Source organism: Streptomyces sp. bgisy130, assembly GCF_057708345.1.
Window position 1 is genome coordinate 1 of the sequence record NZ_JBYISA010000033.1, and the last position, 56976, is coordinate 56976.

Below are 56976 nucleotides of genomic sequence, written 5' to 3' on the forward strand. Positions count from 1 at the left end.
CCCACCCCTTTCCCTGTTGCAGTGCTCCCGCCCTGAGGACCCGGCCCCCACCTCCCGTTTCCACAGGGTCAGTTGATGGGTCAGTTGATGCCTGCGGTCCGAACGCGTCAGGCCCCCTCCGCCTCCGCCGCCGCCTCTCCGCTCCGCGGCGGCAGTGGCGGCCGTCGCAGGTCCGGCACGTCCGACAGGTCCGGAGGCATCGCCGCCGGATGCCGCTCCAGCAGCTCCAGCGCCGTACGGATCGCGACGCCCAGCTGGGGATGCCGGCCCTCGGCCCAGTGCAGCGGCGAGCGCAGCGCCTCGATGTCGACCTCGACGCCGTGGTTCTCCACGTCCCAGCCGTAGAGCCGGAACCAGGCGGCGTTCATCGGGACGGTGATCGCGGTGCCGTCGGCGAGCCGGTGCCGGCCGGTCATCCCGACCACCCCGCCCCAGGTGCGCATGCCGACCACCGGGCCGAGGCCCTGGAGCTTGAACGCCGCGGTGATCATGTCGCCGTCGGAGGAGGTCATCTCGTCGGCGACCGCGACGATCGGGCCGCGCGGGGCGTTGCTGGTGTACGAGACGGGCTCGGCGTCCCGGGTCAGGTCCCAGCCCATGATGGTGCGGGTCAGTTTCTCGATCACCAGCTCGGAGATGTTGCCGCCCGCGTTGCCCCGGACGTCCACGATCAGCGCGGGCCGGGAGACCTCCATCCGCAGATCGCGGTTGAACTGCGCCCAGCCGGAGCCGCCCATGTCGGGGATGTGCAGATAGCCGCACCGGCCGCTGCTCAACTCCCGTACCACCGCCCGGCGTTTGGCCACCCAGTCCTGGTAGCGCAGCGGCCGTTCGTCGACCAGCGGGACCACCGCGACCCGGCGGGCCGGGCCGTCGCCGTCCGGCGGGGAGAAGGTGAGCTCGACGGTGGTGCCGCCGGCCGCGGCCAGCAGCGGTCCGGGGCCGGCCACCGGGTCCACCGGGCGGCCGTCGACATGGGTGAGCGCGGTGCCCTCGCGGATGCCCGTACCGGCCAGCGGGGAACGGGCCTTGGAGTCCGAGGACTCACCGGGCAGGATCCGGGTGACCACCCAATGGCCGTCCCGGCACACCAGGTTGGCGCCGAGCAGGCCCATGGCGCGCTGGTAGTGCGGCGGCCCCTCGTTGCGCCGGGCGCCGGTGACGTAGGCGTGCGAGGTCCCCAGTTCGCCCATCACCTCGCGCAGCAGATCGGCGAACTCGTCGGGGGAGGCGACCCGGTCGAGCAGCGGCCGGTACTGCGCCAGTACCGCGTCCCAGTCGATGCCGCACATCCGCGGCTCCCAGAAGTACGCCCGGGTGATCCGGCCCGCCTCCTCGAACGCCTGGTGCCACTCCGCCACCGGGTCGACGTCGTGCAGGATGCGCCGCAGGTCCAGGAAGACGGTGGTGTCGCTGTCCGGCTGTTCGGTCGCCGGTACCGCGCGCAGCTCGCCCTCGTCGTTGACGACCAGCCGGGAGCCGTCGCCGCTGAGCGCGAACCCGTCCAGGGAGCTGGTGAGTTCGGTGCGCCGCGCCTTGGTCAGGTCGAAGTGTTCGAGGGTGGGGCGGCCCGAGGTCTCGGCCGGGTTGGCGAAGGTTTCGCCCAGCGCGCCGGAGATCGGCCAGCGCAGCCAGACCAGCCCGCCGCCGCTGACCGGCTCCAGGGAGGAGTACTTGGACGCCGCCACCGGGAACGGGGTGACCCGGTTCTCCAGCCCCTCCACCTCGACCAGCAGCGGCCCCTCACCGGCCGGCGGGATCTCGTCCGGGTCCAGGCCGCCCGCGGCGGGCCGGCCCTCCGGGGACAGTGCGAAGGGGGACGGGGTCGCCGACGACAGCGGGACGAGATGGGGGCGGCAGCCCAGCGGGAACGACAGATCGCCGGTGTGCACGTCGTAGACCGGGTCGAAGCCGCGCCAGGACAGAAACGCCAGATAGCGGCCGTCGCGGGTGAACACCGGCTGCTCGTCCTCGAACCGGCCGTTGGTGACGTCCACGATGTGCCGGTCGGCCAGCCGGGCCATCTTGATCTGCCGCAGCGACCGGCCGATGCCCGGGTGCGACCAGGTCAGCCAGCGGGAGTCGGGGGAGAACGCCAGGTCGCGGACCGGGCCGTTGACCGAGCTGATCAGCTCGGTGACCCCGCCGGCGGCGTCCTCCTCGCTCGCCCCCTCCTCGGGCCGGGCCACGTCCACCAGCAGCAGCCGGCCGTCGTTCGAGGCCACCGCCAGCCGTTCGCCGTCCGGGGCGGCGGTCATCTCCTGGACCCGGCCCAGCGCACCGGCGGCCAGCCGGCGCGGCTCGCCGGGCGCGCTGGCCCGCGGCAGGTTGGCGATCTCGATCGCGTCCTCGCCCTCGGCGTCGGTGACATAGCCGATCCGCCCGCTGGCGCCCAGCATTTCGGGCAGCCGGACCCGTACGCCCGGGACGTCATGGATGGTCCGGGCCGGGCCGTCGCGGTGGGTGAGCCAGTACAGGCTGCCGCGGACGCCGACCGCGCTGGCCCGCCCGGTCGCGTCCACCGCCAGCGCGGTGACATGCGCGGCGGCCGGGACCTGGTAGCTGCGCCGGCCGGCCCGCGGGCCGCCGAGCCGCACCGCCAGCTTGCGCGCTGCCGCGTCCGGGCCGAGGTCGTCGATCAGCCAGAGGTCACCGGCGCACTGGTAGACGATCCGCTCGCCGTCGGTCGAGGCGTGCCGGGCGTAGAAGTCGGCGTGGTCGGTGTGGCGGCGCAGATCGGTGCTGTCGGGCAGACAGGAGTAGATGTTGGCGATGCCCTCGTGGTCGGAGAGGAAGGCGATCCGGCCGCCGACGAACATCACCGAGTCGAGATGCCCGTGCAGATCCGGCAGCAGCCGGGTGCCGTGCAGCCACATCCGGCCCATCGCACCGCCCCGGTAGCGCTTCCAGGAGGCGGGCTCGTGCGGCGGTTTGCCGGTGAGCAGCAGCGTCTTGTGCTCCCCGTCGATGTCGGCGACCGCGATGTCGGAGACCGGTCCCCAGGGCAGCTGGCCGCCGGGGCTGCCGTCGGTGGGCAGGCTGTAGGCCCAGGAGTAGTACGAGAAGGGCTGGCCGTGCGAGGAGACCGCGAGGATGTGGGACCGGCCCTCGTGGTCGGGGGGCGTCCAGCCGCAGACCCGGGCGTCGGTGCTGCCCCAGTACGTCAGCCGGCGGGCCGGTCCGCCCTCGACCGCCGCGAGATGGACCTCGGGGTCGAGGCTGCGCCAGGTGGTGAAGGCGATCTGCCGCCCGTCGGGGGAGAAGCGGGGGTGGCCGACGCGGGTGCGGTCCACGGTCAGCCGCCAGGCGCGGCCGGGTTCTTCGCCGTCCGGGGTGAGCGGGGCGATCCACAGGTCGTCCTCGGCGGCGAAGCAGAGCAGCTCGCCGTGCAGATGCGGAAAGCGCAGATACGAGCCACCGGGCGGGTCCGGCCGGGTCGGCATCCGGCGCAGCCGCCCGCGAGGCTTCGCGGGGTTCGGCTCCGGGCGTGGCCCGACGGCCTCGGGTACATCGCTCACGCACCCATCGTTTCGGGCCGGGCAAGCGGCGGCAAGTCGATCGGGTGACACAGGCCACTGTCGAAACGGTTTCGTTTCGCTGAGCGCGGCGAGTATGGTCGAGGTGTACGAAACCGTTTCGTTCGCAGCTCGCTCGTAGAGTGGCGGCGATCGTGCGGTCCGACGGAAGGTGAGTGCCATGGGGCGCAGCAGGCTGACTCCCGAGCGGGAGGCCGAGCTCTACGAAGGCGTGCTCGACCTGCTGCAAGAGGTGGGCTACGACGCGCTGACCATGGACGCCGTCGCCACCCGCACGCGCTCCAGCAAGGCCACCCTCTACCGCCAGTGGAAGGGCAAGCCGGAGCTGGTCGCCAGGGCACTGCACCGCTGCAAGCCGGTCGACGCCGAGGACGTGGACACCGGCAGTCTGCGCGGGGACTTCACCGCACTCTTCCGCCACATCGACGACGGTTATCTGGCGCAGCGCGCCGGCCTGTTGCGCGGTCTGGGGATGGCCATCCACACCAACCCCGATCTGCACCAGGCGCTCCGCGACGTGCTGCTCGACCCCGAGATGAGCGGGCTGAAGACGTTGCTGCGACGCGCCGTCGACCGCGGCGAGATCGCCGCCGACTGCCCCGCGCTCCAGTTCATCCCGCACATGCTCATCGGCGCGTTCATCTCCCGGCAGCTCCTTGAGGACCGCTGCGTCGACGCCGAGTTCCTGACCGCCTACCTCGACGCCGTGGTCTTCCCCGCCCTCGGCGCCTGACCCCACCCGCCCGACCCTCCCTTTCCCCGAGCCCCCGTGCCCGGTGCGCCGCTCTCGCCGCCGGGGCGATGGCGCACGCCCCTGCACGCCCTCTCCTCCGACGGGAGTACCTGCCCTCATGGCTACTTTCCTGTACAAACTCGGTCGTCTCGCCTTCCGCAGACGGCGCTTCGTCGCCCTGATATGGGTGGCCCTGCTGGCCGTTGCCGGTGTCGGCGCCGCCACCGCCGCCCCGCCCGCCGCCGACTCCTTCTCGGTCCCCGGCACCGAGGCCCAGCGCGCCTTTGACCTGCTCGACCAGCGGTTCCCCGGCACCAACGCCGACGGCGCCACCGCCCGGGTGGTCTTCAAGGCCCCCGAGGGCGAGTCGATGAAGGACCCGGCGAACAAGGCGGCCGTCGAACGGACCGTGCACGCCCTGGAGTCGGGCTCCGGCCAGGTCGACCGGGTCGCCGACCCGTACCGCGCCAAGACCCTCAGCAAGGACGCGCGCACCGCCTACGCCCAGGTCTCCTACAAGGTCACCGGTTTCGAGCTGACCGACGACTCCAAGGACGCCCTCAAGGACGCGGCCAAGGACGGCCGGGAGGCCGGGCTGACCGTCGAGATCGGCGGCAATGCGCTCCAGGCCGTCCCCGAGACCGGCAGCACCGAGATCATCGGGATCGCGGTCTCCGCGGTGGTCCTGGTGATCACCTTCGGTGCGCTGATCGCGGCCGGACTGCCGCTGCTGACCGCGCTGATCGGCGTCGGCATCGGCGTCTCCACCATCACCGCGCTGAGCAGCGCGCTCGACCTCTCCAGCACGACCTCGACGCTGGCCATGATGATCGGCCTCGCCGTCGGCATCGACTACGCCCTGTTCATCGTCTCCCGCTACCGCACCGAACTCACCGAGGGCCGCGAGCGGGAGGAGGCCGCCGGACGCGCGGTGGGCACCGCGGGCTCCGCGGTCGTCTTCGCCGGACTGACCGTGGTCATCGCGCTGGTCGGCCTCGCCGTCGTCAACATCCCGATGCTGACGAAGATGGGCCTGGCCGCGGCCGGCACCGTCGTCATCGCCGTACTGATCGCCCTGACCCTCATCCCGGCGCTGCTGGGCTTCGCGGGCAAGCGGGTGCTGCCCCGCAAGGCACGCGAGGCCACCGGTGACGGGCGCGACGGGACCGGGCAGACGGCCGCCGCCGAGCGGCCCAACATGGGTACCCGGTGGGCGCGTTTCGTGCTGCGCCGCCCGGTCGCGGTGCTCCTCGCCGGGGTCGTCGGCCTGGGCGCCGTCGCGATCCCCGCGGCCTCGCTGGAGGTGGGTCTGCCGGACGACGGCTCACAGCCCACCAGCACCACCCAGCGCAAGGCGTACGACCTGCTGTCGGACGGCTTCGGGCCCGGCTTCAACGGCCCGCTGATGCTGGTCGTCGACGGCCGCGACGCGGACAAGGGGGAGACCGCCAAGTCCGCGGCGGCACGGGTGGCCAAGGAGGTGCGCGGCCTGGACGACGTCGCCGTGGTCACCCCGGCCACCTTCAACAAGGCCGGTGACACCGCCATGTTGACCGTCGTCCCGAAGTCCCAGCCCAGCAGCGCCGAGACCGAAAAGCTGGTGGAGCATATCCGCTCCACGACGGCCGGCATCGCCACGGACACCGGCGCCCGGACCCTGGTCACCGGCACCACCGCGATGAACATCGATGTCTCGCAGAAGCTGAACGACGCCCTGCTGCCCTACCTGGCGCTGGTCGTCGGCCTGGCCTTCGTCCTCCTGATGGTCGTCTTCCGCTCGGTGCTCGTCCCGCTCAAGGCGGCGCTGGGCTTCCTGCTCTCAGTGGTGGCGGCGCTCGGCGCGGTCGTCGCGGTCTTCCAATGGGGCTGGCTGAGCAGCCTGTTCGGCGTCGAGCAGACCGGCCCGATCATGAGCATGATGCCGATCTTCCTGGTCGGCGTGGTCTTCGGCCTGGCGATGGACTACGAGGTCTTCCTCGTCACGCGGATGCGGGAGGCCTTCGTGCACGGCGAACGCCCGGATGAGGCCGTCGTGACCGGCTTCCGGCACGGCGCCCGGGTGGTCACCGCCGCCGCGGTCATCATGATCAGCGTCTTCGCCGGCTTCATCGGCTCCACCGACTCCATGGTCAAGATGATCGGCTTCGGCCTCGCCATCGCCGTCTTCTTCGACGCCTTCGTCGTCCGCATGGCCCTCGTCCCCGCCGTCCTCGCCCTGCTGGGCCGCAGCGCCTGGTGGCTCCCCCGGTGGCTCCAGAAGCTGCTGCCGAACGTGGACGTCGAAGGGGAGGGCCTGCGACGGCAACTCGCCGGGACGGACGGCGACCGGGCCGACGACGCCAACGAACCGGACACGGACCAGCGGCGCGAACCGGCCCGCGTCTGACCCGGTACCCCCGCACGGCCGCCGGCCACCCGCCGGCGGCCGTGCCGTGCTGGGTACGGGTGGGCGGCCCGGCTTCCGCCCGTTCGTGCATATGTGCCACCGGAGCGAGGGTCCCCAGATGGGACCCCGCTTCGAGCGGCGCCGAGACCGTTTCGCATCATGGGCGCTCTTGCAACTTATTTGCAGGAGGCACCACCATTGGCTGGTTGCAGCGCCTGAAGCGGAGAAGCCGAGATGCACGTACCCGATGGATTCATCAATGCGCCGGTATCGGCGGCGACCGGAGTCGTCGCCGCGGTCGCGGTGGCGGTCAGCCTGCGCGGTGCCCGGCGTGAGCTGGCGGGTACCGGGCCGGCCGGTGCGGCCGCCGCCGAGCGTACGGCGCCGCTGGCCGGGCTGGTCGCGGCGTTCATCTTCGCCGTGCAGATGCTGAACTTCCCGGTCGCGGCGGGCACCAGCGGACATCTGCTGGGCGGTGCGCTCGCGGCGATCCTCGTCGGCCCGTACACCGGCGTGCTGTGCGTCTCGGTGGTGCTGCTGATGCAGGGCGTGCTGTTCGCCGACGGCGGGCTGACCGCGCTGGGCGTCAACATCACCGATATGGCGATCGTGACGACCGTGGTCGCCTACGGCCTGTTCCGGGGGCTGGTGAAGGTGCTGCCGCGGCGGCGCCGCTCGGTCACCGTCGCCTCCTTCGTCGCCGCGCTGCTCTCGGTGCCCGCGGCCGCGGTCGCCTTCACCGGCCTCTATGCGCTCGGCGGGACCGCCGACGTGCCGCTCGGCAAGGTCTTCACCGCCATGGTGGGCGTGCATCTGCTGATCGGGATCGGCGAGGCGGCGATCACCGCCCTGACGGTCGGCGCCGTGATCGCCGTCCGCCCCGACCTGGTCTACGGCGCGCGCGGCCTGACCAAGCCGCTGGAGCTGCGGACCACGCCGCTCGCCACCCCGGCCGACGGCACCCCCGCGGCCGAGCCGGCCCCCGTACCCGCTGCCGCCGCCACCCCGGCCCCCGCACGCCGCTCCGTCCGCCGCGTCTGGCTCGCCGGACTCGCCGCCGCCCTGGTGTGCGCGGGCGGCCTCAGCTACTACGCCTCCGCCAGCCCCGACGGCCTGGAGAAGGTCGCCCAGGACCACGGCATCGACCGCAAGACCGAGGACCACGCCGCCAAGGACTCCCCGCTCGCCGACTACGGCGTCAAGGACATCACCGACCCGCGGCTGTCCGGCGGCCTCGCCGGGGTCATCGGCGTCGGCGCGACGCTGGCCGTGGGCACCGGCGTGTTCGTCGTGCTGCGCCGCCGCCGGAGCGCCGCCACCGCCGGGCGGCCCGACGCGGCTGCCGGGCGCCCGACGGAGAACGTCTGAGATGGGTGCCGGACACGCGCACAAGCTCTACCGGCACGGGCATTCGCCGGTCCACGCGCTGCCCGCGCACTGCAAGATCGCGGCGGTCTTCGGCTTCGTCCTCGTCGTCGTCTCCACCCCACGCGAGGCGGTCTGGGCGTTCGGGCTGTACGCACTGCTGATCGCGGCCGCCGCCGGGGCCGCCCGGGTCCCGGCCGGGTTCCTGCTCAAGCGGCTGCTGATCGAGGTGCCGTTCGTCGCCTTCGCCGTGCTGATGCCGTTCGTCGCCGAGGGGCCGCGGGTCGCCGTCCTCGGCATGAGCCTGAGCGAGTCCGGGCTGTGGGGCGCCTGGAACATCCTCGCCAAGGGCACGCTCGGCGTCGCCGCGTCCGTGCTGCTCGCGTCCACCACCGAGCTGCGGGAACTCCTGCTGGGCCTGCAGCGGCTCCGGATGCCGCCGCTGCTCGTCCAGATCGCGTCCTTCATGATCCGCTACGGCGATGTGATCACCGACGAGATGCGGCGGATGCGGATCGCCCGGCTCTCCCGCGGCTTCGAAGCGCGGGGCATCCGTCACTGGGGCGTGCTCGCCAAGTCCGCCGGTGCGCTGTTCATCCGCTCCTACGAGCGCGGGGAGCGGGTCCACCTCGCGATGGTCAGCCGCGGCTACACCGGCACCATGCCCGTGGTCGACGGCAGCGCCACCACCCGCACACAATGGACCCGCGCGGCCGCCCTCCCGCTGGCCGCGCTCGCCGTCTGCCTCCTGGGATGGACCCTTTGAGCACCACCACGCCCCCCTCCCTCGCCGTCTCCGGGCTCGCCTACGCCTACCCGGACGGCCATCAGGCGCTCTTCGGCGTCGACCTGACCGTCGGCCGGGGCGAACGGGTCGCCCTGCTCGGGCCCAACGGCGCCGGCAAGACCACCCTCGTCCTGCACCTCAACGGCATCCTCGAAGCGGGCGCCGGCAGCGTCGCGGTCGCCGGGCTCCCGGTCGCCCGGGAACATCTCGCCGAGATCCGCCGCCGCGTCGGCATCGTCTTCCAGGACCCCGACGACCAGCTGTTCATGCCCACCGTCCGCGAGGACGTCGCCTTCGGACCGGCCTCCGCCGGGCTGCGCGGCGCCGAACTGGACGAGCGGGTCACCGAGGCCCTCACCCGGGTCGGCATGGCGGAGTTCGCCGACCGGCCGCCGCACCACCTCTCGTTCGGCCAGCGCCGCCGGGTGGCGGTGGCGACCGTCCTGGCCATGCGCCCCGAGATCCTGGTCCTCGACGAGCCGTCCTCCAACCTCGACCCCGCCTCCCGCCGCGAACTCGCCGACATCCTGCGGTCGTTGGACGTCACCGTCCTGATGGTCACCCACGATCTGCCGTACGCGCTGGAGCTGTGCCCGCGCTCCGTCGTGCTCTCCGGCGGCGTGCTCGTCGCCGACGGCACCACCCAGGACCTGCTGTGCGACGCGGAACTGATGCGCACCCACCGCCTGGAGCTGCCCTTCGGCTTCGACCCGCGATCGGTGAGCGTTCCCCGGTAGCCGACCGCGCAGCACGGCGTGAACTTGCAGCCCATGGCCGTGGGTGAAGGAGCGCAGGAACGTGCCCAGTGCCGAGGGGGCCCGGATCCGGCCGAGGAGTTGCGGCACTGCTCCGTGCCGCAGCCGGTCGTTTCTTCCCTGTTGTCCGCCCCGGCGTACACTGCCGCGACCAGCGTCGGCACCTTGGCGGCTGGTTTCCCCCCGCCGGTTGTCCGCGCCTTTGATGCGTACCTTCTCGCGGGCCATCTGCAAAAGCCGCCCCCGCTCGGCAAGAGGCATCTCCACTTTCATGTCCGGATGCTGGACCGGCCGTCGGTGAATGGATCGAGGCTGACCTCCGACCCTGAGGCGATGCGCATACAGTGCCTTCGCGGGCCCGCAAAGCAGCGAGAGTTTGCAACTATTCACCTCAACTACCCGAGGTGAGCAGCCTTTCGACTCTTGATATTGCCCGGCGATACTCGGGCTGATCCCTCCTCAGTTCTGTGGACGGCATCGTCCGATGGCAGCTGGCAGCTGTTACGTTGCGGACGAAATAAATGGTCTTCGGGGCATTACGCCGGTCCGTTCCCTGGCACGTGCCAGGCCCAGTTACTGGCTTGCTGCTCACTGACCATGAAACGCATGGAGTTGTGATGGGCGGGAGAGTGTTGAGGGTGGCGATGAGTGAATGGTGGCGGCGCCTTCGTGAGCGCAGGACTCGCAGGCTGGTCACCCTCACCATGGGGGCGGTGCTGGCGATATCGGCTCCCTTTCTCGGGCTCATGCCCGGTGCGGAAGCCACAACGGGGCTGAGCGTGTCGGCGCGTGCGGTGAAGGAGGTGCCGGCGGGGATGACAGTGCCCGTCGGCCACATCTATGTTGCTGGCGACAGCAGTAAGACGCTTGACATGTTCAGAGGGAGAACCGGCACCGGCGAGTACGCGAACGTGTACGGGACGGACTCGTCGAATCCCGGCAACCAGCAATTCAAGCTGTACACGATGAGCGACGGTTCTTTCCAGATCATCGCTGATGACGGTAACTGCCTGCAGGCGCAGGGCTGGTACGACCACTGGAACCGGATCCACCCCGTCACCCAGGAGTCGTGCGACGCAAGCAGCAAGTGGCAGTTGTGGGCGCTGACTCCCCGCGCCTCCGCTACCAGCGGTCAGACGACCGGCTATCAGCTCAGCAATCTGGGGTCGGGTAATTGCATGGACTACCTGACCTCGTGGCCGGTGGTCAACTCGGCGAATTGGGTGAACGACTACGGCTGCAACAACGGGGGTAATCAGACCTGGGCCTTTGACAGCGCGCACCAGGAGACGGTGGACAGCCTCGCGGTGCAGTACCAGATCCGCTCCGTGTGCGGCGGCGCGACCAGTGCGTCGATCTCCAACGCGTGCACGTACACGAAGAGCCGTGAAGAGATCGTGGCCGGCCCGGGGCGCTGTATTGGCAAGGCATGGCACAACACCTACGACGAACCTGTGACCGAAAGCTACGCGACGAGCAACACCACCGGCTATTCGAACACGTATGGCTTCAGGATCAGCGCAGCCGAGACGGCGAAGGTTAGCCCCTTCGGTGTCGGCTTCGAGCTGACTCTGACTCAGGAGTTCAACTACAGCCATGCCGACACCTCGTCCAGCGCCGAAACGTTCACTACGCAGGTCCCGATCAAGCCGGGCAACTACGGGTGGGTGACGCTGTCCCAGCCGGTGGTCGCCGTGACGGGCTACTGGACCTTTGACGCCGGAACCAGCCACGCCTGGACTTACCCGGTGAAGCAGAAGATCCCCGCGTCGAGCGGCACGGGCGGCATCACCTCGATCGCCACCGCGCATCAGGGTGGCTCGCTGCCCAAGAACTGCTCCAGCCCGGTGGATGTGTCCTGACCCCGAGGAACTGCGGCGACCCGACCGGCACCGTCGGCACTGTTGGTAAATGGTCGGACCCCTGTGTCACGTCGGCCTTCATCACCTGTTGTGGGTGGTGAAGGCCGACGGTTGATTTTGCCCACCGTCCGCGAGGACGTCGCCTTCGGGCCGGCCTCCGCCGGGCTGCGCGGCGCCGCACTGGACGAGCGGGTACCGAGGCGCTCACCCGGGTCGGCATGGCGGAGTTCGCCGACCGGCCGCCGCACCACCTCTCGTTCGGCCAGCGCCGCCGGGTCGCGGTGGCGACCGTCCTGGCCATGCGCCCCGAGATCCTGGTCCTCGACGAGCCGTCCTCCAACCTCGACCCCGCCTCCCGCCGCGAACTCGCCGACATCCTGCGGTCGTTGGACGTCACCGTCCTGATGGTCACCCACGACCTGCCGTACGTGCTGGAGCTGTGCCCGCGCTCCGTCGTGCTCTCCGGCGGCGTGCTCGTCGCCGACGGCACCACCCAGGACCTCCTGTGCGACGAGGAACTGGCGCACCCACCGCCTGGAGCTGACCTTCGGCTTCGACCCGCGATCGGTCGACGTCCCCCTGTGACCCACCGCTGAGCCGCTCCCGGCCCCTGCCCCCGCCCTTCGCATGTGACGAAGGCCACGGCCCGCGGTCCTGGTCATGAGCACTGATCCGCGCGTTGCACCATGGATGGGTCACCAAAGCGACGGATGAGTGGGAAGCGGGAGTCAGTGGTGGACGTCCAGGGCACGGTCGAGGACGGCTTCGAGCCGGTCCGGGACGCCTTCATGGCCAACTTCGCGCGGCGCGGCGAGCGGGGCGCGGCGGTCGCCGTCTACCGGCACGGGCGCAAGGTCGTCGACCTGTGGGCCGGTACGAAGGACGGGGACGGCGCCGCTGACGGGACGGCCGCGCCCTGGGAGGCCGGCACCGCCCAGGTGATCCGCTCCGCGACCAAGGGCATCGCCGCCGTCGTCCCGCTGCTGCTGCACCAGCGCGGACAGCTCGACCTCGATGCGCCGGTCGGCACGTACTGGCCCGAGTTCAAGGCCGCCGGCAAGGAACGCGTACTCGTCCGCCATCTCCTCTCGCACCGCGCCGGACTGCCCGTCCTGGACACCCCGCTCACCCCGGACCAGGCCATCGACGGCGTCAGCGGCCCCGCCGCGCTCGCCGCCCAGGAACCCGCCTGGGAGCCCGGCACGGATCACGGCTACCACGCGCAGACCTACAGCTGGCTGCTGAGCGAGCTGGTGCTGCGGGTCACCGGCCGCACCATCGGCAGCTGGATCGCCGACGAGATAGCCGGGCCGCTCGGCCTCGACCTGTGGGTCGGCCTGCCCGAGGCGGCGCGGTCCCGCGTCGGACGGCTCGCCGCCGTCGAGCCCCCGGCCCCGCCCGCCGCGTCGGGCCTCCGGGTCCGCCCCAAGCAGTCCGTCGCCGACGCCTACGCCGATCCGGACTCGCTCACCAGCCGCGCCTTCGCCGCGATCTCCCCCGCCCCCGACGAGAACGCGCCCGCCTACCGGGCCGCCGAGCTGCCCGCCTCGGGCGGCATCGCCACCGCCCGTTCCCTGGCCCGCTGTTACGCCGCCCTCATCGGCCCCGTCGACGGCCGCGCCCGGCTCTTCGCGCCCGCGACCCTCACCCTCGCCCGCACCGAGGAGTCCGCCGGCCTCGACCGCACCCTCCTGCTCCACACCCGCTTCGGCCCGGGCTTCATGCTCCACGGACCGGCCTCCCCGCTCCTGGCGCCCGGCTCCTTCGGCCACCCGGGCCGCGGCGGCGCACTCGCCTGCGCCGACCCCGAGAGCGGCCTGGCATTCGGATACGTCACCAACGGCATGCAGCGGAATGTCACGGCGGATCCGCGGGCACAGGCGCTGCTGCGGGCCGTTGCCGCGGTTTCCCACGCGGCCGGCTGATCCGGCGTTCACGAACGGGCAGCACCTCGCCCGGCGCCTGAGGGCCGTGCGAGGTGCGCCTGTCGGTGGGACAGGCAGGGGGCCGCTGTTGCGGGCCGGTTCCCGCGCGGCGGCCCGGCCCCGGTTCAGCTCAGCCGGGCAGCGGCATACACCTCCATGGCGTCCCGCTGGTACGCGGCCAGCCCCGGTGTGATCGACTCATACGCGGCGTGCCAGGCGTCGTTGTCCACGCAGGAGCGTCCCATGGCGCGGAACTCCTCGGTGGACACGGCCCCGGCCCGCAGCTGGGCCAGGGCCCGGTACTGGGCGTCGATCTCGGCCTGCACCGGCTCGGCGTCGGCCGGGTGGCCCGCGGCCATCAGCTCGGCCAGCCGGATCATCTGCGCCGTGCGCTCGCGCTGTCCGGCCTCGACGTCCTGCGGGGTCATCGCGGCGACCCTGCGGGCGACCGCCTCGGCATGCTCGGGGAAGTCATGCAGAGTCTCCTCGTATAGGGCGGGCCGCACGCCCTCGAACAGGTTCTCCGGCCGGTTGATGCGGGTCATGGTTCTGCCGTCCTTCCTGGACTGCTCCAGTTCGGCGATCGTGCGGGAGACGGTGCCGGCCAGGGCGTCGAGCCGGTCCCGGTCGGCGAGCAGCCGCCGGTGGTGGCCGCGCAGGGCCTCCACCTCGTCGACCTGCTCGGCCAGGATCCGGCCGATCTCGGGAAGTCCTACGCCCAGCGCCCGCAGTACGAGAATCTGCTGAAGCTGAAGCAGCTGGCGCTCCTCGTAGTAGCGGTGGCCGTTGGCCCCGATCCGGGCAGGCGGCAGCAGGCCGATCTCGTCGTAGTGCCGCAGGGTCCGGGCGGTCACACCCGACATCCGGGCAACCTCCGCGATCGGCCAGTCCATCGCCGCCTCCATCACGAACGCGTCACCGGGCCGGTCTCTCCGGCCCTGTTCAGGACGGTAGAAGCTGCCGCAACGACAACTTCAACCCCGGAATCCGGCTCCCCCGGTTCCCCGGTTCTCGGCTTCGCGCCCGGCACGGCGCCGTCCTGAACGCACAGCAACGACAGCGGCCCCCGCCGCTTGGCGAGGGCCGGGCACTCGGGGTGCAGAGGAAGAACGGTCACCCGTGGTGCTGGGCGAACTCCACGAGCCCGGCGAACGCCCCTCGGGTGAGGGTGAGATGCGGGCCGCTGGGGTTCTTGCTGTCGCGGACCTTGAACTCTCCGGTGGCTGCCGCGTGTTCCGGTGCCCACTCGATGCACTGTCCGCCGTTGTTGCTGTACGAGGATTTGACCCATCGGAGGGAGTCGGTCACGAGATACCCTTTCGTAAGTCATTGATCATGGCCACGGACGCCGCCTGGGAGTGTGCGTCGGCCTGTAGTTGATGGTAGGCCGTGAGTATGGGCAGTACCGAGGTGCTTTCCCGTTCGAGATGGCCCCGTTGGGCCGACTCCGCGTACGACATCAGCGAGCGGTCCGGCAGCGTCAGCAAAGTGATCGGCAGGTCGAACGGTCGACGCTCCCCCAAGTCGAAGGGGGCGACCTGGAGCACCGTGGTCGGATGCTCGGCGAACTCGATCAGCCGCGCCAACTGGGCGTCCATGATGGCGGGTCCGCCGATGGGTCGACGGAGGCAGCTCTCGTCCAGCACCACGAAGACCAGCGGCGGTGGCGTACGCACCAGCGTCGCCTGTCGTTCCGCTACGAGCGACACCCGCTCGTCCGCCTGCTCCGGCGTGATCGCTCCGCGCTTGACGTAACTCCCGGCGAGTACGGACGCATACTCCGGGGTCTGGACCAGACCGGGGACGATGCCCACTTCGTACAGTCGGATCTCCGCCGCCCGGCCCTCGTGGCCGACGTACTCAGGGAATCCCTCCAACAGGCTGCCGTGCCGGATCTCGCGCCACTCGCGCTCGAAGGTGTCCATGGTGCCTTCAAGCCCGAACGTGCGGTCGGCACTGCGCGAAAAGCGCAGAGTCGGAGGCTTGCGTCCAGTTTCCACCGCCGAGACATGTGTACTGGAATATCCCATCCGCTCGGCCAACTCGTCCTGCGTCCAGCCGCGCGCCTCCCGCGAGCTGCGCAGGCGCGCCCCGAAGGCGGCCTGCGGGCTGCTCTCCGGTACCAAGTCCTTGCGGTTCACAGGGCTTTCACCAATTCTTCCGCCTCCCCTGACAGGTTGAATAGCATCTCGACCCTAGGCCACGCTGAGCCCCCTTGGTAGCGGAATGACTACGGAGAGGAGTGAACGGTGGTTCAGAAGCGCACGCCCCCCGAGCACACGCCCCCTGGGCACCCTGAGCATCCCGAGCACCCAGAGGCCGACGACCGGCCGGAGCACGAGCGGGCCGACGACGGCGAGGGCGACAGTGAAACCCTGGCGCTTCTTCGGGTGCGGGTGCACGAGGACTATGCGCGGCGGCAGCAGTACGGGCTGCTGGGGCGGTCGCTGTGAGCTGCCCGGAGTGCCAGGCACTCCAGGACGAGTTGGCCGAGGCCGAGCGAACCCGCGACAGGTCGAAGGCCGTTGACTGCCGGGTCATGCTGCGGCGGCACCCCCGGCACGATGACACACCGGTGGAGAGGGAGGGGAGCGAGGTACTCCCGGGGCATGGAGAAGAGCGCTATTGAACTGCTCGCTGGCGCCGAGGGAGGGGAGCCGTGGGGCTCTGTTACGTCGCCACCATGTGGTCATGGAAGGGCCGTCATGTGGTGCCCCGAGGGTGTGGGGCATGAATGCTTCAGGTTCTTTCTCCCGGCCCGGGGACGGGTCGGTCGAGAGCTCAGACGGACGGTCACGCCGCGCACGCCGGTCGCGCAAGGGTGTGGTTCTGACGGCTTCGGTGGGGGCGGGGGCGGTGGCCGCCACACTGCTCGTGCCGTGGAACGCGGGGGCGAGTCCCGGGGCGGCACCGGTGCAGGCGATTCAGTGGTCCGCCTGTCCCAAGGCCGACCCGCCCTACCCCGACCCGAGCAAGCGGACCCGGTGCGGGACCGTGGAGGTGCCGGTCGACTGGGCGAAGCCCGACGGGCCGACGATGAAGATCGCGGTGGCCCGGCAGCAGGCCACCGATCCCAAGAAGCGCCTCGGTGTGCTGCTCTCGAACCCGGGCGGCCCCGGTTCGAGCGGTCTGGACGACGCCTACTACGCCGACAGCCCGACCGAGGGCTATGACAAGAACATCCGGAGCCGCTTCGACATCATCGGCTTCGACCCGCGCGGGATCGGCCGCAGCGGAGGGCTCCGGTGCGACGAGAAGCTCGCCGGGAAGATCCCCACCCGTCCGGAGAACGCCGCCGAGTTCCAGCGGATGCGCTCCATGAACAAGCAGCTCGCCGAGAGCTGCCGGGCGGGCAGCGGGCCGGTCGCCGACCACATGGACAGCGTCAGCGTCGCCCGCGACATGGACGCGATCCGCGCCGCGCTGGGGGAGGAGCAGATCAGCTTCCTCGGGCACTCGTACGGCACGCTCATCGGTCGCCAATACGCCCGGCTCTTCCCGCAGAAGCTCCGGGCGCTGGCCCTCGACAGTGCGATGGACCCGTCCCGGCCGGATGCCGGGCGCTTCCTCACGGACGGTTCCGCCGCCGCCGAGGGCGGGGTGCGGCAACTCGCGGACTGGTGCGCGAAGAACACATCGTGTGCGCTGAAGGGCAAGGACGTGAAGGCCGTCGTCCGGGGGCTCTTCGCGCGCGCCGACGCGGGCCGGCTGTTCGAACCGGGGCCGCACGGCCCGACGCGGAAGAAGGTCACCGCCGACCAGCTGTCCGGCTTCCTCACCAGCTACCTCGGGAAGTGGAACCCGCAGACCACTGCTGAGCAGTTGGGCGCCCTGAACAGCGGCAAGGGCAAGGTCTCCTGGACCGACGACGCCCCGGTGCTCGCCTGGCGCACCGTGCTGTGCCGGGACTACGACTTCCGCCTCCGTGACTGGGACCACTACCGCGAGCTGCGTCGGCAGGCCGCGTCCGCCGCGCCGCACGCCCGCTACAACTCCCAGGCCCTGGACATGGTCCTCGGCTGCCAGGGATGGCCGGCCGCGCCCGAGCCGGAGCCGGCCCGGGCCAAGGGCACCCTGCCGCCCGTCCTGGTGGTGAACGCCCAGCACGACCTGGCGACCCCGCTGCCGGGTGCGCGGCGCATGGCGCAGGAATTCCCGGCGGGGCGGCTCGCCGTCCTCGACTCCGTGGACCACTGGCTCTACCGCAAGTGCCAGTCGCCGCTCCCGGCACGGGCGGTCGACAGCTATCTCCGTACGCTGGAGACACCGCCCGACGGCACGGTCTACCCGCGTCGTTGACGGGGCCCGGGGCGGTGGCATCTGCTGGTGCCGGGCGTGGTGTTCCCGCGCCCGGCAGGTCCGGTGACCATGAGGGGGGAGCCCGATGAAGATTGTGATACCCGGCGGGACCGGCCAGGTGGGCGGCATCCTGAACCGCGCGCTGACCGCCGCGGGCCACGAGGTCGTGGTGCTGACCAGACGTCCGTCGCGGGCGGGGGAGGTGGCCTGGGACGGTGTGACGCCCGGGCCCTGGACGGCGGTGGTCGACGGCAGTGACGTCGTGATCAACTTGGCAGGGCGCAGCGTGAGTTGCCGCTACACCCAGGCCAATCTCCAGGAGATGATGCGCTCACGGGTGGACTCCGCCCGGGTCGTGGGCGAGGCGATCGCGGCGGCCGCCCGGCCGCCCCGCGTCTGGCTCCAGATGAGCACCGCCACCCTCTACGCCCACCGCTTCGACGCGCCCCATGACGAGGCGACCGGTGAGATCGGCGGCGCGGAGCCCGGTGTTCCGGACTACTGGGCGTTCAGCATCGAGATCGCCAAGGAGTGGGAGCGGGCGCAGCAGGAGGCCGCCACCCCGGAGACCCGCAAGGTCGCGCTGCGGTCCGCCATGGTGATGAGTCCGGATCGCGGTGGGGTGTTCGACGTGCTGCTGCGGATGGTCCGGCTGGGGCTCGGTGGCCCGGTCGCGGGGGGCGCCCAGTACATGTCCTGGATCCTTGACCGTGACTTCGTCCGGGCGGTCGAGTTCCTGGTCGACCGGAACGACCTGACCGGGCCGGTGAATCTCGCCGCGCCCGGTCCGCTGCCGCAGCGGGACTTCATGCGGGCGCTGCGGGCCGCCTGGGGCGTCCCGGTGGGGCTGCCCGCCACGAAGTGGATGGCCGAGCTGGGCGCGTTCGCGCTGCGTTCCGACACCGAACTGCTGCTCAAGAGCCGCCGGGTGGTGCCCGGCCGGCTGCGCGAGGCGGGCTTCGAGTTCGCGTACGACAACTGGCCGGCGGCCGCGGAGGACCTGGTGGGGCGGGTCCGGGCTGCGCGGATGGCCGGGTGAGCGGCAGCTTTCAGCCGGTGTGCAGCATCAGGCCGATGCCGATGACCATCAGGCCCGCCGCGGCGATCCGGGGAGCGCCGAAGCGTTCCTTGAAGAAGAGCGCGCCGATGGCGGCGCCCACGATGATCGAGGACTCGCGCAGTGCGGCGATCGGTGCGAGGGGGGCGCGGGTCTGGGCCCACAGGACCAGGCCGTAGGCGAAGACGGAGAGCACCCCGCCGGCCAGCCCGCGCAGCGCGAACGGGCGGAGTTCGGCGAGGAGTTGGCGGCGCCGGGTGGCCAGCGCGTAGGCGGGGATCGCGACTCCTTCGAGGAGCATCAGCCAGCCGATGTAGCCGAGGGCGCTGCCGGAGGCCCGTACGCCCAGGCCGTCGACGGTCGTGTACGAGGCGATGGCAAGGCCGGTGGCGAGGGCGGCGATCAGGGCCGGCCAGTGCGGCCTGGTCCCGGAGCCGCGGATGCCCCAGAGGGCGACCCCGACCAGGCCGGCGGAGGCCAGCGCGACGCCGGCCAGGGCCCAGCCGTCGGGGATCTCGTGGACGAAGACGGCGGCCAGGACGGTGACGACCAGGGGCGCGGTGCCGCGGGCGATGGGGTACATCTGCCCGAAGTCGCCCAGGCGGAACGACTGCATCAGCAGGGCCTGGTAGACGATGTGCAGCACGGCGGAGGCCAGGAGGAAGGGCCAGGCGCCGGCGGCCGGGAGCGGGGTGACGGCGGCCAGCGCGAGGCCGCAGACCGTGCCGCCGCCGCCGACCAGGGTGAAGGCCAGCAGCTGGTCACGGATGCCGTGGGCGATGGCGTTCCAGCTGGCGTGGGTGACGGCGGCCATCAGGACCGCGGCGACGACGAGCGGGGTCACGAGGTGTGCTCGCGCACGCCGGTCGCGGTGTCGGTCGGGGTTCCCGGGGCGGCGCCGGACGCGGAATCGCTCATGGCCCGCACGCTAGCGAAAGCTGTACGGGCCATGCGAACCGGATTCGGTGACTGGGACGGGGCGCCCCCACAGCGCCCCGTCCCGCCGTCAGCCGGAGGTGAGCAGCGCGCGGACCACCGGGCCCGCGTTGGAGCCGCCGTGGCCGCTCGCCGGGACGACGGCCGCCGCGGCGAGGTCGTCGCGGTAGGCGGTGAACCAGGCGTTCGGCTTCTTCTGCCCGTCGACCTCGGCCGAGCCGGTCTTGGCGCCGATGTCACCGCTGACCCCGGACATCGCCTCGGCGGCCGTACCGGACGTCGCGGTCAGCTTCATCAGCGACCGCAGGCCGTTGAGGGTGGACGGCTTCATCGTCCGGGGCGCCTTGGCGAGCGTGCGGTGGTCCAGATCCGGCGAGACGATGTACGGCTGGTGGAAGGAGCCGGCCCGGACCGTCGCGGCGAGCGTGGCGACATTGAGCGGGTTCATCCGCACCCCGCCCTGGCCGATCAGCGAGGCCGCCATCTGCGCGTCGCTCTGCACCGGGACCGCGCCGTCGAAGGTCGGGATGCCGGTCTGCCAGTTGAGGCCGATGCCGAAGACGTCCCGGGCCTCCTTGGTCAGGTCGTCGTCGCTGAGGTCCTTGGCGTGCGAGATGAAGGCGTTGTTGCAGGACGCGGCGAAGCTCTGCGCGAACGTGCCGTCCTTGATCTCGGACTTGTCGAGGTTCTGGAACTTCCAGCCGCCGACGGTCACGTACTTGGGGCACGGGTTCTTCTTGCCCGGCGAGGTCAGGCCCTTGTCCATCAGCATCGCCGCGGTGACGACCTTCATCGTCGAGCCGGGGGCCAGCGAGCCCTGGGTGGCCAGGTTGAAGCCCTTCTCCGGGGAGTTGGCGAGCGCCAGGATCTCACCGGTGCTGGGCTTGACCGCGGCCACGGAGGCGGACTTCTTGCCCTTGACCGCCCGCTCGGCCGCCGACTGCATACCGGCGTCCAGGGTGGTCTTGAGCGTGCCCGGCGTCCCCTTGGAGAGCACCTTCAGCGTCTTCTCGGGCAGCTGGTCGGCGGGCTTGGCGCTCTTGGCGCGGTGGATGAACAGCTCCACGCCCGGCTTGCCGTCGGTCTTGTCGCCGTACTTGTCCCGCAGGCTGTCCAGCACCCCGGCCAGCGCCGGATGCGCCTGGGGGGTCAGCGCGGCGCCCTTGCGGTCCACGGCCTTGATCGGCGGCGCCTCGGCCTCGCCGGTGCGCAGTTCGTCACCCTTGGCCAGGCCCGGGTGCATCATCGTCGGCTTCCAGGCGATCTGCGGCTTTCCGGTGGCCTTCTCGCGCTGCACGGTCGCGGAGGTGCGGTACGAGTACGCGGCCTTGGTGCCCTTGTAGTCGATCTGCGCGGCGACGGTGTACGGCACCTTGTCACCGGCCGGGGCGCCCGGGGTGAGCGTCACCTTCGAGAACCGCGCCTGCTTGCTCAGGGACGCGAGCGCGCTCTTGCACTTCTCCGGGTCGTCGGTCAGCCCGGCCGCCTTGGCCGCGTCGCCGGACTGCCACGCGGTCAGGAACTCCCGCGACGTCGTCTGCACTTCCTTGGCCGACAGCGGGCCGGTCGCCACCTTCGTGCCGTCTTCGCCCGACTTGGCATCCGCCGAGCTGACCTCCTGCGACGACTCGTCAGAGCCGCCGAACAGCGTGAAGCCGCCCACGACTCCCGCCACCAGGGCCACCGATCCGCCGATCAGCCCGTACTTCACCTCACGGCGCATGCCACCGATTCCCTCCAAGAGCTTCGTCCTTGAATACGCACACAAGAACGTGCCTCGCACTCTAAGGGACACGCGAAGGCTCTGAGTCTCGATACGGGCACGGTCCGGTGACGCGCTGTTGTACGCCTGTTACGGAACTGTCGAATTGAGGCTCTCACACCCAGGTGTCGAACCACATCCGGTGGTGCCAGGCCGACTTGGGGATCGGCATCCCCGTGTAGAGCGGGTAGAAGTAGATGAAATTCCATGCGATCAGGAGAACCAGGACGCCGGCACCCACCGCACCGACCGTGCGGCGCCGCTCCGACGAGCCCGGTGGTCCGACCAGCGCCCCGATCAGCATCGCCAGCGCCAGACACAGGAACGGGACGAACACCACCGCGTAGAAGAGGAAGATGGTCCGCTCCTGGTAGAGGAACCACGGCAGATAGCCGGCCGCGACCGCGCAGACGATCGCCCCGGCCCGCCAGTCCCGCTTGAACAGCCAGCGGTAGAGGACATAGAGGAGCGCGAAGCAGGCCGCCCACCACAACAGCGGGGTGCCCAGCGCCAGCACCTCGCGGGCGCAGGGCTCGGCCCCCGTGCAGCCGTCCTGGCCGACCTTGGTCTCCTCGTAGAAATAGGAGACCGGGCGGCCCAGGACCAGCCAGCTCCACGGGTTGGACTGGTAGTGGTGCGGGGTGGTCAGTCCGGTATGGAAGGAGTAGACCTCGGTCTGGTAGTGCCACAGGCTGCGCAGCCAGTCCGGCAGCCAGGTCCAGGCACCCGTACGGCCCTCCGGTGAGGTCGCCCAGTCGCGGTAGTAGCCGCCCTTGGTGGCGATCCAGCCCGACCAGGACGCCAGATAGGTGGCGAGGGCCACGACGACGGTGGCCCCGAAGGCGGGCAGGGCATCGCGGCGCAGGGCCGAGCGGAAGGGGTGTCGGGCGCCGGCCGTGCGGCGTGCCGCGACATCCCAGAGCACCGCCATCAGCGCGAAGGCCGCGAGGAAGTACAGACCGTTCCATTTCGTCGCGGTCGCCAGGCCCAGACACAGCCCGGCCGCGATCCGCCACGGCCGCCGGCCCAGCCGCAGCCGGTCACCTACCCCGTCGTCGGGCCGTGCCACCCCCTCCGGGCCGATCGGCAGCGCCGCCGCCAGCCGGGCCCGGGTGCGGTCCCGGTCCACCAGCAGACAGCCGAACGCGGCCACCACCCAGAACATCACGATCAGATCGAGCAGCGCGGTCCGGCTCATCACGAAGTGCAGACCGTCCACCGCCAGCAGGGCGCCCGCGAGACAGCCCAGCGCCGTCGAGCGCAGCAGCCGGCGCCCAATCCGGCACACCAGCAGCACCGACAGGGTGCCGAGCAGCGCCACCATGAACCGCCAGCCGAACGGGTTCATCCCGAAGAGGCCCTCGCCGAGCGCGATCAGCCACTTGCCCATCGGGGGGTGGACGACATACGAGTGCTCGGGCGAGAGCAGCAGCTGCGGTGGATGCCCGACCAGCGCGTCATTGGCGTTCTTGGCCCAGGTGCCCTCGTAGCCGTACTGGAGCAGCGACCAGGCGTCCTTGGGGTAGTACGTCTCGTCGAATATCACCTTCCGCGGGCTGCCCAGGTTCCAGAACCGCAGCACCCCGGCGAACAGCGCCACCAGCAGCGGACCCAGCCAGGCGGACCAGCGCGTCAGCCGGGCCGCAGCGTCCGGGCCCGCGCCGAACACGGCCCACAGCCGCCCGCCCGGCTCGGGGAAGGCGGGCACCAGCCGCGCGCGGACATCGGTCTGCGGGCGGTCGGGAAGCCCGAAACGGCGCAGTCGCCGCTGCCACACGGGGGGCGCTCCGGGCGGCTCCGGGGCGTGCTGCGCGGCGGCGTCGGTCGCGGTGGTGTCACTCGTCACCCGGCCCATCGTAGGGAAGCCGCCTGTGGAGCGCCGTGGACCGCACCGGGGACACCGACCGGCCGGAGCGCGCCGGCGCCCTGGGAGGATGGGAAGGTGACTGGAACGCTGGTACTTGCAGGGACGCCCATCGGAGAGATCGCGGACGCGCCGCCGCGGCTCGCCACCGAACTGGCCGCCGCCGATGTGATCGCCGCCGAGGACACCCGGCGGCTGCGCCGGCTGACCCAGGCACTGGAGGTCCAGCCGTCCGGGCGGATCGTGTCGTACTTCGAGGGCAATGAGGCGGCCCGGACGCCCGAGCTGGCCGAGGCGCTGGCCGGCGGGGCGCGGGTGCTGCTGGTCACCGACGCCGGGATGCCCTCGGTCTCCGACCCCGGCTACCGGCTGGTCGCCGCCGCGGTCGAGCGGGACATCAAGGTCACCGCCGTCCCGGGCCCCAGCGCGGTGCTCACCGCCCTGGCCGTCTCCGGGCTGCCCGTGGACCGCTTCTGCTTCGAGGGCTTTCTGCCCCGCAAGGGCGGTGAGCGGCGCACCCGGCTGCGCGAGGTCGCCGACGAGCGCCGCACCCTGGTCTACTTCGAGGCGCCGCACCGGCTGGACGACACCCTCGCCGCGATGGCCGAGATCTTCGGCGCCGAGCGGCGCGCCGCGGTCTGCCGGGAGCTGACCAAGACCTACGAGGAGGTCAAGCGGGGGCCGCTGAGCGAGCTCGTGCCCTGGGCTGCCGAGGGCGTACGCGGCGAGATCACCATCGTCGTCGAGGGCGCCCCGGACAGCGGGCCGCAGGATCTGGGCCCCGAGGAGCTGGTGCGCCGGGTGCGGGTCCGTGAGGAGGCCGGGGAGCGCCGCAAGGAAGCCATCGCCGCGGTCGCCGCGGACGCCGGGCTGCCCAAGCGGGAGGTCTTCGATGCGGTGGTCGCGGCGAAGAACGCGGCGAAAACCGACCCATCAGAAGGTAAATGACCGGCCCGAAAGGTAAAGAACTGGCCGGTATGGCGGGGACTTTTCCCTGCCCCCGGCCAAATCTGCGCCAATACGGTCGGCGATCTGCTGCTTTGTGACCGGGAAAGGCGTCCACTGGACGTCGGGACGAACCGGTTCCGAAGACCTTGTCCAGCGGACAAGAGGAGCGCAGCACATGACGGATTTCGCCAGGACCCCCGGAGTTTCCACGACGACCACCGGCGGAGAGCACCCCGACCCCCGGCCGGACGCCGCCGCGCACGAGGCGTACTCCTTCGCCTGTATGCGGTGCGGCCACGGCTGGGAGCAGGCATACGAGATAGTCCATCAGGTCGACGGCAAGGGCGAGCTCCATGTCGTCTACTACGCGGACGGCGTGCGCGTCCGGTCCCCGCTGACCTGCCCCACCTGCGTGAACTGCGGCAGCGACGTCGTCCGCATCATGCGCTCCGGCCAGGTCTCGATGGTCTCCGAGGCGATGGCGAACATGCATCAGCGCCGGCCCGGCGGCGAGAAGGGGGAAGCCCCCGCGGCGGACCCGGACCCCGCAGGCGGCACCGCCGGGGACAAGGACACCGGCCGCCACCACTGGCACCTCTCCGACCTGCTGCATCCCTTCCAGCACCACCGCAAGTGAGCCCGCTGCCGCGGCCCTCGTAGGATCGCGGCCATGGCACCGCAGGACAAGAACACCCCGCCGCCGCTGCCCGAACCCCTTCGGGCGGCGGTCGCGGATTCGCACACCCACCTGGACATGCAGGATTCCTCCGTCGAGGAGGCGCTCGCCAAGGCCGCCTCCGTCGGGGTGACCACCGTCGTCCAGGTGGGGTGCGACCTGGCCGGTTCGCGCTGGGCCGCCGAGACCGCCGCGGCCCACGACAGCGTGCACGCCACCGTCGCCCTGCACCCCAACGAGGCGCCCCGGATCGTGCTCGGCGACCCCGACGGCTGGTCGCGGCAGGGGGCCCGGGAGCCCGGCGGCGACAGCGCCCTGGACGCCGCCCTCGCCGAGATCGACCGGCTGGCCGCCCTCCCGCAGGTCCGCGGCGTCGGCGAGACCGGCCTGGACTACTTCCGTACGGGCCCCGAGGGCATGGCCGCCCAGGAAGCCTCCTTCCGCGCCCACATCGAGATCGCCAAGCGGCACGGCAAGGCCCTGGTCATCCACGACCGCGAGGCGCACGACGACGTACTGCGCATCCTGCGCGAGGAGGGCGCACCCGACCGGGTCGTCTTCCACTGCTACTCCGGCGACGCCGAGATGGCCAAGATCTGCGCCGCGGCCGGCTACTTCATGTCCTTCGCCGGCAACGTCACCTTCAAAAACGCCCAGCACCTGCGAGACGCCCTCGCCGTCGCCCCGCCGGAGCTGGTCCTGGTCGAGACCGACGCCCCCTTCCTCACCCCCGCCCCGTACCGCGGACGGGCCAACGCCCCGTACCTCATTCCGGTCACGCTGCGGGCCATGGCCGAGGTCACCGCCGTGACCGAGGACGCCATGGCCACCGCCGTCGCCGCGAACACGGCGCGGGCCTTCGGTTACTGACGGTTCGCGGCGGGCCCCGAGAAGCCCGCACACCCCACCGGAAAGCCCGCCCACACCCTCGAATTCCGTCACCTTCATCACCTCCTGGTCACCCTCTGTAGTGTGCCGACTTTGGAGAGCGACGAAGACTCCGCTACATTCCGGCCGTCAACCGCAGCCGGGGCATGTGGAGCGCGCCGTGAGTCATTCGCAGAGCAGCCACCGCGCCGCGCGCGGCCGTCGCAGACGCCGCGCAGAAGGCCCCGACGCGCTGCGCAGCCTGCTGCCGCGGGCCCTGGTCGTCGCCTTCCTCGCCGGCGGCACCACCGCCTTCATCGCCCACGACAAGGCGGTCCGGCTCACCGTCGACGGCACCCCGCGCACCCTGCACACCTTCGCCTCCGACGTCGACGACCTGCTGGCCGACGAACGGCTCGACATCGGCGCCCACGACATCGTCGCGCCCGCCCCCGGCACCGCCCTCAGCAGCGGCGACGAGGTCGTCGTCCGGCACGGCCGCCCGGTCGTGCTGACCATCGACGGACAGCGCCGCACGGTGTGGACCACCGCCGACACCGTCGCCGGCGCCCTCCACCAGCTCGGCGTACGGGCCGACGGCGCCTATGTGTCGGCCTCCCGCTCCCGGCGCATCGGGCAGCGCGGACTGGAGCTGGCGGTCCGTACCGAACGCTCGGTGACGATCGTCGCCGACGGCCGCACGCACCGCCTCCGCACCAACGCCGCCACCGTCCGCGAGGCCCTGACCGAGGCCGGGATCGCCCTGCGCGACCAGGACACCACCTCGGTGCCGCCGGACAGCTTCCCGCACGACGGCCAGACCCTCTCGGTGCTGCGGATCACCGGCTCCAAGGAGGTCCGCGACCGGACCGTCCCCTTCCGCACGATCCACCGGGTCGACGCCCGCCTGGCCCGCGGCACCGTGGTCGTCGTCCAGCAGGGGCGCCCGGGAGTCCGGCGGGTCACCTACCGGGTGCGCACCGTCAACGGCGTCAAACAGAAACCGAAGCGGCTGCACAGCGAGGTCGTGCGCGCCCCGCGCCCGCAGATCGTGCACCTCGGCATCCGGCAGCTGCCCACCTCCGTGCGCGGCGCCGACCACCTCGCCTGGCACGCGCTGGCACAGTGCGAGGCCGGCGGCCGCCCGAACGCCGTGGACTCCTCCGGCACCTACGGCGGGCTCTACCAGTTCGATGTCGGCACCTGGCGGGCCCTCGGCGGCCACGGCCGGCCGCAGGACGCCACCGCCCAGGAACAGACCTACCGCGCCAAGAAGCTCTACATCAGAAGGGGGGCGAGCCCGTGGCCGGTCTGCGGCCGTAAGCTTCACGGGTGAACGAGCGCAACGAGGCTGTGGCATGAGCAAGAGCACCACCGACGATCCCGGACCCCTGCTGGGCGCCGCCGACATCCGCGAGCTGGCCGCCGCGCTGGGCGTCCGCCCCACCAAGCAGCGCGGCCAGAATTTCGTCATCGACGCCAACACCGTCCGCCGGATCGTCCGGACCGCCGAGGTCCGGCCCGACGATGTCGTGGTCGAGATCGGCCCGGGTCTCGGCTCGCTGACCCTGGGCCTCCTGGAGGCCGCCGACCGGGTCACCGCCATCGAGATCGACGAGGTGCTCGCCGCGGCGCTGCCGTCCACCGTCGAGGCCAGGCTGCCCGGCCGCGCCGACCGCTTCGCGCTGGTGCACCGAGACGCCATGCACGTCACCGAGCTGCCCGGCCCCGCGCCCACCGCGCTGGTCGCCAACCTCCCCTACAACGTCGCCGTGCCGGTGCTGCTGCACATGCTCGCGACCTTCCCTACCATCGACCGCACCCTGGTCATGGTCCAGTCCGAGGTCGCCGACCGCCTCGCCGCCCGCCCCGGCAACAAGGTCTACGGCGTCCCGTCGGTCAAGGCCAACTGGTACGCCGAGGTCAAGCGGGCCGGCGCCATCGGCCGCAACGTCTTCTGGCCCGCCCCCAACGTCGACTCCGGCCTGGTCTCCCTGGTACGCCGCACCGAGCCGATCGAGACGACCGCTTCCCGCGACGAGGTCTTCGCCGTCGTCGACGCCGCCTTCGCCCAGCGCCGCAAGACCCTGCGGGCCGCCCTGTCCGGCTGGGCCGGCTCGGCCGCCGCCGCGGAGGCCGCCCTGGTCGCCGCGGGCGTCTCGCCGCAGGCCCGCGGCGAGTCACTGACCGTCGAGGAGTTCGCGCGGATCGCCGAGCACAAGGGTCCGGGCGGCGCGCCGGGCATCCGGCAGTCGGGGGGAGCACACACATCAGGGGGAGAGCAGGCATGACCGACACGACTGACACGACCGCCGCGACCGCCGCCCCGGTCACCGTCCGGGTACCGGCCAAGGTCAACGTCCAGCTGGCCGTGGGCGCCGCCCGCGCCGACGGCTTCCACGACCTGGCGAACGTCTTCCTCGCCGTCGGCCTCTACGACGAGGTCACCGCCACCCCCGCCGACACCCTCCGGATCACCGCCGAGGGCCACGACGTCGACCAGATCCCCCTGGACCGCACGAACCTGGCCGCCCGCGCCGCCGAACTCCTCGCGGCCCGCCACGGCATCGAGCCGCACGTCCACCTCCACATCCGCAAGGACATCCCCGTCGCGGGCGGCATGGCCGGCGGCAGCGCGGACGCCGCAGCCGCCCTCCTGGCCTGCGACACCCTCTGGTCCACCGGGGCCTCGCAGGACGAACTCCTCGCCATCTGTGCCGAGTTGGGCAGCGACGTCCCGTTCAGCCTGGTCGGCGGCGCGGCGCTCGGGCGGGGCCGCGGCGAACTGCTGACCCCGCTGCCCGTGGGCGGCACCTTCCACTGGGTCTTCGCGGTCGCTGAGGGTGGCCTCTCCACCCCGGCCGTCTACGGCGAGTTCGACAGGTTGACGGCGGGGACGGACGTACCGGAGCCGGAGGCGGCGCCGGAGCTGCTGGCCGCGCTGAAGTCCGGCGACGCCACGGCGCTGGCCGCGGCCCTGTCCAATGACCTCCAGCCGGCGGCATTGTCTCTGCGGCCTTCGTTGACCGAGACGTTGAAGGCGGGGACCGCGGCGGGTGCGCTGGCCGCGCTGGTCTCGGGGTCCGGGCCCACCACCGCCTTCCTGGTCAAGGACGCGCAGGCGGCAGAGGTCGTCGCGTCGTCGCTGATGGCGTCGGGGACCTGCCGCCAGGTACGGGTGGCTGAGGGGCCGGCGGTGGGGGCGCGGGTTCTTTAGGGCGCTGGCTCACTGAGGCGCTGGGCCTCTGAGGCGATGCCCGCTGAGGCCGATGGTCCTCTAAGGGGCGGGGGAACAGATCCCGTAGGGGGTACGAGCGCCCCCTACGGGGCCACAACGCGGCGGGGGCGGGCGGTATTCCCGCGGCCCCGCCGCTCTTTGCTCGGCCGGGAAGCTCAAGTGCCCGGCAGGGCAGTGTCCTTGACGGCGCTGACGAAGGACGACCAGGCGACGGCCGGGAAGACGATCGCCGGGCCGTGCGGGTCCTTGGAGTCGCGGACGGGGACGATGCCGGGGAAGTCGTCGGCGACCTCGACACAGTTGCCGCCCTCACCGCTGGTGTAGCTGCTCTTGCGCCAGACGGCGGCGCTCAAGTCAATCCGGCTGCTTGCCATTTCGGTAGTCCTCTGCGGCCGCCTCGATCATGGTGAGGGACGCCTCCGGCGGTAGTGCGGCGGCCCTGAGCCGATCGTATGCCTTGCGGTACTTCTTCACGAGGGCCGGATCGTCGATGGTGTGACCGCTGTACTCGGATTCCAGATAGGCCAGCGGCGGGGCGTCCGGGAAGGTCATGAGCTGCAACAAGCCCACCAGCATGAGGGGGTGCGGGCCACAGTTCCACGGCTGGATCTGTGGAATGACCCGGTGGCGCCTCGCCAGCGTCGCGATGCGGTCGAGCTGATCGGCCATCCCCTCTGGAGGGAGCAGCGGGCAGCGCAACAGGTACTCGGGCAGGATCACCCAGTACTCAGGGGTCTTGTGGTCGTCCTCGAACAGGTGGGCCCGGGCCATGCGGGCGCTGACATTCACCTCCACCTCCTCGTCGGTCGCCAATGGCTGCGTCGCCCGCACCACTGCCCGCGTGTACGCGGCGGTCTCCAGTAGGCCGGGGATGAGGGTTGGGCACCACTCCTCGATGGTGTCCGCGTGCTTCTCCGCCTCCAAGACGTGCTCGTAGTGGGTGGGATGGCCCATCCGCCTGGCCTTCCGCACGTCCTCACAACACCGCTGGAAGAAGCCATCCGTCTTGAGGACCTTGTCCACGTGCTCGGCCAGGTCCAGCGGCATCCGGCGTTCGCCGCGTTCGATCTCGCTGAGGTGGCTTTGGCCGTAGAAGCTGCCCTCGACCAGTTGCTGGAGTGTAAGCCCGGCCAACTCCCGCTGGTAGCGCAGCTCCTTGCCGTAGAAGGTGGGGACCCCCGCCGAGCCGTCAATGTCCTTGCGTCGTGCCACGGTTCACCGCCGTACGTGTAGCTGATTCACAGTCGTTGCGGACGAGCCCCGGCGGTCCCCACATCTCCACCACGTCATACCGCGCATTCCCCGAACCACGGCCGGGAGCCCAACCCCCTTTCACGCTACGCCGCGTCACGTCACTCTGTAAGCGGTTCGTTGCTATGCGTACAGAAAGGCGGGGCCCATGCCCCTCGACCGCTCCCTCCCCGACGACGTACACGAAAGCGCCGAAGAGCTGCGCACCGCGCTGAAGGACCACGGCATCACGCTGCCGTCGCTCGGCGTCGACCTGCCCGGGTTCGCGGGCGTCTACAGCGTCTCGCTGGTCGCGCTCGGTAACTGCAACGCGGCCACCGCCCACCGCCTCGCCGAGGTTCTCCGCAAGGCGGCCGCCCGTTGAAGGGTGGGGCGGGCCTCATCCGAACCGCCTTAGGAAGGCTCGTCCGGCCGTATGTCCGGGCCAGCGTCCGTCCGTCGGAGGAGGCGCGGCGTCCCGGAGACCAGGAGGCCCGGCGCCGGGAGCTGGAGGAGGCCGTACGGAGGCTCAACACCTGGTCGTCAGGTGGAGGTGGCCGCCGCTGACCGACACGCACGAAGACACCACTCACAAAGGCACCAGGAGGAAGAGAAAGATGCACCTGCTTCTTCAGAACGACGGCAACTACGGCAACGACGGCGGCGACAAGTTGCCCGGCCGGCCCTACCCCGGACCGCACCCGGCACCGACCCCGGACGGTGGCCCCGGTGTCCCGAACCCGCCCAAGGCCGCCTGACCGTGGCCGGCACAACAGACAAGGAGCGCCCCGGTCTCAACGGGCTGGGGCAGGCCCTCATGGCGGCGGGTGCCCTCTCCCCGGACTGGGTCTCCGCCTACACGGCCGTACCCCGGTCCGCCGTACTGCCCGATCTCATCTGGCCGTTCGACGTGGCGGCCGGGCGCAGCGTGCCGGTGTCCCGTACGGAGAGCCCGGACGCGTGGCAGGAATACACGGACGCGGACGTTCCCGTCGTCACCCAATGGGACGACGGCCAGCACCCCGGCACCGAACCCGGCGAGGCGCCGACCAGCTCCGCGTCGATGCCCTCGGTCGTCTTCCGGATGCTCCAGGACCTGGACCTCCACCCCGGGCACAAGGTCCTGGAGATCGGCACCGCGACGCTGTGGAACGCGCTCCTCATGGCGCACCGTGCCGGGCCGGGGAACGTCACCACCATGGAGGTCGACGGGGCGCTGGCGGCCGCCGCCCGCGCCACGGCCGCGCGGTTCGGGAACTCCGTCCGCGTCCTCCACGGCGACGGGAGCCGGGGCCACCGGGAAGGGGCGCCGTACGACCGCATCATGGCGACGTGCGGCGTCCGGTCCGTCCCGTTCGCGTGGGTGGAGCAGTGCCGTCCCGGCGGCATCGTCGTGGCGCCGTGGGGGACGCACTACAGCCACAGCGACGCGGTGGCCCGCCTGGTGGTCGCGCCGGACGGGCTGAGCGCCACCGGACGCTTCACCGGCCCCGTGGAGTTCATGAAGCTCCGCGCCCAACGCCCGGCCGCCGTGGAGCACTCCGCGTACGTGACGGGGAGCGTCGCGGACGGCGAGGAGTCGTCCACCACGCTCACCGAGGCGGAGTTCGCCGGGGAGCGGTTCGGCCCCGAGCGGCTCGCCCTGGGCCTCCGCGTGCCCCGCTGCCTGCACGTCGTGGCGGACAAACGCGACGGCGCGCGCCCCGTGTGGTTCTACGGGCTGAGCGACGCGTCCTGGGCGTGCGTGCTGTTCCGGGACGGGGACACCGCCCGCGTCTGGCAGTCCGGTCCCCGCAGACTCTGGGACGAGGTGGCGGACGCCTTCCGCTGGTGGGTAGACCGGGGGAGGCCCGACCACACCCGGTTCGGCCTGACGGTGACGGCCGGGGGCGAACGGGTGTGGCTGGACGAACCGGCCAACTCTTGGGCGCTGACGGGCCAGTGACGGCCCACTACGGCCCCATGAGGGCAACGACAGGCGGAGATCGCCACGCTGAGCACGCCGTGACGAGACGTGCGTGACGAGACGTGACGTGACGAGAAGAGGAGATGACATGTCGCAGACCGAGGGTGCACGACTGTTCCGGGAGACCTGGATCGCGGGTGTGCACCAGCACTTCCCCGGGGAGCCGAAGGCCGGTTACGTCACTCCGTGGGACGACACCCCGCAGTGGGAGCGCGAGGCCGCCGGGGCGGTCTACGCGCAGGTGCGCCAGTTCGTCGAGGTCAGCGACGGGCACACGTCCAGGCTGTCCCGGGAGCAGAAGGGCCGCTTCGTCGCGACGTGTTGGACGGCCCAGATGTTCCGGCACTTCGACGACCCGAAGCCGGGCTACGTCGCGGACTGGCCCGACCTTCCAACCTGGCAGCGGGAGACCGACGCCGACATCTTCGAGGCCATCGAGAAGGCGCTGAGCTGACCACGTACAGGGTGTACAACGGCACGTCCTTGCCCAGACGACTTGGTTCGGCAGCACGGTAATGGCGCACAGCGGCGCTGTACCACCGGTTTTCGAGTGCCGCACCGCCCGGGAGCTGTCCGGGCGTCGGCAGGGCAACCGTGCAGTGGAAAGCCCGCTGCCCCGGTGTGGCACACCGGGGCAGCGGGCGTCTTGGCGCAGTGTCGGCGGGACGAGTCCTCGCCGGGTGGAGAGCGGTCAGCGGCTGTAGATGGGCATGATGGTCTCGCTGTCGTCGCACCACACCTCGTGGTAACCGTTCGCCTGGGCCTGCGGGAGTTCCTTCGCTTCGCACTCCGCCTTCGACGGGTACTTCAGGGCGCCGACGGGGACCCAGCCGTCGCCGGGCGGAGGGGCGGCGGAGGCGGTGGTGGCGGTCAGGGGGATGGCGACCGCTGCCGCACTGACAGCGAGACCGACGCCGATACGGGTACGCCACGACTTCATGGTCATCTCCTTGCTTGTCTCTACTTCTCCGAGCTGGTCCCGCTCGGAGATCTTCTTGGCCCATGTCCAGGGCGGTACCGAGGCGGTCAGCCGATGGGGCTGACGAAGGGGGCCGGGTGGGTGGTGCCTTCCTGGTGAAGAGCGGGCACCAGCGCCGGCCGGACGCCTCCGCCCCCGGCGGGACGGGCGCTTACGCGTGGGCGCTGATCACGCCGCCGCTGCTGAGCACGATGTAGATGCCGTTGGCGTTGAGGCCGACGTCGTGCCCCTTCGTCTCCAGCGTGGCGGCCACGCCGTCGTGCCCGATGATCTGCGCGCGGTACTTCAGCTCGCCGACCTTCGTGACCTTGGCCGTCCAGCCGCCCGCGAGCTGGAAGGTGCCCGGTCCCTGGTGTCCGCCGCCCATCCAGGAGTGGACCTGGCCGTCCAGCGTGAGGGTGACGAACATGTCGTTGGCGTCGAGCCCGTCGTCGTGCCCCTTCGTCTCCAGCGTGGCCAGGACCGAACCACGGGCGACGATCTTGGCGCGGTAGTGCTGGTCGCCGAGCTTGGTGATCTCGGCCGTGCTGATGCCGTCCGCCAGGCGCTGGGTGCGGCTCGTGGATGCCGCCTTGCCACCCTTGGCGGCGTGCGCGCTGCCCGACTGCATGCTCGCAACGCCCGCCTTGACCTCGGCCTTGCTGCCGGAGCTCTGCAGTCCGGACCAGCCCGCGGCGCTGGACTCGCCGGCGGCCGAGTTCGCGTGGCCCGCGGACTTCGCGTCGGCGGCGTTCGAGCCTGAGCAGGCGGTCAGGGTGAGGCCGGCGGCCGCGACCAGGGTCGCGGCGGCAAGGCGCAGGGTCCGGCGACGAGCGGTGCGGACAGCGGTGCTGGAGCTCATTTCGGGGTCCCCCCAGGACAGTTGGTGACGTGGTCTCCTCGGTACGTCACCCACTCTGACCGGGGCCACTAGCACACGGCTGCCGCTCCGCTAACACCCGGCTAACACCCCGATGAGCAGGGGAAGGACGCCACGGAGAGCCCGAAGAACCAGTCCGGTCCGCCCAGTTGGCAAGCACGCAGCTGCTCGCCGGAACCAGGGTCACCCGATAGGCCGAGGCCATCGCGACAGGAGTCCCGCCCACAACCGGGCGTTGCCGCGACAGCACCCCGCTCCCGCTACGCCCCGGCCGTCGCCAGCACCCCCGCCACCATCCGCCCCGCCCGTACCGCGTGGTCGTCGGTCGTCGGGACGCAGCGGTCCGCCGTCGGGTCGTACGCAGTCATGATCACGCCCGCGTGGTCGGTCTCCGGCTCCTGGAGGGTCACCGCCCGGCCCGGCGCCCGCAGCGCCTCAGTGAGGTCGCGGGAGTACCGGGCGTCCAAGACGGTGTCGCGGGTGCCGTGCACCAGGTGGACCGGGCCACCCGGGTCCCGGCCCGCGGTGAGGTCGTCCAGTGGCGGGGTCCCGGTGGTCCGCGCCGTCAGGTCGTAGCGGCCGGCCAGGCCCACCACCGCCGACGGCCGCCGGCCGTCCGCGATCTCGGGGCGCAGCGCGACCCCGAGCGCGGCCCCGGCGCCCGCCGACCACCCGGCCAGGACCAGCGACTCCCCGTCGCCGCCCAGCCCACCCGCTTCCTTGCGGGCGAAGGCCAGGGACTCCAGCAGATGCGACCGGCCGCCGTCCGGGGCGTCCGCGCGCCAGTCCGGTACCAGGACCAGCACCCCGTGCGCCGCCGTCGCCCGCGCCAGCGGTTCCAGCACGTCCCGCTCGTCGGGGCCGATGCCGTGCCAGAGCAGCACAGTGGGTGTCGCGCCGGATGTCCCGGCCGGACGGTGGACGTCCAGCCGCTTGCCGCTCGGGCCGTAGACCATCCCGCGTACCGTCTCCACTGCCATGCCCATGTCCGGTGCCATGACGGCACGTTACAACGGGGGAGCGGTGCCTCAGGCGCCCGAGAGGGCCAGTGACACCACCCAGGCCAGGACCAGCACACACGGGGCGGCCAGGAGGCAGCCGAAGGCGGCGGCGATCGGCAGGGTGCCGACGATCTGCTGGGTGCCCGCGGAGCAGATCTTGCGGGCGTCACCCTCGGAACAACTGTCGCTCGCCATCACCAGCAGCGGTGCGAACAGTCCGGTCACCCCGGCGAACGCCAGCAGAAGCAGGCCGGCGACGATCCGGCCCACCGCGGAACCCGTCACCGGCCGTGCCTCGTCGCGCACGGCAGGGGCTCTCGGCGCCTGGTCGTTGATCATGCGGCCACGCTGGGCCCGGCCGCCGCCCCTGCCATCAGTACGGCTACTCATCCAGTACGGCTACTCATCTCCCGGTACTCACCGCCCCGCACTTATCCACAGGTATTTATCTCCCGGCGGCTCTCCTCCGCACGCCGACTAGGCTGGACAGGTCGATCGATCTGACGTGCAGGTCGGAAGTGCAGGTCTGAGTGCAGGAGTGAGATGGCCGTCAACCTCGTCAATCTGGAAGCCGTCGGCAAGGTGTACGGGACCCGTGCCCTGCTCGACGGTGTCTCGCTCGGCGTCAACGAGGGGGACCGGATCGGCGTCGTCGGGCGCAACGGGGACGGCAAGACCACCTTGATCCGGATCCTCGCCAAGCTGGAGGACGCGGACAACGGCCGGGTCACCCACAACGGCGGCCTGCGCCTCGGCGTCCTCACCCAGCACGACTCCCTCGACCCGGCCGCCACGATCCGGCACGAGGTCATCGGCGATCTCGCCGACCACGAGTGGGCCGGCAACGCCAAGATCCGCGACGTGCTCACCGGCCTCTTCGGCGACCTGCACCTGCCGGGCTTCACCCAGGGCCTGGACACCGTCATCGGCCCGCTCTCCGGCGGCGAGCGCCGCCGCATCGCCCTCGCCAAGCTCCTCATCGCCGAGCAGGACCTGATCGTCCTCGACGAGCCCACCAACCACCTCGACGTCGAGGGCATCTCCTGGCTGGCCCGCCACCTCCGGGCCCGCCGCTCCGCCCTCGTGGTCGTCACCCACGACCGCTGGTTCCTCGACCAGGTCTGTACGCGGATGTGGGACGTCCAGCGCGGCGACGTCCACGAGTACGAGGGCGGCTACAGCGACTACGTCTTCGCGCGGGCCGAACGGGAGCGCATCGCCGCCACCGAAGAGGTCAAGCGGCAGAACCTGATGCGCAAGGAGCTGGCCTGGCTGCGGCGCGGCGCCCCGGCCCGTACGAGCAAGCCCCGCTTCCGCATCGAGGCGGCGAACGAGCTGATCGCGGACGTCCCGCCGCCCCGCGACAACGCCGAGCTGATGAAGTTCGCCAGCTCCCGCCTCGGCAAGACCGTCTTCGAGCTGGAGGACGTCAGCGTCCAGGCCGGGCCGAAGGTCCTCCTCAAGCACCTGACCTGGCAGCTGGGCCCCGGCGATCGGATCGGTCTGGTGGGCGTCAACGGCGCCGGCAAGACCTCACTGCTGCGCGCGCTGGCCGAGGCGACCCGCACCCAGGGCGAGACGCAGCCGGTGGCCGGCCGGATCACCGTCGGCAAGACCGTCAAACTGGCCTACCTCTCCCAGGAAGTCGGCGAACTCCCCCCGACACTGCGGGTGCTGGAGGCCGTCCAGCAGGTGCGCGAGCGCGTCGACCTGGGCAAGGGCCGGGAGATGACCGCCGGCCAGCTCTGCGAGAAGTTCGGCTTCACCAAGGAGAAGCAGTGGACCCCGGTCGGCGACCTCTCCGGCGGTGAGCGCCGCCGCCTCCAGATCCTCCGTCTCCTCATGGACGAGCCCAACGTCCTCTTCCTCGACGAGCCCACCAACGACCTCGACATCGAGACCCTGACCCAGCTGGAAGACCTCCTCGACGGCTGGCCCGGCTCCCTCATCGTCATCAGCCACGACCGCTACTTCATCGAGCGCACCACCGACCGCGTCCACGCCCTCCTCGGCGACGCCACCCTCCGGATGCTGCCCCGCGGCCTGGACGAGTACCTGGAACGCCGCCAACAGGTCATCGACGCCGCCACCCCGGCCCCCGCACAGCAGACCGCAACGGCCCCCAAAAAGGCCGCCGCCGTCAACCGCGCCGCCCAGAAGGAACTCCAGAAGATCGAGCGCCAGTTGGACAAGCTCGGCACCAAGGAAGCCACCCTCCACACCCAAATCGCCGAAAACGCCACCGACTTCGAAAAGGTCGCCGGCCTGGACGCCCAACTCCGCGAACTGAGCGCGGAGAAGGACGAGCTGGAAATGCGGTGGTTGGAGTTGGCGGAGGAGGCGTAGGGGAGGGGACTGGGGCGCCCGGCCCCTCGTGCGACGCCGGTCACTGCGGGACGACGGCGTTCTGGCCACGCGGTGACCGGCGGTACCTTAGGGCGTGCGCCACCGCCCCGGCGCCCCGACGTCCGGGAACTCATCCCACCGGTTTCCTGACCTCACTGCGAATCTTGTCCGCCTTGTCGGCGAATTTCTGGAGGTCGATGGAGTACGGATCCTTCGACAGCTCCGAGGCGTCGGTTTCGGCGACATTCCCACTCGTACTGGAATCCGCCCATACACAGAACGTCAGCGTGACCTTCTGCCCCATCTCCGTCCGCTCATCCACACCGCAGGTCAGCGAATCCCCACCCCCACTGGGCGTGAACTCCTTGTCCGTCACGGCAACTTCCGTCTTACCGTCACGCGTCATGCCGCGGATGGTGTGGTCGACGGTCGTCTCGGGATCATCAATGACGCCGTAGAGCCCCAGCATCACCAGCGACTTGGTCCCAGACGAGTACTGCCCACCCACCGCCTTGATGTTGTGCTCATTGGCCCCGTCGGACGGCACCGCACTGCCGGCCTGCTGGGATATGTCCTTGGCGAGCTTGTACTCCCCGCCCATCAGCGTCTGCGGCACCGTGATCCGGTACTTCGGCCCGCCGTCGGACCCGCCCGACGAACTCCCTCCACCATGAATCCCCATGGCCGACACGACCGTCCCGATCACCACCATTCCGGCCACGGCGCCGAGAATTCCCCAGACCTTCGCAGCCTTCCGCTTCGGCGGTATGGGCGGCATCCCTGGCCCGCCGCCGTACCCGAACTGGGGGGCTTGCTGCGGGATTCCGTAGGGGCCCGGCTGGCCGTAGGGCACCGGTCCGGCGGGGTGGGGCTGCTGTCCGTACGATGGAGGCCCACCGGGGGCGGCACCCGGCGGATACCCACCTGGCGGACCGGCCTGCGGAATCCCTTGCGGCGCGCCATAACCCGGCGCCTGCCCGAAAGCACCCGGTGGCTGTTGCGGTGTAGTCATTTACTTCTTTCTTTCCTGAGGCGCGGCACCAAAGCCAGCTCCTTGAACGCGGACCCTTCCAATCCAAGGTGATACGCCGACGGGGGTGCGCATTGTAAAATCCCATCACCGCCCTTGCGTGCGATGGGCGTATGGCTACCCTTGATGAGAATCGAGAAATTTGCGAACATCGGAAATTTGGGTTTCCCATTGAGAAATCTGATTTCCATCTTCGTCGATCAAGTCATGTGGGGGGGTGGAGCGCCATGGCTCCCTTTCGTTAAATTTCTCACTCAATTCATCTAGGAAAATCACTGAATTCTGCACTGCTACACTCTGTCCATCTCGATAAAGCGGCCAGCATGAGACGAAATTGCTGTTTTCTGGGTCTGTGATCGAAGAGATCAAGCAGGAAGTCGAAATTCGCTCCTGATCGATTCTCTTAATGGCGTCGCGCCAGCTGATTCGGTACGTGCTGATACTCCAAAAGCTTAGATCCATCTGGAAATCCTCGGAGAATCCCCCTACAGTGATTCTCCCGGTTGCCAGAAGGGATGAGGAGGTTTCGTCCTCTTCGATTGGGCAAGAGGTCACCTCGATTGAGAAGATTCTATTCTTTGATGTAGTTGAGGTCTGGGTCGTAGGTTCCAATGCGCTGTCCTTTACGGTTGAACATTTTCCAGCCGTCCGACACGTTATGGCCGTCGACGTCGGGCGTAATGTAGTTCTTGCCGTTCGAGAAAACTTCTTGTCCGTGTGAGTGAAAGGGAGCCTTCTGGGCGGGGATTCGCGTCTTATAGCCGAGTTCGGCCGCCCTGTCCTTATTGGAGGGCCTGTAATGCTCTCTATTCTGTGCACTCCTCTCGTCCCGGGACTCTGGGCTGTATGGGTCGTCCGGATTGAAGGGGGAGGATGTGTATCCTTCGCGTAGGCAAGGTGCGAGCCCGAAAGGGTCGACTTGCGCAAAAGGGTTGCACACATAGGCGACAGGATTATCTGCCGGTTCCAGGCCAAGCGGGTCCGGCGACGTATACCTTCCCGCTTCGGCATCATAGTGCCGGAAGTAATTGTAGTGGAGGTTGGTCTCGGGGTCGAAATATTGACCTTGGAATCGCAGAGGTGTGTATGCTGTCGCGTTATGGTTCCAGGTGGTGGCGCCCCATAGGCTGGTGCGAGTGCGCCAAGAAATTTCACCAGACTCGGATGCTAGGTGGGTGGGCGTGCCCATGAGGTCAGTGACCATCACAAAGAAGCGCTCGTCGACCTCGCTTTGGGAATCGAAAGTAGTGCGCGAAGGTGGCTTAGGGGCTACGTGGAGTTCCCTCGCGCGAAGCTTGCGCTCCGTCTGGGTGAGAGGAGTCAGAGCACTGTGGTCCCAGGTGAGCGTTATGGCCTCCTCGCTATCTCCGGTTCGCGTGACCTGTTCAGTGACGTGGGCGTGATCCCAGGTGAAGTCCGTTTGCTCGGCTATGACTTTGCCGCCCTCAGCTAGGCGTTGTTTTGCTATGCGGCGGGCGAATGGGTCGTAGAGGTAACGCCAGATGATGCCGTCCGGGGTGATTACCGAGGCGAGGCGGTCTTCGGTGTTCCAGGTGTAATGCCAGGTGTCGGGTTTGCGGGAGAGCCGGGTTTTTTGGCGGAGGGTCGCGCGGCCGAGGGGGTCGTGTTCGTAGCGGATAGCGCCTGCTCGGGTGATGCGGGTGCCGGTGTAAGCGCGCTCGCCCCGAGCTGACGGGCCGGCGTGGCGGTCCGGCCAGGTGGCGTGGGTTTGGTTGCCGGCTTCGTCGTAGGCGTAGGTCTCGGTCCAGTCGGTGGCGTGGACGGCGGTGACGCGGCCGGCGCGGTCGAGGTCGAAGGTGCGGCGGCCGGTGTGGGAGTCGTCGATAGCGGTGAGGTTGCCGTCGGGGCGGTAGGTGTAGCCGCGGTGGAGGACTCGTTGTGCTTCGGCGGCGGCAGGGTTCTGTGTGCGGTCCGCGCCGGTGGGGGACTGGAGGGTGCCGGTCGCTGCTGTGGTGAGTGACTGGCTGGTGAGGCGGCCGGTGGGGTCCCAGGTGTGGGCGAGCTGGAGGTGGTCGCCGATGGTGCGGGTGAGTTCCTGGCCTGCCGCGTCGTGGTCGAAGGTGAGGACGTGGCCGGCGATGTCCATGGCGGTGCGGTTGCCGGCGACGTCGTAGGTGTAGGTCGTGGTGTGGCCGGTGGGGGTGGTGCGGGAGGTGCGGCGGCCCAGGGCGTCGTAGGTGAACGTCATGGTCCGGCCGTTGACCGTTTCGGCGGTGACGCGGCCGAGGATGTCGCGGGTGTAGGTGACGGTAGCGTCGGGGTTGGTTGCCTGCCGAAGGCTCCCGCCGGAGTCGTGTTCGTAGGTGGTGATCAGGCCCGCGGCGCTCTTCTCGGTGATGCGGCCGAGGGTGTCGCGGGTGTAGGTGGTGATCTCGCCGAGAGCGTTGGTGCGGGTGGTCAGTTGGCCGGCGGCGTCGTGGGTGTAGGCGAGGACCCGGTCGTCGAAGTCGGTCTCGGATATCAGGTGGCCGGCGCCGTCGTAGGCGTAGTTCCAGGTCAGGCCCTGGGGGTTGGTGACCTGGTTGAGGCGGAGTTCGGTGTCGTGGGTGAACTCGTGGCGGACGCCGTCGGGGTCGGTGCGGGCCGTCAGCAGGTCGAAGTGGGTGTATTCGTAGCGGGTGGTCTGGCCGATGGCGTCGGTGTGGGTGAGGCGGTTGCCCTCGCCGTCGTAGGTCCACTCCTCGGTGGCGCCGGTGGCGTCTATGCGGGCAGCCGGCTTCCCCTCCACCGTCCACACCATGTGGGTGGTTTCGCCGAGCGGGTCGGTGACGGACGTGGTGCGGCCGAAGGCGTCGCGGCGGTAGTGGGTGGTGGCGCCGAGTGGATCGGTGACGGTGAGGGGCAGGCCGGCCTTGTTGCAGTAGAGGCGGGTGGTGTTGCCCAAGGCGTCGGTGACGGCGGAGATATGGCCGTGTGCGTCGTGGGTGTAGGCGGTGCTGGCGCCCGTGGGGTCGGTGGTGGAGGTCCGGTTGCCGGTGGCGTCGTAGGTGTGAGTCCAGGTGGCCCCGTTCGGACCGGTGGTGCTGAGGGGCAGGCCGTCGTCGTTGTAGGTGCTGGTGGAGGTGGAGCCGTCGGGGAGGACGACGCTCACCGGCCGACCCTCGTCGTCGTAGTCGATGTGGGTGGTACGGCCCAGGGGATCGGTGGTCGACAGGACGCGGTGCTTGGCGTCGCGGACGGTGCGGGTGGTGGCGCCGGTGGGGTCGGTGGTGGCGACGATTTGGTGGCGGTCGTTGACCTGGTAGGTCGTGAGCTGGCCCAGGGAGTTGTAGTGGAGGTTGGTGCGCAGGCCGGTGACGGGGTCGGGGGCGCCCCAGGAGAAGTGGCCCCGGAGGTGGCCTTCGATGCCGCCTTGTGAGGTGCAGCGGTCCTGGTCGTCGTAGAGGTAGAGGTAGCTGCTGTTGTTGGTGTCGGTCCAGGACGTGATCCGGCCATGGTCGTCGTAGCCGAAGCGCAGGGGCAGGCCGGAGGAGTTGGTGGTGCTGGTGAGGTTGCCCAGCTCGTCGTAGCCGTAGGTGACCAGGAGTTGGTCGCTGCCGTCGGGGGCGGCGCCGGCGAGGTGGAGGGCGGCGATGCGGCCCTCTTCGGTCGTCAGCAGGAGGCGGTAGCCGGCGCTGTGGGTGATGGCGGTGGGGGTGCCGTCTTCGGTGTAGTCGAAGGTGTGGTGGTTGCCGCGGCGGTCGGAGATCTCGTCGAGGACGGCGAGGTTCTCGGTGCAGGTGGTGAAGTAGCGGCGGATACCGGTGGCTGGATCCACCAGGAGGTAGTCGCCGTCCGGGGTGAGTTCCAGGGGGGCGCCGTACCCCTCGGCGGGCATGGTGGGGACGCCTACGGCGGGGTGCGGGTAGAGGTGGAAATCGCCCTCTTCGCCGATGAGGATGACGCCTTCGGAGTCGATCTCCAGGCGCTGGTCGACGGTCGACATCCAGGTCGGGCCGAACCAGCGGCCTTGGCGGTAGGACGACTCGAAAGTGCGAGTGAAGGAGAGGGGGAGGCTCCCGGGGAGGGTGATGTCTGTCTGCGGCAGGATCATGCGGCCGGTGGCCATGTCGATGGGGTCGCTGCCGAAGGTCTTGCACCACGCGATGCGAGCACGGTCCCAGACAGTGATCTTGCCGCCGTTGTTGGCGGCGTGCCGTGCCCAGCCTTTCGTGATGTTCTTCGCTCCGGCCCGCAGACCGCCCTTGGCCAGCCCGCCCGCGCCCTTGCCACCGACCGCGTTGACGACCATCGCTGTGCCGGTGTCGAACGGGTCGCTGCCCCAGCCGGAGCCGAGCATGCCCTTCGCGGTGTCGATGGGGTGGAGCGGGGCTTGGGCAAGGCCCATCAGGGTGGTGGAGGCGTGCGAGAGGTACTGCCAGGGGTGGGTGATGTTGTAGACGTCCAGTGGGTTGACCGTCCGGGCCAACTTGAGGGTCCCGGCGGCGGCCTTGAGAGCACCGCCGGCCATGTGCATGTTGGCCACGAGGAAGGCTTCTCCGCCGTCCTTGAGCGCCGCGCCCGCCAACTGCGTCAGCGCGGGCTTGTCAGGGGCGTGGGCCAGGGCACCCTTGATGGCGCTACGGGCCCGTCCCGCCGCTTCGCTGCGCTGGGTGCGGGCGCTCTTGATCATCTCCTGGGCCGCCTCGCGGCCCTCGGCGCCCGGGTCTTCGCGCATGACGGGCTTCTGCGGCTTGGTTCCCGGGTCCTCCCCGCCGTCGAGGGCGGCGTTGTACGAGTCGACCTGCGCGTTGTACGTGTCGACCTTGGACTTGTAGGTATCGAGGGCCTGCCGGGTGGCCTCCAGCGCCTTGCGGTACTTGTCGATCGCGTCGCCGGCCTTGCCCTGTGCCCAGGACACCGTCTCCGCATAGGACTTCAGCGCCTTCGAGGCGTCGCCGCAGGCATCGGCGGCGTGCATCCACTGCTTGGGATGCATATCGAACGCCTCACGGAACGCGTCCGCTGCCTGACCGCTCCAGTGTTGCCCCGAGCCGATCTTGCGCATCCCCTCTGCGACCCGGTCAAAGGCCGCCGAGAAGTCCTTGAGGTGGGACGCCGTCTCGTTGATCTTCTCCACATCGCCGTGGATGAGTTCCTTGGGATCTTCCGTCTCGCCGAGCTGGCGTTCGTCGACGTGGGCGCCCAGCGCACTGGCCACATCGGCGCCGGCCGAGCGGACCGCGTGTCCGGCCTCGTCGAGACCGGTCAACTCCAGCGCATCGGCGGCCAGGTCGGAACCGTGCTCGACCAGCTCGCCGGCACCGCGCTCGATGGCCCCCGTTATCTTGTCCGCACCCTCGCCGACGGCGTTGAAGGCATCTCCGACCCAGCTCACTTGTCGCTACCCCCCTTGCCCTGCGCGCCCTTCGGCTCGTGGAACTCCGTCGTGACCTCATCGCGGTCGTCGAAGGGATGGGCGGCACGATCGGGGATCGACTGGAAGTCCGAGGCGACTTGGTCAGCCGTCTGGAGCATCTGCCCTTGGGCCTCCATCGAGGCCTTCGACGTCGGATCGAAGTCCGCGTTCGCGACCTGGGAGAAGGGGTTGTCGTCGCGGATCTTGTCCCATGAGGTGTTGTGCAGCTGCTCGGCGGTCTTGGACGGGTCGCCCATCGACGCGTTCACCGTCTGCTTCAGCGCGTCCGAGACGTACTGCTCCTGCTCGTAGTACATGCCGGCGGTAATTCCGAGCTTCTTGGAGAATTCGTTGGCATCTTGCATCAACGTGCGCACGCCCCAGCCCCAGCGGTCACAGAAGGAGTCGAGCACAGCGGCCAGGCCGTCGTCACCGCATTCCATGCTGTCCAGGGACAAGCGGTCGAAGCCGCGCCCCAGTTGGGCCTCCACATCAAAGCCCAGCTCTTTGAGTTCGGCCGTTGCGGCCTTGATTCCCTTGGTGAGCCGCTCAAAAGCCTCGGGCTCGAGCTGGTAACCGTCTCCGCCGATCAGGCCCACTTATTCTTCCCCCTTGTGCGCTACGTCCGGAATGCCGCCCGTTGGTATGTCCACCGCTGCGCTGTCCGGAACGATTCCGGCCACCGGAGGGAAGAGCGCGCCTTGCTCGCTGCCCGCGTCCAGGGCCACCCCCGTAGGGCCCTCGCAGGCAGGAATCAGCACGTCAAGGACGCGGGCGCCGGACGCGGTCACATACCGCCACTCCGTCCCGGGCTCGCTGCCGCGGGACAGGGCGAAGCGGGACAGGGCGTCTTCATCGGTGAAGGCGTACAGCCAGCGGATACCGTCCATGTCCGCTGACATGAGCGTGTCGTTGACCGTCGGGATCAAGACATGTGCGCGGCGGAATTCCCCCACCAAAGCGGCTGGATCTGGACGCCCTGCATGAACTGCTGCCACCTCGTCGGCCAATGACATAACGGGCCGGCCCCCTCCCCCGATGCTCTGTTCAGATGCCGAACCAACTTTCGCATACGGCACTGACAACGCCGTTGACGACACTCGCTGCGAAAACCGGCTGACGGTTCCTTTTGAATTCAACGAAGGTGGCGGGGTGCGTAGTTCGGTGCGAAGTTCGGTTCGGCCCAGGGGCGGGGGCTTCCCGCGCGCCCGTCTTTGCGTGGCAGCGAAACAGCGCGGTAGTAGTACGTGCCGTCGCTCAACTCGGAGGTTGCACAGTGCTGTTATCCCGGCGAGTGGTCGGGGTCGGCAGGCCGACCGGTCGTAGTCAGCAGGCCGGGCGCGCGTCGGCGTCCGCGCGCTGCCCAACGGCGGTACATGAAGGCCCACTTCCCCTGGATTCGACGATGCCGCAGCTCCTTCCCCCCACCCCCACCCCCCTCGAAAGCACGCCAATCGGCCCCGAATGGCCGGGATTCCAGCATTCCGGGGGGCTTCTTCCGGGTAGGGGGCGCGCACTTGCAGTCGAGCGTGTAGCTTCCCGGGGACAAGCGGCCCGGCCGGGGGCTGCGCCGGGGCCCGCCGGAGCGGGGGAGGTTGCTCGATGGGCGTGCGGCTCATGGTGGTCGACGATCATCGTCTGCTCGCGGAGGCGCTCGCCTCGGCGCTGAAACTGCGGGGGCACCGGGTGCTGGCGGCCGCCGCGCCGAGTGCGGGGGCCGCGGAGCTGGTGGTGAGCCGGGCGCCCGAGGTGTGTCTGCTGGGTACCGCCGCGCCGGCCCGGCCGGGGGCCTTCGATCCGGTCGTACGGATCAAGAAGGAGCGGCCGCAGGTCGCGGTGGTCGTGCTGGGACCGGTGCCCAGTCCACGGGGGATTGCTGCTGCCTTTGCCGCCGGGGCCTCCGGTTACGTCCGTAATGACGAGCGGATCGAGGGTGTGGAGCGCGCCATGATGAAGGCGCGGGCGGGGGAGTCGGCGGTGTCGCCGCAGTTGTTGCAGCAGGCCTTCGAGGAGCTGTTGCACCCCGCGGCGCAGCCGGACGACGAGGGGGCGCGGCTGCTGGAGCTGCTCACCCCGCGTGAGGTCGAGGTGCTGATGCGGGTCGCGGACGGGGAGGACACCCGGCTCATCGCGGCCGGGATGGATATCGCGCCCAGTACGGCGCGGACGCATGTCCAGCGGGTATTGATGAAGCTGGAGGTGGGCTCCCGTCTGGAGGCCGCCGCGCTCGCGGCGCGTACCGGGCTGCTGGACCGGGCGGGCGGGCAGACCGCGCGCGCCACGGCGGCGGGACCGGACGCCCAGGTGGGACCGGCCGCACCGATGCCGCCACCGGGGTAGCGACCCTCAGCTCCTCGCGGGCCCGCGGCCCGTTAACGGCCCTCGGCACGGTAACGGCCCTCAGCCCCGCGAGGAGCCGCCACCCGGCAACGGCCCTCAGCCCATCACGCCCTCCCCGGAGCCGCCCTCCCCCTCGTCCGCCGGCTCCCCCGCCGCCGGCGGAACCGCCGGCCGTAGCGTCTGCCAGATCAGGAAGAACAGCCCGAGGGCGAGCATGCCCAGGCCCGTCCAGAGGTTGATGTTGATGTTCTCGGCCTTCTTCAGGTCCGCGTCGCTCGCCATCAGGCCGGCGATGGTGACGATCACGCCGTAGACGGTGAACAGGCCGCCGATGATGCGCCGTACGTCGAAGAGCCGCGCGGCGGTCGCCGATTCGCGTTCCAGTTCCTCGACCTCGTGCTGGTAGTCACTCATGGGTGCGTCAACTCCGCTGGTTCAGGCAGGTCAGAGGGAGAACGGGAGGTAGCAGAGGGCGGCAAGGACGACGGCGCCCCAGCCCAGCAGGGCGGGCCTGCGGTACCAGGCGTCATCGCCCTCGGCCGGCAGCTCCGCCATGCCGGGGGACCTCGTGCCGTAGACCAGGCCGGCCAGCGACTCGGCGGACTTGGGCGCGGTGAACAGGGTGACCACGAACATCACGAGCGCGCCGACGACGAAGGCGACGATGGAGGAGACGAAGTTGGCGCCCTGGTCGGAGGGGATCGCGATGATGCCCTGCTTGTAGAGCCAGAAGTAGTTGACCATCGCGGCCGCGGTGCCGGAGAGCAGGCCCCAGAAGCCGGCCGCGGCGCTGGTCCGCTTCCAGAACATGCCGATGATGAAGACGACGAACAGCGGCACGTTGAAGAAGGAGAAGAGCGTCTGGAGGTAGTTCATGATGTTGCTGAAGGACGAGGCGATGAAGGCGGTGCCCATGCCGATCAGCACGCCGACCGCGGTCACCACGCGGCCCGTCTTCAGGTAGTGCGCGTCGTCGCGGCCCTTCTTCAGGTAGGCCGCCCATATGTCGTTGGTGAAGACGGTGTTGAAGGACGAGACGTTGGCGGCCATGCCGGCCATGAAGGCCGCCAGCAGACCGGTCACCGCGATGCCCAGGACGCCGTTGGGGAGCAGGTCGCGCATCAGCACCGGGATTGCGTCGTTGTACTGGAGCCCGTCCTTGGACTTGCCCAGCGTCGGCTCCATGACCAGCGCGATCAGGCCGGGGACGACCACCACCAGCGGGATGAAGATCTTGGGGAAGGCGGCGATCAGCGGGGTCCGCTTGGCGGCGGAGAGGTTCTTCGCGGACAGCGCGCGCTGCACCTCGGCGAAGTTGGTGGTCCAGTAGCCGAAGCTCATCACGAAGCCGAGGCCGAGCACGATGGTCAGCCAGTTCGCGCCGAGCGGGTTGGCCTCGCCGATGCCGGTGCCCTTCCAGGCGGTGAGGAAGGCGTCCCCGTGTGAAGAGGAGAGTGAGTCGGTCAGGCCGTCCCAGCCGCCGACGCGCTTGAGGCCCACCACGGTCAGCGGGATCAGCGCGGCCAGGATGACGAAGAACTGGAGTACCTCGTTGTAGATCGCCGAGGACAGCCCGCCGATGGTGATGTACGCGAGGACGAAGACCCCGGCGACGACGATCGCGACCCACTGCGGCCAGCCGAGCAGCGCCTGGAGCACGATCGCCATGGCGTACAGGTTCACGCCCGCGATCAGTACGGAGGAGACGGCGAAGATCACCGAGGAGAGCAGGTGCGAGGAGGGGCCGAAGCGGTGCAGCAGGAACTCGGGCACCGAGCGGACCTTCGAGCCGTAGTAGAACGGCATCATCACCAGGCCGAGGAAGACCATCGCCGGGATGGCGCCGATCCAGTACCAGTGGACGGTGTAGGCCCCGTACTGCGCGCCGTTTGCGGCCATACCGAGGATCTCGGTGGCGCCGAGGTTGGCGGCGACGAACGCGAGACCGGTGACCCAGGCGGGCAGTGACCGCCCGGAGAGGAAGAAGTCCAGGCTCGTCTTCACGCTGCGTTTCGCCGCGAACCCGATGCCGAGGACGACGACGAAGTAGAGGGCCAGGATCGTGTAATCGAGCCCGTTGGTGGGGAGCCGTAGCCCCTCGGCCAAGGTGATCATGGTGGGAACTCGCTTCTTTGCGCGATCGGAGTCCACAGAAAGCTACGCCCGGGCCTTCAGAAACTGAATACTTTTGTTTAGTTGAGTTGTTGATTCGTGATTGAGCTTGTCGATATGTCGCGTATGTCCCAGCGGGTTTCTCGCCGATACCCGTGCTGCGCCTGACATTGACGATGCTGTTTAGTTGTGCTTCATTGTGTTTGTTTGTGTTTGGTCGGCGCGGTTCGGTGCAGGTGAGGAGCTCCCGTTGAAGAAGACGACGACCCGGCTGGCGGACGGCCGGGAGCTCATCTACTACGATCTGCGCGACGACGCGGTCCGCGGCGAGCGCGACCTCCGCCCCCTCGACCCCGTCGCCACCGCCGCCGAGATCCGCCACGACCGGCTCCTCGGTGACTCCGTCGCCATCGCCTCACACCGCCAGGCCCGCACCTACCACCCGCCGGCCGACGAGTGCCCGCTGTGCCCCTCCCGGGAGGGCCGGCTCTCCGAGATCCCCGCCCCCGACTACGACGTCGCCGTCTTCGAGAACCGCTTCCCGTCCCTCGCCGGTGACCGTGGCCGCTGCGAGGTCGTCTGCTTCACCCCCGACCACGACGCCTCCTTCGCCGACCTCACCGAGGAGCAGGCCGCCCTGGTCCTGGAGGCGTGGACCGACCGCACCGCGGAGCTCTCCCAACTCCCGGGCGTGGAACAGGTCTTCTGCTTCGAGAATCGCGGCGCGGAGATCGGCGTCACCCTCGGCCACCCGCACGGCCAGATCTACGCGTACCCCTTCGTCACCCCGCGCACCGCGCGCATGCTCACCTCGGTCGCCGCGCACCGCGAGGCCACCGGCGGCAACCTCTTCGACGACACGGTCGCCGACGAGCTGGCCGACGGCCGCCGGATCGTCCTGGAGGGCGAGCACTGGGTGGTCTTCGTCCCGTACGCCGCCCACTGGCCCTACGAGGTGCACCTCTACCCCAAGCGCCGGGTCCCCGACCTGCTCGCCCTCGACGACGCCGCGCGCACAGAATTCCCACAGATCTATCTGGAAGTCTTGCGGCGCTTCGACCGGATCTTCGCCGGGCGGGGCGGTGGGAGCGAGGCCGCGCGGGGCGGTGGGAGCCAGGGCGCGCCGGGCGGTGGGAGCGAGGCCGCGCCGGGCGGCGGGCATACGGCGGCTGCCTCCCGTACGCCGTACATCGCCGCCTGGCACCAGGCGCCGCTGCGCGCCGGGAACCGCGACGACTTCGCCCTCCACCTTGAGCTTTTCACCATCCGACGTACTTCCGGCAAGCTGAAGTTTCTCGCGGGTTCCGAATCCGGCATGAACGTGTTCATCAATGACGTGCCGCCGGAGGCCGCGGCCGACCGACTGCGAGAGGTAGCGAGCGAGTGAGCAAGAAGTACCTGGTCACCGGTGGTGCGGGATACGTCGGCAGCGTCGTCGCGGCACATCTGCTCCAGGCCGGCCACGAGGTGACCGTGCTGGACGACCTGTCCACCGGCCACCGCGAGGGCATCCCCGCCGGTGCCCATTTCATCGAGGGCCGCATCCAGGACGCGGCGAAGTGGCTCGACCCCTCCTATGACGCGGTGCTGCACTTCGCCGCGTTCTCCCAGGTGGGCGAGTCCGTCGTGCACCCCGAGAAGTACTGGCGCAACAACGTCGGCGGCACCATGGACCTGCTCGCCGCGATGCGCGACGCCGGCGTCCGTACCCTCGTCTTCTCCTCCACCGCCGCCACCTACGGCGAGCCGAGGTCCACCCCGATCACCGAGTCCGCCGAGACCGCGCCCACCAGCCCGTACGGCGCCAGCAAGCTCGCCGTCGACCACATGATCAGCGGTGAGGCCGCCGCCCATGGGCTGGCCGCCGTCTCGCTGCGCTACTTCAATGTCGCCGGCGCCTACGGCAGCTGCGGTGAGCGCCACGACCCCGAGTCGCACCTGATCCCGCTGGTCCTCCAGGTCGCCCAGGGCAAGCGCGAGGCGATCTCCGTCTTCGGCGAGGACTACCCCACCCCCGACGGCACCTGCGTCCGCGACTACATCCATGTCGCCGACCTCGCCGAGGCCCATCTCCTCGCCCTCGACGCCGCCACCGCCGGTGAGCACCTGATCTGCAACCTCGGCAACGGCAACGGCTTCTCCGTCCGCGAGGTCATCGAGACCGTCCGCAAGGTCACCGGGCACCCCATCCCGGAGGTGGTCGCCCCGCGCCGCGGCGGCGACCCCGCCGTGCTGGTGGCCTCCGCGCAGACTGCCGTCGACCGCCTCGGCTGGCGGCCCGCCCGCGCCGACCTCGCCGGCATCGTCGCCGACGCCTGGGAGTTCGCGCAAAATCTCGACCGGACCAAGGAGTCCTGATGACCGCACACGGAGCCGCCGTCCCGGCCACCGAGCGCCCGCACGGCGCTCAGCACACCGCCGCGCAGTTCGCCGCGGTGTACGGCGCCGCCCCCACGGGCACCTGGGCGGCGCCCGGCCGGGTCAACCTGATCGGTGAACACACCGATTACAACGACGGTTTCGTGATGCCGCTGGCCCTTCCGCACACCACCCTCGCCGCCGCCTCGGCCCGCACCGACGGGGTGCTGCGGCTGCACTCCGGCGGCGCCGACGGCGGCATCGTCGAACTGCGGCTCGACGAGCTGCGCCCGGCGCCCCAGGGCGGCTGGGCCGCCTATCCGGCCGGCGTCGTCTGGGCGATGCGGGAGGCCGGTCTGCCCGTCGGCGGCGCGGATTTGCACTACGACAGCACGGTGCCCACCGGAGCCGGACTCTCCTCCTCCGCCGCCCTGGAGGTCGTCACCGCGCTCGCCCTCAACGACCTGTACGGGCTCGGCCAGGAGCCGCAGCGGCTGGCCCAGCTCGCCCAGCGGGCCGAGAACGCCTTCGTCGGCGTGCCCTGCGGAATCATGGACCAGACCGCCGCGGCCTGCTGCACCGAGGGCCACGCCCTGTTCCTGGACACCCGCGATCTCACCCGCCGCCAGGTCCCGTTCGATCTGGCGGGGGAGGGGCTGCGGCTCCTCGTGGTCGACACCCGGGTGAAGCATGAGCTGGGGGACGGCGCGTACGCCGAGCGGCGCGCCGGCTGCGAGCGTGGTGCGCGGGCGCTCGGGGTGCGTGCCCTGCGCGAGGTGCCCTACGCGCATCTGCCCGAGGCGCTGGCCCGGCTGGCCGGCGAGCCCGTCGTCCAGGCCCTCGTCCGGCACATCGTCACCGAGAACCACCGCGTCGAAGAGGTCATCGCCTGCCTCGACGCGGGCCGCACCCGCGCCATCGGCCCGCTGCTGACGGCCGGTCATGTCTCGCTCCGCGACGACTTCAAGATCTCCTGCCGGGAGCTCGATCTCGCCGTCGACACCGCACGGGCGGCGGGCGCCCTCGGGGCCCGGATGACCGGCGGCGGCTTCGGCGGCTCGGCCATCGTGCTCGTGGAGGAGACGGCGGCCGCGGCCGTCGGCGCGGCGGTCACCGAGGCGTTCGCGGCGGCCGGCCATGCCGCCCCGCGGATCTTCGAGGCCGTCGCGAGTGCGGGGGCGCACCGCGTCGCGTAGGGCGCGCCGGACGGCGTGAAGCCGCCGGACAGGCACCGAATGGCCCGGCCGGCGGAGCAGTTTCGCCAATCACCTTCCCTCGTCGCACCCCGTCCGTACGCTGGGAACCTGCACCGGTGGGGGCCGGTGCCGATCAGGGGGCGAGACCGTTCGGGTACGGCGCCCGGGGTGGGGTAGTCATGTCGGCACGGCGGCGGCCGGGCGGCTGAGGCGATCTTCAATCCGGGCGTCGTGCCCGCTATGGTCCGTTCACCGGGACAGGGGGTCTCTGTGCAACGCATCCGGGTTCTGGTGGTCGACGACCACCGCATCTTCGCCGAATCCCTGGCGGCCGCGCTCGCCGCGGAACAGGACGTGGACGTCGCGGCCGCGGGCAGCGCCCCCGCTGCCCTGCGCAATCTGGACCGCGCGGCCACCGACGGCCGCCGCTTCGACGTGCTGCTCGCCGACGCCGACCTCGCCGCGCCGCTGCTCGCGGTGCCCGCCCAGGGAGCGGCCCGCGACGCGGTGCCGCGCGCCGTGCCGCGGGACGGCATCGCGCTGGTCTCCGGCCTGCGCACCAGCCATCCGTATCTGCGCACCGTCGTCCTCGCCGACCGCGACGACCCGCGCCGCGCGGCTGCCGCCCTACAGGCCGGTGCCTCCGGCTGGGTCGCCAAGGACTGCTCGCTGTCCCGGCTGCTCGCCGTCATCCGCGGGGTGCTGCGCGACGAGACGCATCTGCCGCCCGCGCTGCTGACCGGCGTCCTGCGGGAGCTGACGGCCGCCCGCAAGCACCGTTCGGAGAGCGAACGGCTGGTGGAGTCGCTGACTCCGCGCGAGCGTGAGGTGCTGCGCTGCATGGTGGCCGGCCTGGGCCGCAAGGCGGTCGCCGAGCGGCTGTTCCTCTCCCCGCACACGGTCCGCACCCATATGCAGAACGTGCTCGGCAAGCTCGGGGTGCACTCCACCCTCGCGGCGGTGGCCCTGGCCCGCCGGGCCGGCGTCGGCCCGGTCGAACTGGAGACGGCGGGCGCGGGGGCGTCGGTGCCGGTGCCGTGAGGGGGCGGGGGCGGGCCGACCGCCCTCGGGGAGACCCCGCGCATCCCGATCGACGCGCCTAGGTCATGGCGGCTCGGGGCCGCTCGCCTCTGAGCAGGTCGCCGACCGCCGCGGCCCGCCGCCGTCTTCGCGGCCACCGCGCTCGCGGCCGGCATCCTCGTCACCTTTCTCCCCCTGGCCGTGCCGTCGGCCTCCCTGGGCCTCGTCTCCGTGGCGCTGTTCGTGCAGTCCGCGGCAGCCACCGCGGCCCGCTGGGGCGCGGGCCGGCACAGCGACCGGCACGAGCCGGCCGGACTGGTGCTGCCCGGCCTGGCCGCGGCGGCCGCGGGGACGCTGCTCACCGCGATGACCCACCGCCCCGTCGCCGTCATGGCCGGTGTGGCGCTGTTCGGGATCGGCTTCGGGGTCATCCAGAACGCCACCCTGACCCTGATGTACGCGCGGGTCTCCGCCGCCGGCTACGGCACGGCCAGCGCCCTGTGGAACTTCGCCTACGACGCGGGCATGGGCATCGGCGCCCTCGGGTTCGGCGTGCTCGCCGACGGGGTCGGCTACCCCCTGGCCTTCACCCTCACCGCCGCGCTGATGCTCACCGCCGTCGCCCCGGCCTGGCGCGACCGCCGGGCCGGCGAACGCCTCGGGTGACGGGCCGGATCAGGCGTCGGCCGGGTCCGGCCGATGCGTGATCACATCCGCACCCACCCCGGGCAGAGCACACCCCCTAAGGCTCCGTCAGCACGGCCACGCCCCGGGGGCCCAGGGTGATCCGGCCGACGGCCCCGGCCCCGGCATCGGCCCCGGCATCGGCCCCGGCATCGGCCCCGGCCCCGGCCCCGGCCCCGGCCCCGGCCCCGGCCCCGGCCCCGGCCCCGGCCCCGGCCCCGGCCCCGGCCCCGGCATCGGTCTCGGCCCCGACCCTGGCCGTGCCCCCCGCCCCCAACGCGTCCCGCATCGGCGACGGCAGTTCGACCTCCACCGCCTCCGCCCCGTGGTTGAGCAGGAAGAGATAGCGTCCGCCGGTGCCCTCGCGGACGGTGGCCTGGACGCCCGGTGGCAGACCCGGGAGTACGGGTTCCACACCGGCCGCCGCGCGGACATCGTCCAGCAGCGTCCGCATCAGCGCGGGATCGGGCCGGGTGCCGACGTACCAGACGGTGCCGCGCCCGTAGGAGTGCCGGGTCACCGCGGGCCGGCCGGCCAGCTCGCCGTCCGTGAAGTGGGCGAGTGCCTCGGCCCCTTCGAGGTCGATCTCCTCCGACCACAGGTCCGCCCGCCCCGTGTAGGCCCCGTCGCCGACGCCCACCGAACGGCCCGCGTCCAGCGGCCAGAACTCCGCCACCCGCAGCCCCAGCAGCGCCCGCAGCGGCGCCGGGTAGCCGCCGGGGTGCACCCGGTCGTGCTCGTCGACGATGCCGGAGAAGAACGACACCAGCAGCTGCCCGCCGTCGCGTACATAGGCGGCCAGCCGCTCGGCGTCCGGTGCGGTGAGCAGATACAGATTGGGCGCCACGACCAGCCGGTAGCCGGACAGGTCGCGCCGCGGCGGCAGCACATCGCAGGCCACGCCCGCCTCGAACAGCGGCCGGTAGTGGTCCAGCGCGATACGGGAGTGGTCCAGCGCGGTCGACGGCTTGGAGTCCAGCTCCAGCGCCCACCAGCTGTGCCAGTCCGCCAGCAGCGCCACCTCGGCCCGCGACCGGGTCCCCTCGATCCCCGGCAGTGCCGCCAACTCCCGCCCGAGTTCCGTCACTTCGCGGAAGATGCGGGTGTCGGTCCCGCCGTGCGGCAGCATCCCCGAGTGGAACTTCTCCGCGCCGCCCAGCGACTGCCGCCACTGGAAGAACAGCACCGCGTCCGCGCCCTGGGCGACGGCCTGCCAGCTCCACAGCCGCATCGCGCCGGGCGGCTTGGGGCCGTTGCGGGGCCGCCAGTTGACCGCGCCGGGCGCCTGTTCCAGCAGCATCCAGGGCTGCCCGGAGCGGGCCGAGCGCATCAGATCGAAGACATAGCCGGCCCGGAGGTGGTCGTCGGGCACATAGGGGTCCTGGTAGAAGTCCAGCGCCATCGCGTCCATATGGGGCGCCCAGGCGAAGGCGTCGACCGGCTTGTGCTGCGGCATCAGATTGGTGGTGGCCGGAATGCCTGGGGTGACCCGTTCCAGCACCGCCTTTTCGGCCAGATAGCAGGCGCGCAGCGCCTCGTCACCGAAGCGCAGATAGTCCAGCTGCTGGGCGGGGTTGGGGAAGGTGGGCGCGGTGCGGGGCGGCAGCACCTCGTCGAAGTCGCCGTACGCCTGTGACCAGAAGTCCGTCGACCAGGCGGCGTTGAGCGTGTCGACGGTCCCGTACCGCGTGCTCAGCCAGCGCCGGAAGTCCGCCGCCGACACCTCGCAGTAGCAGTGGCGGGTGTGGCAGCCGTACTCGTTGCCGATGTGCCACATGGCGAGCGCGGGGTGGCCGGCGTAACGGGTGGCGAGCTGTTCGACGAGGCGTACGGCGTGGGTGCGGTAGACGGGGCTGGAGGGGCAGTAGTGCTGCCGGCCGCCGGGCCAGCGGCGCCGGCCGTCGGCGTCCTCGGGCAGGATCTCGGGGTGCGCGCGGGAGAGCCACGGTGGCGGTGAGGCGGTCATCGTCGCCAGACAGACGGCGATCCCGGCGCCCGCCAGCCCGTCCATGACGCGGTCGAACCAGCCGAAGTCCCAGTCTCCGGGCCGGGGTTCGACCTTGGCCCAGGAGAAGATCCCGGCGGTGACCAGGGTGACATGGGCCGCCTTCATCAGCTTCAGATCCTCGGCCCACACCTCCTCGGGCCACTGCTCGGGGTTGTAGTCGCCGCCGAAATGGATGCCCATGGATGCCCCTACGGATCGATGGATTTCCTACGGATCGAAGCCCGGGCGGGGCGCCGCGGCACCGCCGTCAGCGGGCACAGCTCACGCCTCACGAGGAGTTCTTGTACACGCTCCAGCCGCCGTCGACGACGAGGCTCGCGCCGGTGACGAAGGACGCCTCGGGGGAGAGCAGAAAGGCGATGACCGCGGCGACCTCCTCGGGCCGCCCCAGCCGTCGCGCCGCCGTCTCCGCGGCGCTGGCCTGCCGCTCCTCCTCGCCGATACCGTCCCAGGCCGCGGTCAGCACGGGGCCCGGCAGCACGCTGTTGACCCGCACCTCCGGCCCGTATTCGACGGCCAGTTGACGGCCGAGACCGGTCAGCCCGGCCTTCGCCGCGGCGTAGGCGGGCCGCCCTGGCAGTCCGACCAGGGCATGCACGGATGAGGTCAGCACCACCGCGCCGCCGCGCGCCCGCAGATCCGGCAGGGCGGCGCGTACGCCGAGGAACGAACCGGTGAGATTGACCGCCAGCTGCCGGTCCCAGTCGGCGAGCGAGGTGCGGTCGGCGGCCGCCACATGCGCCAGAACGGCGTTGCTGACCAGCCCGTCCACCGGGCCGTAGCGCCGCCGCGCCGCCTCGACGGCCCGCCGCCAGTTGTCCTCGTCCGCCACATCGCAGTGCTCGTACGAGGCGTGGCCGCCGGCCGCCCGGATCCGCCGCGCGGTGCGTTCGCCGCGCGCGTCGTCGATGTCCAGCAGCAGCACCCCGGCGCCCTCGGCCGCCAGCCGGTCGGCGGTGGCCGCCCCGATCCCGGCGGCGGCCCCGGTCACCAGGACCGTACGGCCCTCGAACCGCCTGCCGTACGGGCCGTTCGGCGGATGCGATGCGCGCTGCTGGCTCATGGCGCGATCCAAGCCCACGGGGCGAGCGGCGGGCAAGGGGACAGAGAGGGAGAGGGGCGCGCGTCGATTCAGGGGGCGCACGCCACCCTCTTTCGCGCTGCCAAATGCGGTGCGCCAACCGGTCGTACGCCGGTGCGGGAAGCCGCTCCGGACGCGCCCGGGGCGGCCGCGCCTCTGGGCCCCTAGCCGGGTGTGTTGTCGAACGGGCCGGTCAACTTCCGCAGCAGCCCGGCCAGTTCGCCGCGCTGCTGCCGGGAGAGCTCGGCGAGAATCGCGCGCTCCTGGATCAGCAGCCCGGCCAGGGACCGGTCCGCCTTGTCGCGGCCCTCCGCGGTCAGCCTGACCAGCACACCGCGCCGGTCGCTGGGGTCGGGCAGCCGCTCGACGAGGTTCTTCTTGGCCAGCCGGTCGATGCGGTTGGTCATCGTC

49 protein-coding genes and 2 pseudogenes (1 of these 51 only partly in view) are annotated in these 56976 nt (G+C 70.8%); 28 read left to right on the forward strand and 23 right to left on the reverse strand.

From position 1 onward, the window contains the following. Window positions 1–107: 107 nt before the first annotated feature. A complete protein-coding gene (locus AC3EUV_RS30115) occupies window positions 108–3443 on the reverse strand; it encodes a S41 family peptidase (RefSeq protein WP_435604322.1) in 3336 nt (1111 codons plus the stop codon). A 253-nt stretch (window positions 3444–3696) separates the two neighbouring features. Here AC3EUV_RS30115 and AC3EUV_RS30120 point away from each other — a divergent pair, with 253 nt between their 5' ends. From AC3EUV_RS30120 to AC3EUV_RS30155, 8 genes and pseudogenes are all read left to right on the forward strand, one after another. Further along, window positions 3697–4269, forward strand: a complete 573-nt coding sequence (locus AC3EUV_RS30120) for a TetR/AcrR family transcriptional regulator (protein ID WP_432145060.1) — start codon at window positions 3697–3699, stop codon at window positions 4267–4269. A 118-nt stretch (window positions 4270–4387) separates the two neighbouring features. Continuing rightward, entirely contained in the window at window positions 4388–6655 is a 2268-nt protein-coding gene (locus tag AC3EUV_RS30125) for an MMPL family transporter (RefSeq protein WP_435604294.1), read from the forward strand. Between the two features lie 234 nt (window positions 6656–6889). Beyond that, on the forward strand, window positions 6890–8023 hold the full coding sequence (locus AC3EUV_RS30130; RefSeq protein ID WP_432145062.1) for an energy-coupling factor ABC transporter permease: 1134 nt from the start codon (window positions 6890–6892) through the stop codon (window positions 8021–8023). Window position 8024: 1 nt separating this feature from the next. Next, window positions 8025–8786 (forward strand): cobalt ECF transporter T component CbiQ, encoded by a 762-nt coding sequence (gene cbiQ, locus AC3EUV_RS30135; RefSeq protein WP_432145063.1) that lies wholly within the window; start codon window positions 8025–8027, stop codon window positions 8784–8786. Continuing rightward, window positions 8774–9544, forward strand: coding sequence for an energy-coupling factor ABC transporter ATP-binding protein (locus AC3EUV_RS30140; protein WP_435604295.1), 771 nt, complete (start codon window positions 8774–8776; stop codon window positions 9542–9544). The genes cbiQ and AC3EUV_RS30140 overlap by 13 nt, the downstream gene beginning before the upstream one ends. Before the next feature lie 656 nt (window positions 9545–10200). Beyond that, entirely contained in the window at window positions 10201–11424 is a 1224-nt protein-coding gene (locus AC3EUV_RS30145) for a hypothetical protein (RefSeq protein ID WP_432145065.1), read from the forward strand. Between the two features lie 108 nt (window positions 11425–11532). Continuing rightward, window positions 11533–12009 (forward strand): annotated as a pseudogene (locus tag AC3EUV_RS30150) (energy-coupling factor ABC transporter ATP-binding protein); the annotation flags it as partial. Between the two features lie 125 nt (window positions 12010–12134). Continuing rightward, entirely contained in the window at window positions 12135–13349 is a 1215-nt protein-coding gene (locus AC3EUV_RS30155; RefSeq protein WP_432145066.1) for a serine hydrolase domain-containing protein, read from the forward strand. Window positions 13350–13474: 125 nt separating this feature from the next. Here AC3EUV_RS30155 and AC3EUV_RS30160 read toward each other — a convergent pair whose 3' ends face one another. The 3 genes from AC3EUV_RS30160 to AC3EUV_RS30170 all read right to left on the reverse strand — a co-directional run bounded on the left by AC3EUV_RS30160 (window position 13475) and on the right by AC3EUV_RS30170 (window position 15490). Beyond that, on the reverse strand, window positions 13475–14242 hold the full coding sequence (locus AC3EUV_RS30160; RefSeq protein ID WP_432145067.1) for a MerR family transcriptional regulator: 768 nt from the start codon (window positions 14240–14242) through the stop codon (window positions 13475–13477). Window positions 14243–14462: 220 nt separating this feature from the next. Then, entirely contained in the window at window positions 14463–14657 is a 195-nt protein-coding gene (locus AC3EUV_RS30165) for a DUF397 domain-containing protein (protein ID WP_435604296.1), read from the reverse strand. Continuing rightward, entirely contained in the window at window positions 14654–15490 is an 837-nt protein-coding gene (locus AC3EUV_RS30170; RefSeq protein ID WP_435604297.1) for a helix-turn-helix domain-containing protein, read from the reverse strand. The genes AC3EUV_RS30165 and AC3EUV_RS30170 overlap by 4 nt, the downstream gene beginning before the upstream one ends. Before the next feature lie 108 nt (window positions 15491–15598). Here AC3EUV_RS30170 and AC3EUV_RS30175 point away from each other — a divergent pair, with 108 nt between their 5' ends. The 3 genes from AC3EUV_RS30175 (at window position 15599) to AC3EUV_RS30185 (ending at window position 18687) form a co-directional block, all read left to right on the forward strand. After that, entirely contained in the window at window positions 15599–15802 is a 204-nt protein-coding gene (locus AC3EUV_RS30175) for a hypothetical protein (RefSeq protein WP_435604298.1), read from the forward strand. A 460-nt stretch (window positions 15803–16262) separates the two neighbouring features. Continuing rightward, window positions 16263–17648, forward strand: a complete 1386-nt coding sequence (locus AC3EUV_RS30180; RefSeq protein WP_435604299.1) for an alpha/beta hydrolase — start codon at window positions 16263–16265, stop codon at window positions 17646–17648. Between the two features lie 85 nt (window positions 17649–17733). Beyond that, window positions 17734–18687 carry a TIGR01777 family oxidoreductase gene (locus tag AC3EUV_RS30185; RefSeq protein WP_432145073.1) on the forward strand — a complete coding sequence of 318 codons (954 nt, stop codon included), beginning with the start codon at window positions 17734–17736 and terminating at the stop codon, window positions 18685–18687. A gap of 10 nt (window positions 18688–18697) precedes the next feature. On the opposite strand, the gene AC3EUV_RS30190 is transcribed toward AC3EUV_RS30185, so the two are convergent. From AC3EUV_RS30190 to AC3EUV_RS30200, 3 genes are all read right to left on the reverse strand, one after another. Then, the gene (locus AC3EUV_RS30190; protein ID WP_432145074.1) at window positions 18698–19549 is read right to left on the reverse strand and encodes an EamA family transporter; all 852 of its coding nucleotides are present in this window, start codon (window positions 19547–19549) and stop codon (window positions 18698–18700) included. Window positions 19550–19711: 162 nt separating this feature from the next. After that, a complete protein-coding gene (locus AC3EUV_RS30195; RefSeq protein WP_432145075.1) occupies window positions 19712–21364 on the reverse strand; it encodes a penicillin-binding transpeptidase domain-containing protein in 1653 nt (550 codons plus the stop codon). Between the two features lie 154 nt (window positions 21365–21518). Further along, the gene (locus AC3EUV_RS30200) at window positions 21519–23258 is read right to left on the reverse strand and encodes a dolichyl-phosphate-mannose--protein mannosyltransferase (protein WP_435604300.1); all 1740 of its coding nucleotides are present in this window, start codon (window positions 23256–23258) and stop codon (window positions 21519–21521) included. A gap of 87 nt (window positions 23259–23345) precedes the next feature. Between AC3EUV_RS30200 and rsmI the strand changes: the two genes are divergently transcribed. The 6 genes from rsmI to AC3EUV_RS30230 all read left to right on the forward strand — a co-directional run bounded on the left by rsmI (window position 23346) and on the right by AC3EUV_RS30230 (window position 28975). Continuing rightward, window positions 23346–24215, forward strand: a complete 870-nt coding sequence (rsmI, locus tag AC3EUV_RS30205) for a 16S rRNA (cytidine(1402)-2'-O)-methyltransferase (RefSeq protein WP_327226182.1) — start codon at window positions 23346–23348, stop codon at window positions 24213–24215. A gap of 175 nt (window positions 24216–24390) precedes the next feature. Next, complete coding sequence (locus tag AC3EUV_RS30210; protein WP_432145077.1) at window positions 24391–24852, forward strand: hypothetical protein; 462 nt, start codon at window positions 24391–24393, stop codon at window positions 24850–24852. 33 nt (window positions 24853–24885) lie between these two features. Further along, complete coding sequence (locus AC3EUV_RS30215) at window positions 24886–25761, forward strand: TatD family hydrolase (RefSeq protein WP_432145078.1); 876 nt, start codon at window positions 24886–24888, stop codon at window positions 25759–25761. Window positions 25762–25939: 178 nt separating this feature from the next. Beyond that, entirely contained in the window at window positions 25940–27094 is a 1155-nt protein-coding gene (locus AC3EUV_RS30220) for a resuscitation-promoting factor (protein WP_435604301.1), read from the forward strand. A 22-nt stretch (window positions 27095–27116) separates the two neighbouring features. Further along, the gene (gene rsmA, locus AC3EUV_RS30225) at window positions 27117–28049 is read left to right on the forward strand and encodes a 16S rRNA (adenine(1518)-N(6)/adenine(1519)-N(6))-dimethyltransferase RsmA (RefSeq protein ID WP_435604302.1); all 933 of its coding nucleotides are present in this window, start codon (window positions 27117–27119) and stop codon (window positions 28047–28049) included. Beyond that, entirely contained in the window at window positions 28046–28975 is a 930-nt protein-coding gene (locus AC3EUV_RS30230) for a 4-(cytidine 5'-diphospho)-2-C-methyl-D-erythritol kinase (RefSeq protein WP_435604303.1), read from the forward strand. The genes rsmA and AC3EUV_RS30230 overlap by 4 nt, the downstream gene beginning before the upstream one ends. Before the next feature lie 176 nt (window positions 28976–29151). Here the strand turns inward: AC3EUV_RS30230 and AC3EUV_RS30235 are convergent, their stop codons facing one another. Both AC3EUV_RS30235 and AC3EUV_RS30240 read right to left on the reverse strand, forming a co-directional pair. After that, window positions 29152–29370, reverse strand: coding sequence for a DUF397 domain-containing protein (locus AC3EUV_RS30235; protein WP_435604304.1), 219 nt, complete (start codon window positions 29368–29370; stop codon window positions 29152–29154). Further along, complete coding sequence (locus AC3EUV_RS30240; RefSeq protein WP_435604305.1) at window positions 29351–30208, reverse strand: helix-turn-helix domain-containing protein; 858 nt, start codon at window positions 30206–30208, stop codon at window positions 29351–29353. The genes AC3EUV_RS30235 and AC3EUV_RS30240 overlap by 20 nt, the downstream gene beginning before the upstream one ends. A 187-nt stretch (window positions 30209–30395) precedes the next feature. Here AC3EUV_RS30240 and AC3EUV_RS30245 point away from each other — a divergent pair, with 187 nt between their 5' ends. The 4 genes from AC3EUV_RS30245 (at window position 30396) to AC3EUV_RS30260 (ending at window position 32646) form a co-directional block, all read left to right on the forward strand. Beyond that, a complete protein-coding gene (locus tag AC3EUV_RS30245) occupies window positions 30396–30611 on the forward strand; it encodes a hypothetical protein (RefSeq protein ID WP_435604306.1) in 216 nt (71 codons plus the stop codon). A gap of 232 nt (window positions 30612–30843) precedes the next feature. After that, entirely contained in the window at window positions 30844–30984 is a 141-nt protein-coding gene (locus AC3EUV_RS30250; RefSeq protein ID WP_435604307.1) for a hypothetical protein, read from the forward strand. 59 nt (window positions 30985–31043) lie between these two features. Then, the gene (locus tag AC3EUV_RS30255; protein WP_435604323.1) at window positions 31044–32171 is read left to right on the forward strand and encodes a methyltransferase domain-containing protein; all 1128 of its coding nucleotides are present in this window, start codon (window positions 31044–31046) and stop codon (window positions 32169–32171) included. Between the two features lie 109 nt (window positions 32172–32280). Further along, window positions 32281–32646, forward strand: coding sequence for a hypothetical protein (locus tag AC3EUV_RS30260; RefSeq protein WP_435604308.1), 366 nt, complete (start codon window positions 32281–32283; stop codon window positions 32644–32646). 237 nt (window positions 32647–32883) lie between these two features. On the opposite strand, the gene AC3EUV_RS30265 is transcribed toward AC3EUV_RS30260, so the two are convergent. From AC3EUV_RS30265 to AC3EUV_RS30280, 4 genes are all read right to left on the reverse strand, one after another. Next, on the reverse strand, window positions 32884–33132 hold the full coding sequence (locus AC3EUV_RS30265) for a hypothetical protein (RefSeq protein ID WP_405838988.1): 249 nt from the start codon (window positions 33130–33132) through the stop codon (window positions 32884–32886). 190 nt (window positions 33133–33322) lie between these two features. After that, entirely contained in the window at window positions 33323–34012 is a 690-nt protein-coding gene (locus tag AC3EUV_RS30270) for a hypothetical protein (protein WP_432145088.1), read from the reverse strand. A 278-nt stretch (window positions 34013–34290) separates the two neighbouring features. Then, window positions 34291–35028 carry an alpha/beta hydrolase family protein gene (locus AC3EUV_RS30275; protein WP_432145089.1) on the reverse strand — a complete coding sequence of 246 codons (738 nt, stop codon included), beginning with the start codon at window positions 35026–35028 and terminating at the stop codon, window positions 34291–34293. A gap of 30 nt (window positions 35029–35058) precedes the next feature. Continuing rightward, complete coding sequence (locus AC3EUV_RS30280; RefSeq protein WP_432145090.1) at window positions 35059–35370, reverse strand: hypothetical protein; 312 nt, start codon at window positions 35368–35370, stop codon at window positions 35059–35061. 204 nt (window positions 35371–35574) lie between these two features. Here AC3EUV_RS30280 and AC3EUV_RS30285 point away from each other — a divergent pair, with 204 nt between their 5' ends. Then, complete coding sequence (locus tag AC3EUV_RS30285; protein ID WP_432145091.1) at window positions 35575–37377, forward strand: ABC-F family ATP-binding cassette domain-containing protein; 1803 nt, start codon at window positions 35575–35577, stop codon at window positions 37375–37377. A gap of 130 nt (window positions 37378–37507) precedes the next feature. On the opposite strand, the gene AC3EUV_RS30290 is transcribed toward AC3EUV_RS30285, so the two are convergent. The 5 genes from AC3EUV_RS30290 to AC3EUV_RS30310 form a co-directional block, all read right to left on the reverse strand. After that, window positions 37508–38098, reverse strand: coding sequence for a hypothetical protein (locus tag AC3EUV_RS30290; RefSeq protein ID WP_435604309.1), 591 nt, complete (start codon window positions 38096–38098; stop codon window positions 37508–37510). A gap of 426 nt (window positions 38099–38524) precedes the next feature. Continuing rightward, window positions 38525–38869: a hypothetical protein gene (locus tag AC3EUV_RS30295; RefSeq protein ID WP_435604310.1), complete on the reverse strand. Its 345-nt coding sequence runs from the start codon at window positions 38867–38869 to the stop codon at window positions 38525–38527. Window positions 38870–38978: 109 nt separating this feature from the next. After that, window positions 38979–43745 (reverse strand): putative T7SS-secreted protein, encoded by a 4767-nt coding sequence (locus tag AC3EUV_RS30300; RefSeq protein WP_435604311.1) that lies wholly within the window; start codon window positions 43743–43745, stop codon window positions 38979–38981. Then, a complete protein-coding gene (locus AC3EUV_RS30305) occupies window positions 43742–44365 on the reverse strand; it encodes a hypothetical protein (RefSeq protein ID WP_435604312.1) in 624 nt (207 codons plus the stop codon). Before AC3EUV_RS30305 ends, AC3EUV_RS30300 begins: the two co-directional genes overlap by 4 nt. Beyond that, window positions 44366–45385 carry an SseB family protein gene (locus AC3EUV_RS30310; RefSeq protein ID WP_435604313.1) on the reverse strand — a complete coding sequence of 340 codons (1020 nt, stop codon included), beginning with the start codon at window positions 45383–45385 and terminating at the stop codon, window positions 44366–44368. Here AC3EUV_RS30310 and AC3EUV_RS30315 point away from each other — a divergent pair. Continuing rightward, window positions 45369–46106, forward strand: a complete 738-nt coding sequence (locus AC3EUV_RS30315; RefSeq protein WP_432145098.1) for a response regulator transcription factor — start codon at window positions 45369–45371, stop codon at window positions 46104–46106. The two genes, AC3EUV_RS30310 and AC3EUV_RS30315, sit on opposite strands and share 17 nt — an antisense overlap. Before the next feature lie 96 nt (window positions 46107–46202). Here the strand turns inward: AC3EUV_RS30315 and AC3EUV_RS30320 are convergent, their stop codons facing one another. Continuing rightward, complete coding sequence (locus tag AC3EUV_RS30320; protein WP_432145099.1) at window positions 46203–46520, reverse strand: hypothetical protein; 318 nt, start codon at window positions 46518–46520, stop codon at window positions 46203–46205. A gap of 30 nt (window positions 46521–46550) precedes the next feature. Further along, window positions 46551–48221 carry a sodium:solute symporter family protein gene (locus AC3EUV_RS30325; RefSeq protein ID WP_432145100.1) on the reverse strand — a complete coding sequence of 557 codons (1671 nt, stop codon included), beginning with the start codon at window positions 48219–48221 and terminating at the stop codon, window positions 46551–46553. A 247-nt stretch (window positions 48222–48468) separates the two neighbouring features. On the opposite strand from AC3EUV_RS30325, the gene galT reads away from it, so the two are divergent. The 5 genes and pseudogenes from galT to AC3EUV_RS30350 all read left to right on the forward strand — a co-directional run. Then, complete coding sequence (gene galT / locus AC3EUV_RS30330; RefSeq protein ID WP_432145101.1) at window positions 48469–49605, forward strand: galactose-1-phosphate uridylyltransferase; 1137 nt, start codon at window positions 48469–48471, stop codon at window positions 49603–49605. Further along, window positions 49602–50576, forward strand: a complete 975-nt coding sequence (gene galE / locus AC3EUV_RS30335) for a UDP-glucose 4-epimerase GalE (RefSeq protein WP_432145102.1) — start codon at window positions 49602–49604, stop codon at window positions 50574–50576. The genes galT and galE overlap by 4 nt, the downstream gene beginning before the upstream one ends. Next, window positions 50576–51772, forward strand: a complete 1197-nt coding sequence (galK, locus tag AC3EUV_RS30340; RefSeq protein WP_432145103.1) for a galactokinase — start codon at window positions 50576–50578, stop codon at window positions 51770–51772. The genes galE and galK overlap by 1 nt, the downstream gene beginning before the upstream one ends. A gap of 240 nt (window positions 51773–52012) precedes the next feature. Then, a complete protein-coding gene (locus AC3EUV_RS30345) occupies window positions 52013–52813 on the forward strand; it encodes a LuxR C-terminal-related transcriptional regulator (RefSeq protein ID WP_432145104.1) in 801 nt (266 codons plus the stop codon). A gap of 135 nt (window positions 52814–52948) precedes the next feature. After that, window positions 52949–53458 (forward strand): annotated as a pseudogene (locus tag AC3EUV_RS30350) (MFS transporter); the annotation flags it as partial. A 76-nt stretch (window positions 53459–53534) separates the two neighbouring features. Here the strand turns inward: AC3EUV_RS30350 and AC3EUV_RS30355 are convergent. The 3 genes from AC3EUV_RS30355 to AC3EUV_RS30365 all read right to left on the reverse strand — a co-directional run. Next, the gene (locus tag AC3EUV_RS30355) at window positions 53535–55664 is read right to left on the reverse strand and encodes a beta-galactosidase (protein WP_435604314.1); all 2130 of its coding nucleotides are present in this window, start codon (window positions 55662–55664) and stop codon (window positions 53535–53537) included. A gap of 88 nt (window positions 55665–55752) precedes the next feature. Next, entirely contained in the window at window positions 55753–56547 is a 795-nt protein-coding gene (locus AC3EUV_RS30360) for an SDR family NAD(P)-dependent oxidoreductase (RefSeq protein ID WP_432145106.1), read from the reverse strand. Window positions 56548–56729: 182 nt separating this feature from the next. Further along, on the reverse strand, window positions 56730–56976 hold the final stretch of the coding sequence (locus AC3EUV_RS30365; protein WP_085926438.1) for a MarR family winged helix-turn-helix transcriptional regulator. 251 nt of this gene lie beyond the right edge of the window; only the last 247 of its 498 coding nucleotides appear in the window; its start codon lies beyond the right edge, outside the window; the stop codon is at window positions 56730–56732.

Bases quoted from the DNA above. Each gene is read 5' to 3' on its own strand.
- AC3EUV_RS30115 (WP_435604322.1), bottom strand. From the start codon at position 3,443: ATGCCGACCCGGCCGGACCCGCCCGGTGGCTCGTATCTGCGCTTTCCG.
- AC3EUV_RS30120 (WP_432145060.1), top strand. From the start codon at position 3,697: ATGGGGCGCAGCAGGCTGACTCCCGAGCGGGAGGCCGAGCTCTACGAA.
- AC3EUV_RS30125 (WP_435604294.1), top strand. From the start codon at position 4,388: ATGGCTACTTTCCTGTACAAACTCGGTCGTCTCGCCTTCCGCAGACGG.
- AC3EUV_RS30130 (WP_432145062.1), top strand. From the start codon at position 6,890: ATGCACGTACCCGATGGATTCATCAATGCGCCGGTATCGGCGGCGACC.
- cbiQ (WP_432145063.1), top strand. From the start codon at position 8,025: ATGGGTGCCGGACACGCGCACAAGCTCTACCGGCACGGGCATTCGCCG.
- AC3EUV_RS30140 (WP_435604295.1), top strand. From the start codon at position 8,774: ATGGACCCTTTGAGCACCACCACGCCCCCCTCCCTCGCCGTCTCCGGG.
- AC3EUV_RS30155 (WP_432145066.1), top strand. From the start codon at position 12,135: ATGAGTGGGAAGCGGGAGTCAGTGGTGGACGTCCAGGGCACGGTCGAG.
- AC3EUV_RS30160 (WP_432145067.1), bottom strand. From the start codon at position 14,242: ATGGACTGGCCGATCGCGGAGGTTGCCCGGATGTCGGGTGTGACCGCC.
- AC3EUV_RS30185 (WP_432145073.1), top strand. From the start codon at position 17,734: ATGAAGATTGTGATACCCGGCGGGACCGGCCAGGTGGGCGGCATCCTG.
- AC3EUV_RS30195 (WP_432145075.1), bottom strand. From the start codon at position 21,364: ATGCGCCGTGAGGTGAAGTACGGGCTGATCGGCGGATCGGTGGCCCTG.
- AC3EUV_RS30200 (WP_435604300.1), bottom strand. From the start codon at position 23,258: ATGGGCCGGGTGACGAGTGACACCACCGCGACCGACGCCGCCGCGCAG.
- AC3EUV_RS30210 (WP_432145077.1), top strand. From the start codon at position 24,391: ATGACGGATTTCGCCAGGACCCCCGGAGTTTCCACGACGACCACCGGC.
- AC3EUV_RS30215 (WP_432145078.1), top strand. From the start codon at position 24,886: ATGGCACCGCAGGACAAGAACACCCCGCCGCCGCTGCCCGAACCCCTT.
- rsmA (WP_435604302.1), top strand. From the start codon at position 27,117: ATGAGCAAGAGCACCACCGACGATCCCGGACCCCTGCTGGGCGCCGCC.
- AC3EUV_RS30230 (WP_435604303.1), top strand. From the start codon at position 28,046: ATGACCGACACGACTGACACGACCGCCGCGACCGCCGCCCCGGTCACC.
- AC3EUV_RS30235 (WP_435604304.1), bottom strand. From the start codon at position 29,370: ATGGCAAGCAGCCGGATTGACTTGAGCGCCGCCGTCTGGCGCAAGAGC.
- AC3EUV_RS30245 (WP_435604306.1), top strand. From the start codon at position 30,396: ATGCCCCTCGACCGCTCCCTCCCCGACGACGTACACGAAAGCGCCGAA.
- AC3EUV_RS30250 (WP_435604307.1), top strand. From the start codon at position 30,844: ATGCACCTGCTTCTTCAGAACGACGGCAACTACGGCAACGACGGCGGC.
- AC3EUV_RS30255 (WP_435604323.1), top strand. From the start codon at position 31,044: ATGGCGGCGGGTGCCCTCTCCCCGGACTGGGTCTCCGCCTACACGGCC.
- AC3EUV_RS30260 (WP_435604308.1), top strand. From the start codon at position 32,281: ATGTCGCAGACCGAGGGTGCACGACTGTTCCGGGAGACCTGGATCGCG.
- AC3EUV_RS30265 (WP_405838988.1), bottom strand. From the start codon at position 33,132: ATGAAGTCGTGGCGTACCCGTATCGGCGTCGGTCTCGCTGTCAGTGCG.
- AC3EUV_RS30270 (WP_432145088.1), bottom strand. From the start codon at position 34,012: ATGAGCTCCAGCACCGCTGTCCGCACCGCTCGTCGCCGGACCCTGCGC.
- AC3EUV_RS30275 (WP_432145089.1), bottom strand. From the start codon at position 35,028: ATGGCACCGGACATGGGCATGGCAGTGGAGACGGTACGCGGGATGGTC.
- AC3EUV_RS30280 (WP_432145090.1), bottom strand. From the start codon at position 35,370: ATGATCAACGACCAGGCGCCGAGAGCCCCTGCCGTGCGCGACGAGGCA.
- AC3EUV_RS30285 (WP_432145091.1), top strand. From the start codon at position 35,575: ATGGCCGTCAACCTCGTCAATCTGGAAGCCGTCGGCAAGGTGTACGGG.
- AC3EUV_RS30295 (WP_435604310.1), bottom strand. From the start codon at position 38,869: ATGGATCTAAGCTTTTGGAGTATCAGCACGTACCGAATCAGCTGGCGC.
- AC3EUV_RS30315 (WP_432145098.1), top strand. From the start codon at position 45,369: ATGGGCGTGCGGCTCATGGTGGTCGACGATCATCGTCTGCTCGCGGAG.
- AC3EUV_RS30310 (WP_435604313.1), bottom strand. From the start codon at position 45,385: ATGAGCCGCACGCCCATCGAGCAACCTCCCCCGCTCCGGCGGGCCCCG.
- AC3EUV_RS30320 (WP_432145099.1), bottom strand. From the start codon at position 46,520: ATGAGTGACTACCAGCACGAGGTCGAGGAACTGGAACGCGAATCGGCG.
- AC3EUV_RS30325 (WP_432145100.1), bottom strand. From the start codon at position 48,221: ATGATCACCTTGGCCGAGGGGCTACGGCTCCCCACCAACGGGCTCGAT.
- galK (WP_432145103.1), top strand. From the start codon at position 50,576: ATGACCGCACACGGAGCCGCCGTCCCGGCCACCGAGCGCCCGCACGGC.
- AC3EUV_RS30345 (WP_432145104.1), top strand. From the start codon at position 52,013: ATGGTCCGTTCACCGGGACAGGGGGTCTCTGTGCAACGCATCCGGGTT.
- AC3EUV_RS30355 (WP_435604314.1), bottom strand. From the start codon at position 55,664: ATGGGCATCCATTTCGGCGGCGACTACAACCCCGAGCAGTGGCCCGAG.
- AC3EUV_RS30360 (WP_432145106.1), bottom strand. From the start codon at position 56,547: ATGAGCCAGCAGCGCGCATCGCATCCGCCGAACGGCCCGTACGGCAGG.